Source organism: Sporosarcina cascadiensis, assembly GCF_009650995.1.
GTDB lineage: Bacteria > Bacillota > Bacilli > Bacillales_A > Planococcaceae > Sporosarcina > Sporosarcina cascadiensis.
Genome location: NZ_WHVV01000004.1, coordinates 1 through 57671, shown reverse-complemented (window position 1 = coordinate 57671; position 57671 = coordinate 1). Strand labels below are relative to the sequence as shown.

The following is a 57671-nucleotide window of genomic DNA, read 5'->3' as shown; positions in this document are numbered from 1 at the left end:
CCTTGGGAATGGTATGATCTCGAGCAAATGATTGGTGATTTAATCTTAACAGGACTATCATATTAAGTGCTGAAACTTATAAAAAAGGAGCTATTCATCATGACAATTAAAGTAAAAGCAATCATTGGAAGCACTAGTTCCACATCTTACAATCTGAAATTGGTTAACTTCATGGCCAAGCGCTATGAAGATCAACTGACGATCATTCCGGTCCTGATTAATGACTTGGATATGTTTTCAATCGACAATGAAAGCGAACCGCCCGCTGCTGTCCGTGCGTTTAAAGACGATGTCAAAGATTCTGATGCTGTGCTGTTCGCAACTCCTGAATATAATTTCTCTATACCGGGTGCCATGAAAAATGCGTTGGACTGGTTGTCACGCGGAGGAGATTTCACATTACACGGCAAGCCAGGATTCATCGTCGGTGCTTCGATGGGTATGTTCGGTTCGATCAGAGCACAGATTCATTTGCGGGAAATTTTATCGAACCCGGCTTTGGCACCTATATTATTGCCAAGTAATGAAGTATACGTAGGCGCTATTCATAATAAGCTGAATGAAGCCGGCGACATCGTTGACGAAGCAACCATTACTTTCCTTGACACTGTCGTAGAAAACTTCCTCACATTTTACCGCAAACAACAAGCAGTTGCAGAAGCGTAAGTAAGCGAAACAATTCAAACAGATGGACACATCAACATAGTGTCCATTTTTTTACGGCAACATTCAGAGGTCTGACAAGTAGAAAACCCGTTCGTATGCTATAATAGCAGGTATACTTTAGGGGGAGAATGGATTGTACGATTACATAAAAGGCTATGTGACAAGAGTGACACCAGAATATATTGTGCTGGAGCAGCAGGGAATCGGCTGGCAGGTGATGACACCGAATCCTTTTGCTTTTCATGCGACAGATGAAATACAGCAGGTCTTTACCTACTTGCATGTTCGTGAAGATACTCAGCTGCTAATTGGTTTCAAGACACTCGAGCAGCGCGAACTGTTCCGCAAACTTATTACAGTCTCCGGCATCGGACCAAAAGGAGCGCTTGCCATACTTGCAAATGGATTGCCTTCACAGGTCATCAGTGCGATTGAACGCGAAGATGAAGGGTTCCTTGTGCAATTCCCGGGTGTCGGCAAAAAGACTGCGAGACAGATGATCTTAGATCTTAAAGGTAAGCTTCACGATCTCTTCACAGAAATTGATTTGCCTGATTCTGAAGATACATTGCTGACATTGGCAGAGAGTGATGAACTTGATGAGGCATTACTTGCGTTGTCTGCGCTCGGCTACTCGGAACGTGAACTGAAGAAAGTCCGGCCGAAACTGGAAAAAGAAGAACTCGATACGGAAGGCTATATGCGTCTTGCTTTGCAGCTGTTATTAAAACAAGGCTAATACGACGGAGGTGGTTATAATTGGAAGAACGCCTGTTGACGAATGAAGTAACCCATTTTGACGATCAATTTGAACAATCGCTGCGTCCGCAATTGCTGAAGCAGTACATCGGTCAGCAGCAGGCAAAAGATAATCTGTCTATTTTTATCGAAGCTGCAAAAGGACGGGAAGAAAGTTTGGATCACGTGCTCTTATACGGACCTCCCGGGCTCGGTAAGACGACACTTGCGACAGTGATCGGCAATGAAATGGGCGTGAATGTGCGCATGACAAGCGGTCCCGCTATTGAACGACCCGGTGACCTGGCTGCTGTGGTTTCTTCATTGGAACCAGGCGATGTCCTGTTTATCGATGAAATTCACCGCTTGAATCGTGCGATAGAAGAAGTGTTGTATCCTGCAATGGAAGACTTTTGTTTGGATATTATGGTAGGTAAAGGACCAACCGCTCGTTCTGTCCGGTTAGATCTTCCTCCGTTTACGCTGATTGGTGCGACGACAAGAGCCGGTGCGCTGTCAGCCCCGTTGCGTGACCGGTTTGGAGTGCCTTTACGTCTGGAGTATTATGATGAAGAAGCATTGACCGAAATCGTCGTGCGCAGTGCCGGACTGTTTGATGTTCAGATCGATTTGCAGGCCGCTGTTGAGCTTGCCAAACGTTCAAGAGGCACACCGCGTATTGCTAACCGACTGCTGCGCAGAGTGCGGGATTACGCACAAGTGCGCGGTAATGGGACGATTACATTATCAATCGCGCAAGAAGCACTTGATATGCTGCAAGTGGACGGCCATGGACTGGATCAGATCGATCACCAGCTATTGCACAGTATGATCGAACGTTTTCGCGGCGGGCCGGTTGGAATTGATACACTCGCTGCCAGTATTGGCGAAGAATCGGTGACGATTGAAGATGTTTATGAGCCTTATTTATTACAAATTGGATTTATTCAACGCACTGCGAGAGGACGCATGGCAACAGAGAAAGCGTATGCGCATTTCGGCTATCCGCTTCCGCAGTGACAGATAGGAGTAACGAAGATGGATGTACAGGACTTTGATTTTAATTTACCCGATCATTTGATCGCGCAAACACCTTTGCTTGATCGCACAGCTAGCCGTTTACTTGTAATGGACCGTGAAAGCGGGGAAGTCGAGCATCGGCATTTCCGTGATTTAACGGAAGAACTTGAAGCGGGGGATTTGCTCGTGCTGAATGATACGAAGGTGCTGCCCGCGCGTTTGATCGGAACGAAAGAAGACACTGGTGCCGCAATTGAAGTATTATTACTGAAGGAAACTGGCGAAGACCGCTGGGAGACATTGGTAAAACCGGCAAAACGCATTAAAGTTGGAACAGTCGTCACATTTGGAGATGGTCGTCTTCAAGCGAAGTGTACAGCAATCGGGGAACAAGGCGGACGTGAATTTACATTTATGTATGATGGCATTTTCTATGAGCTGCTCGATCAACTGGGCACGATGCCTCTGCCTCCGTATATCACGGAGTCTTTGGAAGATCAGTCGCGCTATCAGACGGTATTCGCTAAAGAAAGAGGTTCTGCGGCAGCACCGACTGCCGGTTTGCATTTCACCGATGAAATTCTGGATGAATTACGGAATAAAGGCGTAAATATCGCATTTATTACGCTGCATGTCGGGCTTGGAACTTTCCGCCCGGTGAGTGTGGATTCGATTGAAGACCATACGATGCATGCGGAATATTATGTGATGAGTGAGGAAACAGCTGCTTTAGTAAGAGAAACAAAATCGAATGGTGGCCGCGTAATTGCAGTTGGCACCACATCTACCCGCACACTTGAAACGATTGCTTCTGAAAATGACGGAACAGTTGTGGCAGCTAGTGGCTGGACATCTATTTTCATTTTCCCGGGATATGAGTATAAAGCAATTGACGGCTTGGTGACGAATTTCCATTTGCCTAAATCGACATTGCTGATGCTGTTGTCTGCTTTTGCAGGACGGGATTCGGTGCTCGCAGCATATGAAGAAGCAGTGAGAGAGCAATATCGCTTTTTCAGTTTTGGGGACGCGATGTTCATTCGCCCCGCTAAAAGAAAGGAACGAGATTAATTGGCAGCTATTACGTACGAACATATTAAAACTTGTAAACAAACAGGAGCGCGTCTCGGGATTGTCCATACGCCGCACGGTTCGTTTGAAACGCCTGCATTCATGCCCGTCGGAACGCAAGCCTCTGTTAAGACGATGTCACCTGAAGAACTGAAGGCGATGGGAGCAGGCATTATCTTGAGCAATACGTATCACTTGTGGCTGCGTCCCGGCCATGAGATCATCCGAGAAGCGGGCGGACTGCATAAGTTCATGAACTGGGATCGCCCGATTTTAACGGATTCCGGCGGCTTCCAAGTATTTTCATTGAGCAAATTCCGTGAAATAAAAGAAGAAGGTGTACATTTCCGCAATCATATTAACGGCGATAAATTGTTTTTGAGTCCTGAAAAAGCAATGGAGATTCAAAATGCACTGGGACCTGATATTATGATGGCATTTGATGAGTGTCCGCCTTTCCCGGCAACACATGAATATATGAAAGCGAGTGTCGAGCGGACGTCCAGATGGGCAGAGCGCTGTCTCGAGGCTCACGCGCGTCCTGAAGAGCAGGGCTTATTTGGAATTGTCCAGGGCGGCGAGTATGAAGATCTTCGCAAGCAGAGTGCGAGAGACTTGGTTTCATTGGATTTCCCGGGTTATGCTATCGGCGGTTTGTCTGTCGGAGAACCGAAAGACGTTATGAACCGCGCACTTGAATTTACGACACCTTTATTGCCGGAAAACAAACCGCGCTATTTGATGGGCGTCGGTTCACCGGATTCCTTGATCGACGGAGCAATTCGGGGCATCGATATGTTCGACTGTGTACTTCCTACGCGTATTGCGCGGAACGGCACATTGATGACGAGCGAAGGCCGTTTAGTTGTGAAGAATGCGAAATATGAACGTGACTTCGGTCCGCTTGATCCGAATTGTGATTGTTATGCGTGCAAAAACTATAGCCGCGCTTATATCCGTCATTTAATTCGCGCAGGGGAAACATTTGGTATTCGTTTAACGTCTTATCATAATCTGCACTTCTTGCTGAATTTGATGGAGCAGGTACGACAGGCGATTCGCGAAGACCGTCTCGGTGATTTCCGCGTAGAGTTTTTTGAGCAATATGGTTTCAACAAACCGAATGCAAAAAACTTCTGAATCTTGTATAATGAATCTTGATGAATGAGGAAGGGGGAAGATATAAAATGATGGAACAATACGGCGGTATTTTCACGTTAGTTATCATGGTAGCGATTATGTGGTTTTTACTCATTCGTCCTGCTCAGAAGAGACAGAAAGCAGCGAAAGAGATGCAAACCAGCTTAAAGCGCGGAGATGAAGTGGTAACAATCGGCGGTCTGCACGGAACAGTAGACGCAGTGGATGAAACTTCTATTTTCTTACGTGTAGCAGACACTACAGTCTTGCGTTTTGACAAGCAGGCAGTAGGAAGAGTTATTACAAACTGATAAAAAGCGGTTATCTAGTGGGATGTCCATAGATTGCCGCTTTTTTGTTTGCCTGCGTATAGAACAGCTGACACTTGGAACACTAGGAATGTCAGGAGGCAGGTACGCAATGCATGAATTATGGATTATCGGTTTCCGTACAATTTTTCTGTATATCTTTTTATTGATCACGCTCAGGCTCATGGGCAAGCGAGAAGTCGGCGAGATGGGTGTCATCGATATTGTCGTTTTTATCATTATGGCGGAAGTGGCAGCCATGATCGTCGAGTCGCCGGAAAAACCGATTATTGAGGGCGTTCTGCCGATTTTATTGCTGCTCGTGATCCAATACATTTCTTCATTGATTTCATTGAAAAATAAAAAATTCCGGGATATTGTGGACGGCAATCCTACGTTGATCATTAAAGACGGTCAGATACAGCAGGATGAAATGCGAAAACAGCGTTATAATCTGGACGATCTGTTTCAGCAGCTGCGAGAGAATCAAGTGGGTTCCATCCACAATGTAACGTTTGCTTACTTAGAACCTTCCGGAAATTTGTCCGTCTTTACAAAAGACGGTGATTTGCCGATCGTCGGTTTAATTCTGGACGGTGAAATTCAGTCTGAACATCTGCGTCTGATCAATAAGACAGAAGAATGGCTGATGAATAAACTGAAAGATAAAAAAATTACAGACATCAGCGAAATTTTCTATTGCTCCTTTGAACAAGGGCAAGTGAAAGTGCAGATGAAAGATAGTCAATAACGTTTCACTAAATTACGCAGCATCATCCAGTCCCGTTTTTTGATTTGTCCGGTCAGTAATAACAGTGCGAATAAGACGGCGGAAGTGATGACGCATTCCATAAACAGATGATACGATCCCACTGGAATGAAAATCGGCCGCATGATCGCAGTCATCAAAAATGCCGCGTAAGTCATTGCGAACATAGAGAAACCCGTGGCTGTTGCTTTGTTTTGCCTGATGGTCGCAATATGAAGGAATGATGTGACCAGTACGCCGAAACCAATGGCAAGCACCGCACCGGTTTCCTGCAGTCCGGGCTGTGAAGCGAGAATAAACATGACCGCGAGCTTTGCGATACCGCCATAAACCGAGTTCATCATACCGGCTTTGGCATCCCCGGTTGCCTGTAAAATGGAATACAGCGGGCTCTGAATATAGTAAAAGAAGAAAACAGGTGCCAAGAGCGTCATATAGCCGGCTCCCGCAGAGACATGAAATAACTTCACAGCCAAATCTTCCCCATGAATATAAAATACCGTAGCGGCAAACGCACCTGTCAAAGCAGATAAACGCAGTGCCAGATGGATGCGCTCCTGCAATTTTTTGACATTGCTCGAAGCAGCTGCTCCGCTTACTGCCGGAACGAGCACTACGGACAGCGCATACGGGATAAACGCTGGAAACAACAATAGTGGAATGAGCACACCGGAAATCACGCCATAAAGTGAAGTGGCAGCCACTGTGCCGACACCTGCCATACTGAGTGCGCGCAGAAAAATAATCGGTTCCAAAAACCAAGTGAATGTGCCGAATAAACGGCTGCCGGAAGATGGAAGTGCGACGCCTAAAATTGGCTTCATTGGATAACGGGGCTGTTTTTCGCGTAATTTTGGCTGTGTGCGCTGATACTGTTTGTATTTATACAGCAGATACAATACAGAAACCACTTCCGCTAAAAATGTCACACCCATTGCATAGGCTGCGTTGATCATCGGGTCGTTCGGCGCCAATATGTACGGCAGCATCCAGGTAATTAATAGGATTCGGAAGATTTGTTCAATGACTTGTGCCCATGCCGTTTCTTCAATCCGCGATATCCCCTGGAAATAACCTCTTATTAATCCACCAATTGCCGCAACGGGAACGATTGCGATCGCCACATACAAGGTTGAAGAAGTCGCTACATTGCCTAACAAGTTTCCTGATAAAAATGGTACGAATAAAATACATAACGGAATGAAAACTGCTCCGGCGATAATGGTAATGAATGAGGAAGTTTTCATCACTTGGCGCATTTGCAGGCTGCCCTGCGCTTTGAGTTCAGCAATCACTTTCGCCATGGCAATCGGAACGCCGAGCTGAACGAGTGAAAGGAAAAACACGAAAGCAGGATAAGCGGTCATATAGATCCCGACGGTTTCTTCTCCTGCCACACGCATGAATTGAATTCGGTAGACAAAACCGAGCAGTTTCGATAGAAAAACAGCAGCCATTAAAAAGATTGTCCCGCGTATAAATGACGACACTGAAAACAACTCCTTCTCAACTCCCACCTTTTCGGATACACTATGGATAAGGGTTGGGAATCCCAAATATAGTTAAGTGTATGTGCTATAATCAGGATTATTCCGCATCAAAAGGACGAGGGGTGAAGTGGCAATGGATCAACAAATTGAGGACTTGTATAGACATATGCTTCCAGCGCTGGAAAGTAAGAAGAATGAATTTCATTTTTACGGCTACTCTGTTGTAACAGAGAAAGGGCTCTGGGATTATCTCGTTGAAAAGAAGTGGAAAAGGAAAAATATCGCTGCCATGCGTCCGCATGAAATTGTTCAAGATTTATTCAAATTATCTCCTGCCCAATTCATGACGTACACACAGACAGAGGCTCAGCGCAACAGCAGCGCCTTTCCGGAGTTGAGTGAAGAAGAACGGGCCATCCTATTTTCACCGAGGAAAGCCGATTGATTGTAAAATGTTATTGTGAAGTATTTGACACAGACTTCCGTCTGTTTCATAATTGGTATGTTGTACAATGAGAGAACGAAGTACATAACAGGTGCTGTGCCGCTCTAGTATATGAGGGGGAAAAGGAAATATGAAAAACAGAGGCAGGATAGTCGCGTTTTTGCTGCTCGTTGTAATACTGGCATCAACGGTCTTTTCAACGACTAATCCGATTTTAAAAGATGTCAAGCTCGGTCTTGACCTGCAAGGCGGTTTCGAAGTTCTGTACCAGGTAAAACCGCTGAAAGATGGACAGAAAATCTCGGAGTCAACGGTGGCGGATACCGCGCGCGCATTGACGAACCGTGTCGATGTTCTGGGTGTTAGTGAACCAAGCATCCAAATCGAATCGAACAATCGGATTCGTGTACAGCTCGCCGGTGTGGAAGATCAGGAATCTGCCCGTGAATTGCTGTCCACTCAAGCCAATCTGTCATTCCGCGATGCGGACGACAATTTGATGCTGGACGGGAATGATTTGAAAGAAGGCAAAGCAAAAGCCAACTTTGATGAAAACAACAATCCAGTTGTTACGTTAGAAATGAAAGATCCGAATAAATTCGGCGATGTTACTTCAGAGATTGTTCAGAAAAGCCCGAACGTTCTGGTCATCTGGCTGGACTTTGAAGAAGGCGTTGATTCTTACAAGGAAGAAGTGAATAAGCCGAAACCTGGTTTCATTTCCGATCCGCGTGTTTCTAAGACAATCAACTCTTCCAATGTTGAAATCTCCGGAAACTTCACGGTAGAAGAAACGAAGAATCTTGCCGGTATCTTGAACGCCGGTGCGCTTCCAGTCAACCTTGAGGAAATTTATTCAACATCTGTCGGTGCACAATTTGGGGAACAGGCACTTGATAAGACAGTATTCGCAGGCATCGTCGGTATCAGCTTAATCTTTATCTTTATGGCACTCTATTATCGTTTGCCTGGTGTTGTTGCAGTTATTACACTTTCTGTTTATATCTATTTGATCTTATTGGTATTTACACTGATCAACGGGGTATTGACACTTCCGGGAATCGCGGCATTAATGCTCGGGGTCGGTATGGCCGTCGATGCCAATATCATTACGTACGAGCGGATTAAAGAAGAACTGCGTGTCGGTAAATCCGTCAAATCGTCCTTTACGGCTGGAGCCAAATCTTCATTCGCCGCCATTCTGGATGCCAACGTGACTACTCTTTTAGCGGCAGTTGTATTGTTCATATTCGGGACAAGCACTGTAAAAGGGTTTGCCACTATGCTCATCATCAGTATTCTGGTCAGTTTCATCACGGCAGTCTGGGGATCCCGTCTATTATTAGGATTGCTTGTACACAGCGGTAGTCTGGATAATAAAGTCGGCTGGTTTGGTCTGTCGAAAAAACAAGTTCATTCTGCAGATGAAAATCTCGAAACACTCGATTTAACTACGAAATTTGATCGTTTTGATTTCGTTCATACAAGAAAACGTTTCTATACGATATCAATCTTGCTTTTAATTGTCGGCGCCATCATGCTCGGTGTCTTCAAATTAAATTTAGGAATTGATTTTTCAGGAGGAACACGTGTAGAAGTGCTGGCAGAACAGCAGCTTGACGAATCGGAAGTAACGAAGCAATTAGAAGATATCGGACATCCGACAACAGATGTCGTTATTTCAGGTGATGAGAAAAATATCGCGGTTGCCCGTTATAAAGAAGACTTCTCACAAGAAGAGGTCAATAAAATTAAAAAAGAATTAAACTCGGTCTATGGCGCTGAACCAAACGTTTCCACTGTATCGGATACTGTTGGTAAAGAACTTGTGATGAATGCGATTAAAGCTCTGGCTGTCGCAGCACTCGGAATTATTATTTACGTCGCACTGCGTTTCGAGTGGCGTATGGGTCTGTCTGCGATTGTTGGCCTGCTGCATGATGCATTCTTCATGATTGCGATCTTCAGTATTCTGCGGCTTGAAGTCGATATTACGTTTATCGCTGCGGTGCTGACGATTATCGGTTATTCCATCAACGATACCATCGTTACATTTGACCGGATCCGTGAAAATCTGCATCGTTCAAAACATATTGACAGTGAAGAAGAGTTGGCGAGTATCGTCAATAAATCATTGCGTCAGACGCTTGGACGTTCGGTTAACACGGTCTTGACTGTCATATTTGTCGTAGTTGCTTTGATGGCTCTCGGTGCTGAATCGATCCGTCCATTCTCGATTGCATTATTGATCGGTTTGCTGGCAGGTACGTATTCTTCCATCTTCATCTCCGCACAGCTTTGGTTTGATTTGAAAAAGAAACAAATGAAGAAAAGCGGCGGCTTGAAAGTGGAAAAAGAGAAAAAACAATGGGGCTCCGACGAACCAGTAGTTTAAGACGTTTGGGCTATATGGAAAACAGGGTATACTTCGGTATACTCTGTTTTTTTGATAGGAGGAATAAAACCAATGAAATTCCAGTGGACTATTTTGCTCAGTTTATTATTTGCTATTATCATTGCGGTGTTCGCAGTATTTAATGTGGATTCAGTGCCTGTCAACTATTTATTCGGGACGGAAATGATTCCGCTTGTACTGATTATTCTGGGCTCAGCACTGCTTGGTGCGTTAATCAGCGGGTTCTTTGCAATTTTCAAATCATACAGAAACAGCCGCCGGTTGAAGGAGCTGGAGAAACAGCTGCAGACTAAAGAGGAAGAGCTGACGATGCAGAAACGTCTGCTGCAGGAGAAGGACGTACAAATCAATGAGCTTCGGAACAGGATTCCCGCCGTTGAAGCAGAAATACTTCCGCCTGAAGGTTTTTAAATAAGGAACAAAGCTGTCTTAAAAGTTGAATTACTTTTGGGGCAGCTTTTTTTGATGGAGACTGGTCTGATAACCGAAGCAGTGCGCCAAAACGTCCCGGCTCCGCACCAATATGCTCCAATAGCGAACCAAAAACAGCCGTTTTCGAACGTTTATTCCTCGTTTTCGCTCCAAACCGCGCATTGAATGCGCGAAATGGTATTCTGACTGAACCATTACTATTCATATACCTTTAAAACCCCTTTTGTTACTCAAGCTGTGTTTTTCATGTGCTTTCCTTTCCGTCTACTGCGTGATTCGATATAATACGAGGAGAGGATGTGAGAGTAATGATACAATCGAAAAAAAGGTGGCAGATCGACCGTCCTGATGAGCAGCTTGTGGCAAAACTCGCTGGCGATTTGAATGTGTCTGCGATGCTTGCAAAGATTCTAGTTGCCCGAAATGTGACGGACAGTGAGCAGGCTGCCGGTTATTTGCATATGGATGAATCCAGTCTGCATGATCCGTTTTTATTGCATGATATGGAGAAGACTGTGGAATTAATAAAGTCAGCAATAGATCAGCAGCAGCAGATCACGGTATACGGTGACTATGATGGGGACGGCGTAACAAGTGTCACGGTACTGACGACTGCCCTTGAGCTTCTCGGCGCGAAAGTGAACTTTGCTATACCGAACCGTTTTGAACACGGCTACGGACCGAATAAAGACTATTTTGAACAACTACATACTGAAGGTACAGAATTATTGATCACGGTGGATAACGGGATTTCGGGCATCGAGGAAATCGCGTTTGCCAAATCACTCGGAATGACAGTTATCGTCACGGACCACCACGAAATAGGCGATGAACTTCCCGCAGCAGACGCTGTCATTCACCCGCGGCACCCTGAAGGCAGCTATCCGTTTGGCGAGCTTGCAGGAGTAGGGGTGGCTTTTAAGCTTGCTTCCGCTTTACTCGGAGAGCCGCCTCTTGATTTATTGGAATTTGTGGCGATTGGCACCGTGGCGGACTTGGTTCCCCTGCAGGATGAAAATCGTTATATGGTCAAAGAGGGAATCCGCAGACTGCGGCGTTCGAAGCGCCCGGCCATTAAAGCGCTTATGCAAGTGAGCGGACATGAGCAGGCTGCCCTCTCCGAAGAAACAATCGGCTTCACGATCGGTCCCAGACTGAACGCACCCGGCCGTCTGGGCGATGCAGATCCGGCAGTTTATTTGCTGAAATCAGAAGATGAAATTCAGGCACTCGGGATTGCGGAAGAACTGAATGAACTCAATAAAGAGCGTCAGCAGCTGGTGAAAGAAATTGCCAAAGAAGCAGAAGAGCAGATACTGGTCCGATATGGAGATCGTATTCCGTATGTATTGGTCATTGAAGGGGAAGACTGGAATCCAGGAGTCGTGGGAATTGTCGCTTCCAGACTGACGGAGAAATTTTACCGCCCGGCCATTGTGCTGTCGATTGATCCGGAGACTGGCACAGCGAAGGGGTCAGCCCGCAGTATTGCAGGATTTAATTTGTATAAAGAACTGAAGAAAAACGCGTCGATCCTTCCGCATTTCGGCGGTCACGAAATGGCCGCAGGCATGTCGCTGAAAATAGAAGATGTCGAGCAGCTTCGCAATCATCTGAATGAACAGGCGAAGGAAGTGCTGACAGAGGAATTATTGCAGCCTAAATTGTCAATCGATGTCCCGTTGAAGCTGAATGAAATCGACATTGCATCAATCGAGGCCCTGGAGCTGATCCGTCCTTTCGGTATGGGCTTCCCGAAACCTGTTTTCCTGCTGGAAGAATTGGAGACTGTTTCTTCACGGAAAATCGGCGCGTCTAAAGATCATCTGAAACTCGAAATGGGAGACGGTGCGGAGCGCATAGATGCGATTCATTTCGGCGCAGGCGCTCTTGCTGACGAGATGGCACCGAGCAGCAGGCTGAGCCTGACAGGAGATTTACAGATCAATGAATGGAACGGGCGTAAAAAAGCGCAGTTACTCGTTGAGGATATGAAGTGTGATGAATGGCAGCTGTTTGATTACCGCGGTGTGAGAGAACCTGCAAGATGGCTTCCGCTAGTACCTGAAAAGGCAAATTATCTGGCGTTTTCTGAACAGGCGATCCAACATTTCACTCCATTTTTAACAAATAGACCTATTCAGTTAGTAGGAAAGGATGCTGTGACGCCTGCTGATTCCATTGTTTTATTGGACATGCCGCAGAATGAGGAACAGTTGAAACAGGCAATGTCAGCTTCACAGGCGAACCGGGTTTATTTACATTTATATGTGAAAGATCCCATGTACTTTGAAAAGATGCCCGACCGTGAACAATTCGGCTGGTATTACAGCTTTTTGAAGAAGAGAGGATCATTTCATTTAGAAAATCAGATCGACATGCTTTCCAAACATAAAGGATGGAAAAAAGATATGATAAAATTCATGTCAAAAGTGTTTTATGAGCTGGAATTTGTTACACTAGTGAATGGTGAACTCACTATGAGGGAGTCTGCAGGGAAACGTGATCTGGCAGAAGCTCCGTCTTATCAAAAACGCCAACAGCAAATTAAATTAGAAGAGCTGCTTCTTTATGCGCCCTATCAGGACTTGAAGATGCTATTTAACACCTTGCGTGTTGAAGCTGTTGAGGAGGAAAAATTGTGGATTTAAAAAAGTTTGTAACAATCGTAGATGACTATCCGAAACCGGGAGTCAGTTTTAAAGACATTACCACGATTATGGATAACGGAGAAGCGTATAAATATGCCACGGATCAAATCGTAGAATATGCGAAAGATCTTGACGTAGATATCATTGTGGGCCCGGAAGCACGCGGATTCATCATTGGATGTCCGGTCGCTTATGCTTTGCAGGTAGGTTTTGCACCCGTGCGCAAACCAGGCAAACTGCCCCGCGAAACGATTTCAGTATTTTATGATCTGGAGTACGGTAAAGATGAACTGACAATACACCATGACGCAATTAAACCGGGTCAGCGGGTGCTGATTGTCGATGATCTTCTTGCAACTGGCGGTACAGTCGGTGCGACGATAGAATTGGTGGAAAAACTTGGCGGAGTCGTAGCAGGCTGTGCTTTCTTAATTGAGCTTTCGTACTTGAACGGCCGTGAAAAATTGAATAATCATGACATTCGTGCGCTAATCACGTACTGAACAGAGAATCCTTCGCTTTTGCGGAGGATTCTTACTATATACAAGCCGTGAGATTGATTCGCTTAATGTGTAAATGGTAAAATACATAGTATAGTAATAAATAATCAGAACTTCGGAACAGGTTGAAAGGGGTAAGAGAATGGCGAAGAATCAAGACGTGACAGAGCAAGATATATTTGAGCTTGTCGCCAAATACATGAACGAAGAACACGTCGACTTTATTAAGAAAGCATTTGAAGTGGCGAAAACTTCGCATGAAGGACAGTTTAGAAGTTCAGGTGAGCCATACATCAACCATCCGATTCAAGTGGCTGGCATCCTGGCTGAACTGCAAATGGATCCTGAAACTGTCGCTGCAGGCTTTCTGCACGATGTAGTGGAAGATACAGAAGTAAGCCGGGAAGACATCATCCGCGACTTTGGGGACGAAGTGGCGATGCTCGTAGACGGTGTCACTAAGCTGGATAAACTGAAATTCAAGTCTAATGAAGAAAAACAGGCAGAAAACCATAGAAAAATGTTCATTGCGATGGCTCAGGATATCCGGGTCATTTTAATTAAGCTTGCAGACCGTCTGCATAATATGCGTACGCTGAAGCACGTGCCGGCTGCAAAACAGCGCCGTGTGTCTGAAGAAACGTTGGAAATCTTCTCTCCGCTTGCACATCGTCTTGGTATTTCCACAATCAAATGGGAACTTGAAGATATTGCGCTGCGTTACTCAAATCCCCAGCAATATTACCGCATCGTCAATCTGATGAAGCAAAAGCGGACGGAACGTGAACAGTATCTGAAAGATGTTATGGAGCAGATGCGTGTCGAACTGGATAAAATGGGCATTGAAGCAGAAATGCACGGCAGACCAAAACATCTCTATTCCATCTATCAGAAAATGGTCATTCAAAAGAAAGAATTTACTGAAATATATGACTTACTGGCTGTACGCATTGTCGTCAAAAGCATTAAAGACTGCTATGCGGCGCTTGGTATAATCCACACACTGTGGAAGCCGATGCCCGGGCGTTTTAAAGATTATATCGCGATGCCGAAGCAGAATTTATATCAGTCCATCCATACGACGGTTGTCGGTCCTGCAGGTGATCCGTTAGAAGTGCAGATTCGTACGGAAGAAATGCACAGAATTTCCGAATTTGGGGTTGCTGCACACTGGGCATATAAAGAAGGAAAGAAAATGGCTAATCCTTCGAATGACATCGATTCAAAATTAACCTGGTTCCGTGAGATTCTGGAAATTCAAAATGAGTCCTCGAATGCACAGGAATTCATGGAATCACTGAAGTTCGATTTATTTTCGGATATGGTTTATGTATTTACGCCAAACGGCGATGTAGTGGAACTTCCAACAGGATCTGTGCCGATTGACTTTGCTTATCGGGTTCACTCGGAAGTGGGGAATCGAACAACGGGCGCCAAAGTGAATGGCAAGATTGTCCCGTTGGATTCATCCCTAGAGACAGGGGATATCGTAGAAATTCTGACGTCCAAGCAGTCATTCGGTCCGAGCCGCGACTGGCTGAAAATCGCCCATACGTCTCAGGCGAAAAATAAAATCCGTCAGTATTTCAAGAAACAGCTGCGCGATGAAAACATTATCAAAGGCAGTGAAATGGTCGAGAAAGAACTGAAGTCACAGGATTATGATGCAAAGGAAGCGCTGAATCAAGCAAATATCCAGCGTACAATTGATAAGTTCAGCTTTGCGTCTGAGGAAGATATGTATGCTGCTGTAGGTTCGGGCGGCATTACTGCTCAGCAGGTCGTTAACCGGCTGGCTGAACGTCTGCGCAGAGAGCGTGAAAAGCAGGAAACGCTTGATAAGATTGTTTCTGATATGAAAACTCCTCAGCCGGATAAACAAACGGAATCCGGTGTCATCGTTAAAGATATCGACAATATGCTGATTCGTATTTCAAAATGCTGCAATCCTGTACCCGGCGATGAAATCGTTGGTTTCATTACAAGAGGCCGGGGTGTTTCCGTACATCGGACAGACTGTACGAATATTCTTTCTGAAGGCGGAGAGAGCGAACGGCTGATCGACGTGAAATGGGCGATGCCGGATGAAGCAAGCCGTAAAGAGTTCCAGGTCGATATTGAAATTTCCGCGTTCGACCGTCAAGGCCTGCTGAATGAAGTAATGATGGTAGTGGCAGATATGTCAACACCAATTATTGCAGTCAGCGGTAAAGCAGATAAAGATGACATTGCGCATATTCATATGTCTATTAAGATTAAAAATATTACCCATCTGCAGCGTACCGTTGAGAAAATCAAACAGATTAAGGACGTTTACTCCGTAGAACGAGTAATGAATTAATACGAAAAGGAGACGGAGCTATGCGGGTATTATTACAGCGGGCGAAAGATGCCTCCGTCGTTGTAGATGGAGAAATCATCGGCTCGATCGCCAAAGGCTATGTATTGCTAGTCGGAATTACACATGAAGATACTGAACAAGACGCTGCCTATATCGCAAAGAAGATTGCAGGGCTGCGCATTTATGAAGATGAGGACGGCAAAATGAACCGTTCAATTGCCGAAGTGGAAGGCAGTATTTTATCCGTCTCCCAGTTTACCTTGTACGGTAACGTCCAAAAAGGCAGACGTCCGAGCTTCATTCAGGCGGCACGCCCCGATCAGGCCGAACCTTTATGGAAGTTCTTCAATGAGCAGCTTCGCGGGCAGGGACTGCAAGTGGAGACAGGAGAGTTCGGTGCCATGATGGACGTCCAGTTAACGAACGACGGACCTGTTACATTGATGATTGAATCGCCGCAAGCATAACGAGCACCGGTATTCCCGGTGCTTTTTATTTTCATTCATACTGAAGGAGGTTTTCCAATGATTCTTGAAGGTGCAATGCTGCAGGTGAAAGAAGGAATGGAGAAGGAATTTGAAGAGGCTTTTCGCGAGGCATCAACTATTATTTCTTCGAGGATAGGGTACATATCTCATGAATTGCAAAGATGCATGGAAACTGAGGGGAAGTATTTACTTTTAGTGAGATGGGAAAGTATTGAGGATCACACAATTGGATTCCGTCAGTCCGCAGAATACAAAGAATGGAAAAGTCTCTTGCATCACTTTTATGATCCTTTTCCTGTCGTTGAACATTTTCAAACTGTCAGTCTGATGTAATTATTAGGAATCTCCGCAATTGCAGGATGAGAGATATTCAGTTGAAGTTTTCTCTGCGCTGATATGGAACTCTATACCCTTTATATTTGACATCCACGCTGTTTAAATTTATAGTAAACCTATAAATTGATATATTCAACTTCCGCTAAGGGGAGTAGCTGTTACAGTAAAAGTCGTCAATACAGGATGCAAATCCTCGGCCTTACTGGCAACCTTTTGTTGTTTGCGAGACCTTACCAATTATTTGGTGAGGTCTCTTTTATATTTTCTGAGACGTTATAACCATAGATTGGTTATAATGTCTTTTTTATTTTAATATTACCTGGAGGTTATCTTTTGAATTCTTATTTGGAACTTGCAAATTCAGTCATCATCGACAAGGAAAACCGCCTCGTCAGCTGCGATAAATCCTTGCGCCTTATCGGAACAGGCAGGAGTGCATTTGTTTTCAAAGTTACATCAACAAATAAGGCAATGAAAGTGTTCTTTCCCAATCTGGCATATATTTCTATAGAAGAAGCTGAAATTTATCAATCGCTTCAAGGCATTCATTACTTTCCCTCTATTTACGAAACGGGATCGAACTATATTATCATGGATTATATCGAGGGTTATACACTTTTTGAATGTATGACCTATGGAGTAGTTATAACAGCAGATCATATTAAAGAAATTGACTATGCACTTTCATTGGCCTCGGCTGCGGGGTTAAATCCTTCTGATATTCACTTGCGTAATATTTTCATTACATCCGACGGAAACATCAAGCTTATTGACGTTGCCCGATACAGACAAATGAAAAAATGCAGACAATGGAGTAATCTAAAAAAAGCACATCGGCAATTTTATCGAAAACGTTTCTTTTTGAAGAAAGTCCCTGCATCATTTTTGAATATCCTGGCCTCACTTTATAAAAGGGGTCTCATTCCAAATTACCGATTATGAGATATAATTTACGGGATTGACAACCCGTGCACTGTATATCGAAAAGACTGCTAGTTCAATTTTGAACTAGCAGCCTCTTTTTTATTTCAATTAAAATAATCCAGCAGTCCCTGGTAAATACCGTATGTTGCCTGTTCACGGAATCGATCCGTTGTGATTTGACGTTCTTCATTGTAATTCGACAAATAGCCGAGTTCTACGAGTACACCGATTCGATTGTTTTCGCGAAGAACATGGAAATCGCCAAATTGCGCACCGCGATCACGCAGGGAGACATTAGAAGCCAGCCCTCTATTGACGGCCTCTGCCAGCGGCTGCTGTTCAGAACGAGTGTAATAGCTCGTGAAGCCTGCAATCGATGGATCGACGTGCGCGTCATAATGTATACTAATAAATGCGTCTGCATCATGGTACTGTGCAATGGAAGCACGTGCGCCAAGTAAAACATATGTATCGGAATTACGCGTCAAAATGACTTCTGCACCGGCATTTTGAAGCTTTGTCGCCAAAAGTTCAGCGGTAACGAGTGTCAGCTCTTTCTCAATTGACCCGCGTGCACCCGTTGTCCCCCGATCATGGCCGCCGTGACCGGGATCCACTACAATCGTCAGTCCTTTCAACGTGCCTTCAACACGCGCTGTTTCTTTACTCTTATTGGCATCTGGAGAAGTGAGATCAGTAGTCGTGACCACCCAATCTGCAACAAATGCCTGCTTTCCGTTAGGCAATGAAATTTCATACCAGTCATCCTGTTTAGTAACTATCGGGTAGTTTTCACCTGCATTCACACGGAATACAACGGAAGAAGAAGTAGAAGGCTCCTCACGCAGGTTCGTACCATCTGTCAGAATTGTTACGATACCCTGGTCTTCAGCAACTGATTGCGGCTGTTTGGAAGAAAGATGACCGTGGAACGAATAAACCCAGCCAGTTTTCTTCTTGTCCAGTTGAATTTGCACCCAGTTTCCATCCGTTTCGATTACGGGGTAAGTTTCACCTTTCGCAATCTGCGTTACTTTTTTTGATTGCTGTGTCGCTTTTTTACGAACATTCAGGGTTTCCACTGCAACTGTAAATTCATCGGGATTAGTTACTTCCTTCGCTGCAGTCGGCTGCTCCACCTTTTCTTCTGAATTTGCCGGCTTGAAAGAATCCTTCTTTGTCTCAGATACATATTCCGCAAATACCCAGCCGTCGCGGCCGTCATAGGTGATGGAAACCCAGTCGCCTTCTTGTCCGGTCGCTGTAGCCACAGCACCTGCCCGCATTTTTCCGATTACTGCAGATTGCACGGATGGACTTGAGCGGATATTGAGCGAATCGACTTGCGACACGATTTCCTTCGGCTGTTCGGAAGCATCAGTTGAACTTGTCAACCACTTGGCAACCCAGCCTTCCTGCTGCTCGAACCTAATCTTCAGCCAGTCACCTTCCGTTTCGAGAACCTGCAGGCTTTCTTTATCCGACAATTGACCTACTACAGGATAGGTAAGTCCGGGACCGCTGCGAACATTCAGTGTAGGAGAATCTACTGTAATCTTCTCCGCGTAGCCGCTTGGAAGACTACTGAAAAATAAAATGATTGCCAGAAATAAAATTGAATAAAAGCGCTTATTCTTCACCCTGTCACCTCCATACTTCGTATTGTACCGAACATTGTAAGCGAAACGCTACAATTTATTAAAAAAGTTGACAGTTTGAGCTGAAATGATTAACATAGTGAATAATCGAATCGAACTACTTACCGATGATATGGAAAATACCTTTACAAACGGCTGGACAGAGAGCAGGGAACTTGGCTGAAATTTCCTGACAGAACAGTAAAGCGAACAACACCATGGAGGGATTCATGCTGAATTCAGTAGGCGTGGACGGAACCGGCCGTTATCCGGATTAGAGTGGGCACAGTTTGTGTCAATTTGGGTGGAACCGCGGAAGCTGCAAGCTCTCGTCCCTGTTTTATTTGGGATGGGAGCTTTTTTGTGTTCTTTCGAAGGCATACCCGCTATCAGCTGATCAACGAAAGGAGTTAGGAAAAATGAATTTTAAAGTTCCCCGCGGAACACAGGATATTTTGCCTGATGTTTCTTGGAAATGGCAGCGTGTTGAAAAAATTATCCGTTCAATCTGTGATGTTTATAACTACAAAGAGATTCGTACTCCGATTTTCGAACAGACGGAATTATTCCAGCGGACTGTTGGAGATACGACGGACATCGTTCAAAAGGAAATGTACACTTTCACTGACAAAGGAAATCGCTCGATGACATTACGTCCTGAAGGTACAGCAGCAGTTGTTCGTTCGTTTGTCGAGAATAAGATGTTCGGTTATGCAGATCAGCCTGTAAAGTTATACTATACGGGGCCGATGTTCCGCTACGAACGTCAGCAAGCTGGTCGCTATCGTCAGTTCGTGCAATTCGGCATTGAAGCAATCGGCAGTGACGATCCGGCAATAGATGCAGAAGTGATCGAGTTGGCGATGAACGTGTACAAAAAAGCCGGATTAAGTGATTTTAAGCTCGTTCTGAATTCGCTAGGTGATAAAGAATCGCGAAACGCACACCGTGAAGCGCTGATTGCACACTTCTCCCCGCATATTGAAGAATTCTGCGGCGACTGCCAAAATCGTCTGGAGAAAAATCCATTGCGTATTTTAGACTGTAAAGTAGACCGGGAGCACCAATTAATGAAAACGGCGCCTTCATTGGCTGATTTTCTAAATGAAGACTCATCTGCTTATTTTGAACAGGTAAAACGTTATCTGGATATTGCAGGAATTGCTTACGAATATGATCCGAACCTTGTAAGAGGTCTGGATTATTATAATCACACCGCTTTTGAAATTATGAGTACATCAAAAGGATTCGGCGCCATTACGACATTATGCGGCGGCGGACGCTATAACGGACTGGCTGAGGAAATCGGCGGACCGGCGGCACCGGGCATCGGCTTTGCTATGAGTCTCGAGCGTTTATTGCTTGCACTCGAAGCAGAAGATAAAGCATGGACAGATGAGCCTTCACTCGACGTTTATATCGTCACATTAGGCGAAGAAGCGCGGACAACAGGTTTTGAACTGATAGGCAGACTGAGAGAAAACGGCCTGCGCAGTGAAATGGATTACATGGACCGCAAAATGAAAGCGCAAATGAAGTCTGCAGATCGTCTGGATGCGGATTATGTAATTGTGATCGGCGAAGATGAAGTAGCTGAAAACGTCGTCCAGCTGAAAAATATGGCAGACGGACAGCAGAAGAAAGTAGCTTTGGATCAATTGCTCGAAGAACTTCAAAAATAATATAACAACAAAGAATGGAAAGGTAGTGTAGTCGTCATGAAACGCACTCATTATTGTGGAAACTTAACAGAACAGCAAATCGGACAGGAAGTCACGTTACAGGGCTGGGTCCAAAAGCGCCGCGATCTAGGAGGACTCATCTTCATTGATGTCCGTGACCGTGCAGGAATCGTCCAGACCGTATTCAATCCGGATATCTCGAAAGAAGCATTGGAAATCGCAGAAACATTACGCAATGAATATGTTATTGAAATTAAAGGCCTTGTCATTGAGCGCGAAGAAAGAACAAAGAATAAAAATCTGAAAACTGGTGCCATAGAAGTACAGGTTACAGAAGTCAAAGTAATCAATGAAGCGAAAAACCCTCCATTTACGATTGAAGATGAAACAGATGTAGGGGAAGAAACGCGTTTGAAATACCGTTATTTAGATCTTCGCCGCCCAGAACTGGCACGTGTTTTTAAAATGCGGTCAGATATAACGAAAACAGTGCGTAATTTCTTGGATGACGAAGGTTTTCTCGAAGTTGAAACACCGATTTTAACAAAATCCACACCTGAAGGCGCACGTGACTACTTAGTGCCAAGCCGTGTTCATGAAGGAGAATTCTATGCATTGCCGCAGTCTCCTCAGCTGTTCAAACAGCTGTTGATGGTATCGGGCTTTGATCGCTACTATCAAATTGCCCGCTGTTTCCGCGATGAAGACCTGCGTGCAGACCGTCAGCCTGAATTCACACAAATTGATATGGAAATGAGCTTCATGTCCATTGAAGATATTTTGGAGCTGAATGAACGTTTAATTACCAAGATTATGAAAGACGTAAAAGGTGTTGAGATTCCTTCGCCGTTTAAACGCCTTCCATACGACGAAGCGATGAGCCGTTTCGGTTCAGATAAGCCGGATACCCGATTTGGCATGGAATTGACGGATGTATCCGATATCGTCAAGGATTCTTCATTCAAAGTGTTTGCAGGAGCTGTTGAAACTGGTGGCCAGGTAAAGCTGATTAATGTGAAGGGTGCGGCGGCGAAATATTCCCGTAAAGATATCGACGCGCTTGGCGAGTATGCGAAAGTATACGGGGCAAAAGGATTGGCTTGGCTGAAAGTAACGGAAGACGGCTTTAACGGCCCGATTGCAAAATTCTTTGACGGTGAAATCGGAGAAGCGCTTAAAGCTGCCGGGCAAGGTGAAGTAGGCGACTTATTCCTGTTCGGTGCGGATAAGAAATCAGTTGTTGCAGATTCTTTGGGCGCGTTGCGTTTGAAACTAGGAAAAGACTTGGAGCTTATTGATCAGTCCGCATACAACTTCCTGTGGGTTACAGACTGGCCTTTATTCGAATATGATGAAGAAGATGGCCGCTATTATGCAGCACACCATCCTTTCACAATGCCTTCTGATGTGGAGCAATTAACTTCAGATCCAGCTTCGGTTAAAGCGCAGGCCTATGATTTAGTGTTGAACGGCTATGAGCTCGGCGGAGGATCTTTGCGGATTTATCAGCGTGAAGTCCAGGAGGCAATGTTTAAAGCACTCGGTTTCACGGACGAGCAGGCAAGAGAGCAATTTGGATTCTTGCTGGATGCGTTCGAATACGGAACACCTCCACACGGCGGTATTGCATTTGGCCTAGATCGAATTGTCATGCTGCTTGCGGGATCTACCAACTTGCGCGATACCATTGCATTCCCTAAAACCGCGAGTGCAAGCGATTTATTGACAGAAGCACCTAGCGCGGTTGATGAAGCACAGCTGAAAGAACTCGGGATTAAAGTGGCAGTTGAAACCGCAAAAAAGTGAGGAATCTACCATTTTTAAAACAACGCCATCAAATTGATTGAATTATGAAATAGCGTGTGATAGGATGAAGTTAGTAGAAATCCTGAAGTGTTCGTCATTTGCCAATCAGTTTTGACCCAACATCAAATCGTCGGGAGTCTGCAATTCCAACTTGGATGGCATGCCTTTAAACGGGACGTCAAAAGAGTCGGATAAGACACCCACCTGCTATAAGCGGGTTCAAAGCGATATCCAAAGACGGCACAGTCGGGATTTTTTCTTTACTTTACACTTATACCCTTTTGCATTCGTGCAGAAGGGTTTTTTGCGTCTATAAATGCAGTTAGTTGCACTGATCGCCAGTCGTGATTTACCATAGAGAAAAGACAATCTAGCATAAAGGATGAGGTCCCCATGTTACATCAATTTTCAAGGAATGAATTAGCCATCGGCAAAGAAGGAATTGAGAGAATGAAAGGCAAGACAGTAGCCATACTCGGTATAGGAGGAGTCGGTTCATTCGCAGCTGAAGCCTGTGCAAGATCAGGCGTCGGACGCATCATCCTCGTGGACAAAGATACTGTCGACATTACCAATATCAACCGTCAATTAGTCGCTTATCTGTCGACCGTCGGCAAATCGAAGTCAGGCGTCATGAAGGAAAGAATCGCAGATATTAATAAAGAGTGTGAAGTCATTGATCTGCATATGTTCTATACAGATGAGACAGCAGAAGAGTTTTTCTCTTATCAACCGGACTACGTCATCGATGCATCGGACACAATTAGTTATAAAATCCATTTGATCCAGCAATGTATAGAGCGCGGAGTGAAAGTGATTTCCTGCATGGGTGCAGCAAATAAGACGGATCCCACTCGTTTTCAAATTGCCGATATTTCTAAAACACATACCGATCCTCTTGCGAAAGTCATGCGCTTGCGTTTAAAAAAGCTTGGTATCACAAAAGGTGTGCCCGTCGTTTTCTCCGATGAAAGCCCGATTGTCATCCGGGAAGATGTAGTCGAAACAGTAGGGAATCCGGATGCCGCCATTCGAAAAGCACAAATGCCGCCGGCGTCCAATGCATTTTGTCCGTCTGTTGCCGGTTTGATTCTTGCCAGTTGGGTATTAAATGATATAGTGGCGGATATACCAGTGGAACGAGTCAATGATGCAAAATAGAGGAGAGATATAATGGAGGCAATGGAGTTACTGATTAACGGAAAACGTACAGGGGCGGATTTGCCGATAATGGATGTAGTGAATCCGGCAACAGGGGAAAAAATTGCAACCGTACCTAAAGGTGGTGCAAGTGAAGCAACACAGGCTGTTGATGCAGCTTATCATGCACTGAAAGAGTGGTCAGCGTTATCCGCTTACGAACGCAGCGCTTATTTGATGAAGTGGTCAGCATTGATTGAAGAGCAAGAAGACAGCCTGGCGAAGACGATGACAATGGAACAGGGAAAACCGTTATCGGAAGCACTTGGTGAAATACGCTATGCCAATGGTTTTATCACCTGGTATGCAGAAGAAGGCAAGCGCATTTATGGTGAGACGATTCCTTCTGCTGTTGCTTCAAAACGTTTATTCGTTCATAAACAGCCGGTCGGTGTCGTAGCTGCTATTACACCATGGAATTTCCCGGCAGCAATGATTACACGGAAAGCAGGTCCCGCTCTTGCCGCAGGCTGTACAGTCGTATTAAAACCAGCCTCGCAGACTCCGTTGACCGCCATTCGTTTAGTCGAACTTGCGCAGCAGGCAGGCATACCTGACGGCGTCATCAATGTCGTGACAGGAAGTGCAGGCGAAATTGCAGAAGCCTGGCAACAGGATGAACGTGTTAGGAAACTTACATTCACAGGGTCAACGGAAGTCGGGAAGCTCCTGATGAAGGGCGCAGCCGATACGATGAAGAAAATTTCATTGGAGCTGGGCGGGCATGCCCCGGCAATTGTAATGGCAGACAGTGATTTGAATAAAGCAGTAGATGGCGTGATTGGAGCTAAATTCCGTAATGCAGGACAGACATGCGTCTGTGCGAATCGAATTTATGTTCATTCCTCTGTGGCAGAAGAATTTACTAAACGAATCTTAAAGAAAACAAATGAACTGAAAGTCGGCAATGGTTTGGAAGAGAATGTGGAAATCGGCCCGTTGATTGATAAATCAGCGGTAGAAAAGGTACGCGAACATGTAAAAGACGCCAAATCCAAGGGTGCGAACGTTGAAACAATCGGAGGAGAACTGAAGAATGGTTTATTCTATCCGCCGACTGTCCTGGCGAACGTAACCGATGATATGCTCTGTATGAAAGAAGAAACATTTGGCCCAGTACTGCCAATTGCGACATTTGAAACGGAAGAAGAAGTGATTCAGCGTGCGAACGATTCGAATTATGGACTCGCAGCATACGTATTCACGGAGAATATTTCAGCAGGAATTCGTATTTGTGAAGCATTGGAGTATGGAATCGTCGGATTAAATGACGGTCTTCCATCCGCACCGCAGGCACCGTTCGGCGGATTTAAACAAAGCGGACTGGGACGCGAGGGCGGACATCAGGGGATGGACGAGTATCTGGAAGTAAAATATATTTCATTGGGATTATAAAAAAAGAAGCAGAAGGGAAGAGTACTTGAACTCATCCTTCCTGTTTCTTTTTAGTTTATTTCTACTCCGCGCATGACTCCGCTGCCGTTAAGTACTTTAAAATGAGCTTTTGTGATGCCGGTTGTCTGGCTGTCTGCTGCAACTCGATGGCCTTTCTTCGGTACATAAAAGTAATCAAGACCAAAATTAACTACATAATGTTCGATTTCCCGGTATTCCCGCTCTGTTGTTTGGGGCAGCCAACCTGATAGATAGACACCGTCAGCCGGTTCTTCTTCACTTAACGAAATGAGCTGATGCACGCCATTCTGTTTTTCCAATATACCGTAAACCTTTGTCATTCCTAAATCTTTTGGCTGCTTTAATTGATTCACCAAATTGGCTGTTAATCGCTCTTTGGGCACTTTTTCCACTTCATAGCGCAAGAAGATATAGTTTTCATTCACGTCTTTTTTGGTTATGGGTTCAGTCTGCAAATAGACGTCCGCTCCTGATTGAAGCGTAGTGAAGTGAGGAACCGCGATACTTGCAAGTAGCAGCAGGGGAATGATGAAGAGTACGGCTATACTAAACTTTTTATGTCGATTAGTCATCAGCGTCACCGCCTTTCTGTAAATTTCATAAAAAGAAGGCTTCTTATGTAAATACAGCATGTGCATAATTGACAGGTTTTAATATCTAACTACCCAAATAAATAATTCAGGAAACATGCTCTCGAAATCCTCTAAATGAATGAACACAAAAAGCGTCTGGTATGCAATGCTACCAGACGCCTGCCAACGATACTATTTAGATTAACAGCCCAAACAAGGAGCTGTCTTTATTCACTTCTTTATAAGGAAAACCATTTTGCTCCATTCGTTCAATGAGGCCGTTATAGTCTTCTTTGCGCTTGATTTCTATGCCGACTAAGCCAGGGCCGCTTTCCTTATTGTTCTTCTTCGTATACTCAAACATCGTAATATCATCGTCAGGGCCCAGCACAGTATCAAGGAATTGCCGCAGGGCGCCTGCACGCTGCGGGAAATCGACAAGGAAATAGTACAGGAGGCCTTCATAGATCATAGATTTTTCCTTTATCTCCTGCATTCTGCCGATATCATTGTTACCGCCGCTGATTACACAGACTACACATTTGCCTTTAATTTCATTTTTATAGAAATCAAGTGCTGCAATAGGGAGTGCGCCGGCAGGTTCTGCAATGATTGCGTGCTCATTGTACAGATCCAAAATAGCGGTGCACACTTTGCCTTCCGGAACGCTGACAATGTTTTCGACATATTGATTGCAGATATCGAAGTTCAAATCGCCTACGCATTTTACTGCTGCTCCGTCCACGAATTTATCAATCGCAGACAGCGGTACTACTTTTTGTGCTTCAATGGAAGCTTTCATACTGGCTGCGCCTGCAGGTTCTGCCCCAATCATGCGGGTATGCGGTGATAAGTTTTTGATGTACGTACTGATTCCCGACATGAGACCACCGCCGCCGATGCTTGCAAAAACGTAATCAATCGGCTCTTCAATATCGTTCATCACTTCAACTGCCACTGTGGCTTGACCGGCAATAATATCTCGGTCATTGAAAGGGTGAATAAAGATCCGTTTCTCTTTATCCGTCAATTCGATGGCTTTTTCAAAGCAGTCATCAAACGTGTCGCCGACCAAAATAATTTCAATTCGGTCGCGGCCGAACATTTTCACCATATTCACTTTTTGTTTAGGAGTTGTCTGGGGCATGAAGATCTTGCCGTCAATATCGAGATGTGCACAAGCATATGCTACGCCCTGTGCATGATTTCCCGCACTGGCACATACAATCCCTGCCTGGCGTGCTTCTGTTTCAATGCGTTTCATCTTATAATAAGCGCCGCGCAATTTAAAAGAACGAACATGCTGCAGATCTTCACGCTTAATATACACATGACAATCATACTTTTCCGACAGACGCTCATTCTTTTGTAACGGCGTGTGAGCTACTACATCTTTCAGCAGCTGGTTAGCAATTAAAATTTCTTCTACTTGAATACTTTTGGATTCCATACTTTTCACCTTCATAATTAATCATCTAACCTCCGTAACGATTTAACGTTTACTCATAATAACATGAAAAAAACGTTGTGAACATAAGAAAGTTCTAAATTGCGCGTTTATTTTTTTAACTTTTTTGCAAATATTGACTTAATAATATATGTAAGCGGTTACTTGTATTCCTGCTTTTTCAATGCTTTCATTTAATGAAATTTACTATTTTCATTAAAAATAGCAGGTTTGCGCCATAATCTTTTCTTGAAAACCTGTCACGTGCGTATGGCGAAAATCATGCAGTTTGGCAGTGTGTGGATTTGGTATGTGCGGTTTTTGTTGCACGACTTTGCAGGAAGATTGAAGCGAGTGTGAGTTTGCAGTTTAAATTCGCTTCGGCGCTGGGGGATTGCCTTACGCAGTGAGCCTACTGGCGTAGAGCATGCCAGCAGTCTCACTGCCACGGCCGATCCCGCAGTTGCGCCTTCGCTGGTGTGGGGAATGTATGTCATGTAATTTTTTTGCACAGTGTAGATTTAATTGGTGTGGTTCCAGTTTCTTGACTTTGCAAACGCATTGATCACAAGAATCTTAGCCTTTGCAGAATAATAAGTACTGCATGAAGTACCTCAACTATCATTATATTCTTAAATAATATGCTCATACTACCTACTCACACAAAAAGTATTAAAACACCAGCCAGTGTACCGAAGTGGAAGGCAACCTAAGTACGCCGCGTCCTGCGGCAACGGTTGCATGACTCACTTCGTGTGAGCCCGCGGCAAAACCACTCCGGGAGGATCAGCCCGACAGGTGAGACGACTTGCGACCAAGTCGGCTCACCGCGGGCCCGCAAGACACGCGTCCGCCTGGAACGCAGGGAAACGGTCTCTCTCCACTTACCTCCCAAGCACCCTGTTTTGGTGAAGAACTAAAATGATTGAATAACTTTTCAACGAAAACACATCAATTCCTGAGTTTAATTTGAAAAGTGAAGGGAAAACTATAAAGTGAAGCAAAGTATTGTAACCAGAAAGGAAGCGTTACTCTATGCAGAAGTGGGACAGCAGACCAGAAAAGCCGGATAATGCGCAATGGACAGTATTGGTGGTCTTTCTTGTCATCATCGCAGCCGTTATAGTGTACGGTTTACTTATGTAAGGACTAAACTTTGAGAGTGCAGATTGATTGCGCTCTCAATTTTTGTTTAATTCTAAATTTTCGTCGTTCATCCGTCTCTTTTGGATTCTATCGCAAAATAATAGATTTTATCCAAAAGTAGTGACAAAACCATACACTCTGTTATATATTAGTATCAATCAAACGTATTCTGTATCAGTACAGTGAATCAAACAATATGAATGGAGGAATTTATTATGAAAATGAATAATGAGATGAGAAACAACGTGGAGAAAGTATGCCCGGAGTGCGGAGATAAGTTCACTGAGAAGCATGAATCAGTAATCTACGAATGTGAGCGCTGTGTTGGACGCCATGAAGAATAAGTTTAAAAATGATCTGCTTCTTCCGTAAATTGAAGAAGCAGGTTTTTTCTGATGTTTTAGAATAACGCTGGGTGGTATAGAATAGTAAGGTATACTCACTTTTACGAAAGGAGGCACGATGCATGGCATATGCAGGTGTATTATTAATCGCGGTCGCTTTTCTGATAGTCGCTATTTACCTCTCATTGCTGCTGACAAAGTCTTCTCATTTGCTGCTGACAGTCTCGCACACAGCGAAACGGGTGGAGGAGAATTTGGATCACAGTATGGAATATGTAAATGGACTGCTCAATGAAACAGAGCAACTGGCGGCAGATGTCCAAGTAAAATTGGATGCGGCAGCTCCCATGTTCGCAACAATTGAAAATGTCGGACGGTCAACTCAATATTTGAGTGAGGAAGTATCAAAACGCACAAGACAGTTTGAGGAAGACGGATCGCTTCCCGGGACCCGGCCTTTTATTCAGGCAATTCAATATGGGGAATTTGGTTCGACTCTGCTGCGTTCTTGGAAACGCGGAAAAGAAGGTTCGAAAAATTCTGGTGGAAATGAGGTATGAAAATGGATCTCGTAGGAATTGGTGTTATCTTAATCGGTGTCGCCTTTATCATTTTGGCGATTTATTTCTCTAAAGTGTTGCAACAAGTAGGAAACATCTTACAGGATGTGGACAAGACAGTAGGGGAACTTCCCCGCCAGCTTAACGGCATTTTAGATGAGACGGGGAATTTAATTAAAAACAGTAATCATACATTAGCAGATATGAATACGAAAATTGAAAATTTAACACCGCTGTTTCAAGTGGTGGGTGATTTGGGTGAATCCACTCAAGCGCTGACTTCTTCGCTAGTCGATGTGACTTCATCTGTTCAGCAAAAAGGAGAACATACCGCAACGTCGGAACAGAATAAAAAACTCGGCAGTATTTACGGCTCTGCAATGCTCGGCTATTATTTCTTTAAGAAACGTAAAGAGTCTGCGGATACGCAGTATGAACATAAACCTTCAGCCCGAAAACTTCCTGCTCCTGACGAAAACGCTTATTAATTTTGAAGTGCACCCTGTGAATTTACACAGGGTGCGTTTTCTATTCTCCCAAGAAAAAACACTTCCCGTTTATGCGGAAAGTGTTTTTTGATTACTTAAATTTCTTTAGTTCTTTCTTTTGCTGCATCAGATAAAATACTAATGTGACCAGACCATAGAGGCCTTTGTATTCTTTTTCTTGAACAAACCCGCTTGCATTTCCTACACGTTCCTTTAATCGTACAGAACGGTCAAGTGCAGCTGTTGTGACTTCACGTGAAGCTTCACCGACATCTCCGACAATTTGGAAAACAGGTGTGACTTCAGAAACCTGTTTATTCACATTACTGATTGTTTCATTGCTTGTATGAAGTATTTGCTGTGTCTGGCCGGTAATGTCCGCTACCGTTGATGGCAGGGTGTCAGTAGTTTTCTTTACGCTTTCAAGCACTTCGGTTAATTTTCCGAGCGGCTTGATCAGCACCACTGCCACTATAATAAGAGCAATACCGATGAGTAAGACACCAATGCCCAGTACCCAATCCATTCAGTTCACCTCTTTCCTTTCTGCTGCTTCGCGCTGTAATACATCCGCGCTGCCGCTTCAGATAAAACGGTTGTCTGCTGCATCAATTTCGCATACTTGCCAGGAGGTGCAGCCACCTGGTCCGCCATCTTCGCCAAGGAGTGCTGGACGTATTCTGTTGAATCCCGCAGTTCTTTAGCCGATGCGGCAAGTCCATCTACGGACTGCAGTTTAGCGTTTGCATCCTCGGTAATTTGATTCGTCCGATTCATCAGCTGATCGGTCTTGTCCGTGATGCCGCTCACTTTCACTTCTACGCGTTTCATGGTGTCTGTTACATCTTTCATCGCTTCTTTGACCGTTTTGGCCGTTTTAATAATAGCAATTGCAATGACTACTAAAGCCGCTACGGCAACAATGGCACTAATATACAAGAGCACCTTCAATCTCGTCACCTCCACATAATAAAAACCTTTACCTTAACTATACAAAACGTCTGCCTAATTGCCAGTGCCGATAGACGTTCTATACCCTTGTCTTTCCACAAATGAAAGGAATCTAAACACCTGCTGGCTAAATATCATCAAGCACACAGGTTAATCTGCGAGGAAAGTACTTACATCATGTTATCATTTATATAAGTTGGACTCAAAATTTACATTGTAAGAGTACTGAGCGCTGACTAAACAGCCTGTCCGTCTTTATGCAGAACAGTTATTCAACTGCATCTTAAAATTGAAAAAGGGGGCAATGATATGCCTTGTAATGCTTGCCGGGTCATAGACCTGGAATATGAAGTTTCATTTAAAAATTGTCAGCAGCAGGCACTGATTCAATCGGTGGAGAAGCATTTGAAACGAGCCAATATGCTGGTGCGTCAAACCGATTCGATCTATTACGTGAAAGAGCAGGCGATAAAAGAATTATACGACTTTTGTACAGATCATGCAGCACAAATGGATACCATTCATTTCCGGGTTGACCAGACGGAGTGGCGTCCTTTTTCTGAAGTTATGCAGGTCGTTGAAGAGCAATGGATTGACCAGGTCATTAAAGACGAGCAGCTGACTAGCCATTACCAGCCGATTGTCACAGCGGATTTGGAAATTTACGCCTATGAATTATTGGCACGATTTTATCATAAAGACGGTACCGTCATTTATCCTAAAGAAATTTTTTCCGCTGCCAAAACACGCGGCAGATTGTACGCGCTGGACCGGGTGTGCCGGCTGACTGCAGTTAGATACGCAAAACATATTACGCAGAAGGCATTCATCAATTTTGTGCCGACTTCCATCTATGCGCCGGAATTTTGTCTGCGCTCTACGATTGAATTAGCCAACAAACTGGAAATCGATCCATATCGTCTCATTTTTGAAGTCGTAGAATCGGAAAAAGTGGAAGACTTGGATCATTTGAAGACCATTTTGAAGTATTATCATTCCAGAGGATTCAAATATGCCCTTGATGATGTCGGGGAAGGCTACAATACAGCAGAAGTGCTTTCTTACTTGAATCCGCATTATATGAAGCTGGATATTAAATATGTACAGGGTATCGCAGAAGATGTGGATAAGCAGCGGATTGCCGGACAATTTCTTGAAAAAGCACTGGCAATCGGTTCTGTGCCATTAGCAGAAGGCATTGAAGAAGCGGCTGACTTTGAGTGGCTTAAAAATAAAGGCTATCAGCTGTTTCAGGGATATTTATTCGGGAAACCGTCCGCTGTACCGCTCAAGAAGATTTCCATTTGACGGCTGCTGTTCTTGTAGTTCAATTAGTTTGAAAAAGGCCGCCAAGCAGGCAGCCTTTTTTCTATGTAAACTTATCAATCAAATAAACGTATCATTCAATTTCGTGTAAATCTGTAGCAGGTTTTTTTGTTCGTCTTCTGACAGATGGCTGAAGAATTCGGTACGTACTGCTTGGCCGTGTTTTTTTGCCTTATCTAAGACTTCTATCCCCAACGGAGTTATTTCCCAATACTTTGTCCGTTTGTCTTCTTCGTCATTTCGTGTCGTAATATAATGGTTGTTAATCAGTTTAGTGGATAAATGCGTCAGTGAAGCTGGGGTATAGCCAAGCACTTCTGCCAGATCAGACGGCCGCTGCTCTCCGCTGTTATGCAATTCCAGCAAAACGAGAATATGCGAAATGCCCAGCGCCAGTTCGGATTCCTGTTGAAAACGAATCAGCATTTTGTTCGTTACTTGATCCATCACATGCAGTAAATTAAAAATAGTTTGTTTATCTTTCAAATCGGACTCCTGCCTTTCATTCGGAAAACTTTATGCTTATATATTATTCATCATACAGCAATTACAACAATTACAACATTTGTATGACAAAAATCTATAAAACTTTTATTATATCAATTCAAAAGTATAGAGTTTTTCATTTTCTGCTTTTTAATTCGAGATAGATAGCGTATGATTGAGACAACAAATGAACTAGATGAAAAGAACGTGAAAGGTGGGCATAAGGTTTGATGAAATTTAAGGATTCATTAACATTTCAACTCGGTACCATTATTGCTGGTATCTTAGTGGTGATGTTAGCGATCACTTCTCTTGCTACATATAAAACTGCTTATGATAAATTATATGATGCAGCAGGGATTGAAGCGTATGGCTGTGCGAATATAACCACTGGTTTAATCCGGCCCGATGATATGGAAAAAGCATTGGCGGGCGATGCGCAGACACAGAAGGAAATAGGTCAAACTTTGAATTGGACGACTGATCATAAAAATATATTCGAAACACAATATATCCTTGATTTAGACGGCAACCTGATTGCGCTGGATGATAATTTAAGCGCTAAAGGATTCAAACCGGGCGATGCTTTCCAAATGGATAAAAAAGCCGTTGACGAACTGCTCGAACACAATCATCCAACCTATTCTCAGCCGTATGAATTCGGCGGGATGAAACGATTGTCAGGCTATGCGCCGATTCATAAAGATCATGATACCAGCAAAGAAGTCGTGGCAGTAAGCGTCATCGATTTCGATGCCAATATTGTAAAAGATCGAACATGGGCTGTCGTTCGTGACGGCATTCTGATCAGTATTATCCCGATGCTGCTTGCATCAATAGGAACAGGATTCCTGATCCGGCGCAAAACGAAGCCGATTTCCAGTTTAATTGAGCAGGCAAAAAAGATTGCGGACGGTGATTTAGCGGTAGCTGCAACAGAAGTTCATTCGAATGATGAAGTAGGTGATTTGGCCCGCACATTGAACCGTATGACTGTTAATCTGCAGGAAATGATTTCGACAATGAATACGACTTCGCATAAGCTGTCAGAAAATGCCGGCGAGACGTCCGGATCATTGCACGAGATGCGCGAAGCGGTTTCTATGGTGGCAAACAGTATTGAAGAAGTTGCAACTGCAGTAACTGACGGTACAACGAATGCAGAGAATGCAACAGCGATCTTGTCCGGCTTAGCAAATGATCTTCGGAATACAAAAGAAGATGCCGACGCAATGCTGGTCAATTCCAATGAAACGATGAATATCGCGCTTGAAGGAGCAAAACGTGCGGATGAAATCAGCAGAGATATGGAGTTAATTCGCACAGGCTCTCAGGAAGTCGGCGATACGATACAAAACTTAGTGGAATCCACTACGAAGATTCAAAATATTACAGGTTCAATTGCCGGCATTGCCGCACAAACGAATTTGCTTGCGCTTAACGCTTCGATTGAAGCCGCACGTGCAGGAGAGCATGGAAAAGGTTTCGCTGTAGTAGCGGAAGAAGTCAGAAATCTGGCTGAACAGTCCAATCAGGAAGTTCTTGAAGTGGAGAAGCTGGTGCAGGATATTTCCGAACGCATTCAGCAGGTAATTTCCTCTACTTCGGAAAACACCAAGCATATTACAAAAGGTACTGAAACCGTACGGCTCACTTCACAATCACTCAGCAATGTTTCCTCTGCAGTCGCAGAAACGGTACAGGAAATTAAAAACATCTCCAAGCTGATGACATCGGAAGCTGAGAAATCGACGGAAGTGGTACAGCTAATAGAAAACTTAACACATTCAGTACGCGATATTGAAGATATGACAAATAATATAGCGGCAGCTGCTCAAGAAACTACGGCCAGTATCGAAGAAATTTCGGATCGCTCCAATCAGACCAATCAAATGGCACATGAGCTGGAAGTTTTTGTAGGCTCTTTCCGTTTGCCCAAGTAATGACAGGCCATCGCTTATGACGCGATGGTCTTTTTTTACATTGCAACAAGAATGTATGTTCTGTATACTAACGAACATACATACTCTTTTGAAGGGAGGGATTCGTATGGATCGAAATCGTGACCGTGGAAACATGAAGTGGACTTCACTGATGCTTCCTGAACATTTGGAGAGACTTCGGGACTGGCAGCAGGAAGATCAGTATACCGAACGGCCCGAGCTGACGGATTTTGAATTGCAGTCGATGCAGCAGACGCTGGAAACTGCTTGGCGAAGGAAATGCGAGGTAGCAATCAAAACTTGGCATGAAGGCAAGGTGCACTTCTATCAAGGCATCATCGAAGCGCTGAACCCCTCAGCTTCCACTATTCTGCTGAGCGATCCGTTCGGCAAAGACAAACTTGCTGTCCCTGCTATTATCGACGTACAGCTGGCGAAAGATGCGGAAGGTATATAGGATTTCATGAAATAAAAAAGCTATCTGCAAAAGTGCAGACAGCTTCAATCTTTGTAGAACGCTTTTTCGATATTATACTTCGCGTGCTCCGTATTGATGACATATGTTTCGTAGATTTCGCGTTCCATTGGATCGTCGACAAGAATCGCAGAGATTTTCGCCACTTCTTCTCGGTGATTGCGCATTGGAGAAACTGTATCTTCAAAGTGCTTTTTCAGACGCGGGCGCAATTTTCTTGCTTTCCCTACGAATAATAACTCGTCACTTTGGTTGAAGAACAGTAAAAGTCCGCCTTTATCACGCGGGATTTCATGGAAATCGATAAATCCATAAATCGGCTTGATCGGTGTCTCTTCAGACGTCATTTCCTGTTTTCTGCGAACGATTGTCACAGCTGGTTCGGGCAATTTAATAGTAATCAATTTTACGTCACATCCTCATATGATTGAAGGTCCATCCTACCATAAGGCAGCTGAAAAAGCGAGAAACTTTCCGTCCGTTCCCTGCATATAGTAGACAAATGTCTTGGGAAGGATGAATCCATGAAATCGCCTGCCGTTATTCAAACCTATCATGTGAAGAACACGAAACCGAAAGTGGATATTTATTATCCGGTCATTACGCAGCTGGAAGAATCAAAAATGATGCAGCAGCTCAATCAAATGATATTTAAAGAGATGAATAAACTGCTTGTTGAAGGCAATTATTATGAACCAAGTCTGGTAGAGCTGCTTGCTTCGTACGAACTGAAGAATAACCAGAGAGGGCTTCTCAGTATCAATCTCATTGTGTATTCATTTACCGGGGGAGCACACGGCATGACGTACTGCAAATCTTTGACGTTCGATACAAAGACAGGCAGAAGTTACAGTCTGCCTGATCTGTTCAAGCCGGGCAGCCCCTATGTACAGCGGATTTCAGAATACATCCGGCGACATATTCAGCAGTGGGAAATTTCCGTCCTCGAACCATTCACAAAAATTCGTCCCGACCAGGATTTCTACATTGCCGACACTTCACTCGTCGTCTATTTCCAGCTGTATGAAATCTCCCCATATGTACAGGGTTTCCCGTATTTCCCGATTCCGCTGCTGGACTTGCAGGACATCATCAAACCGAACAGCCCTGCGGACAGAAGTCTGCCATTTATAGGGGTATAAGAAAATATCCGGCAGATGAATTATAGGAATAGTTGCATCGCTCATGTTATAATTTGAATATACAGATTATACAAAAGAGGTGGAACTTATGCTGAGAAATTTCTTTATCGGGTTATCGGAAAATCAGCTGTTGAACAGAGCCGCTCAAACTTATGGTTTACAGCTCGGTGCACAGCAAGTGGTGGCAGGAACCAATATTGCGGAAATGATGGACAGTGTTAAAGAACTGAATCAGGCCGGTATCTCCTGTACGATTGATAACTTAGGTGAATTTGTCTATGACAAAGGCAAAGCCATTGCGGCGAAAGAACAGATTTTGGCCGTAGTGGATGCCATCCGTGAGCAACAGGCGGATGCACACCTTTCCATAAAACCTTCCCAGCTCGGCCTCGACATTGATTATAAATTTTGCAAAGCACAAATCAAAGAAATTGCGGAGCAAGCCGGCCGTGATGGCACCTTTGTCAATTTGGATATGGAAAACTATCCGAGGCTTGAGCCGACGTTCCGGCTAGTTGATGAACTGACAGAAGAAGGCTGCACAAACATCGGGACCGTAATTCAAGCTTATTTTCACCGTGCATTACAGGATACACGCGCTCATCGGGATTTACGGATGCGTCTGGTGAAAGGCGCCTATAAGGAATCGCCTGCCGTGGCCTATCAGCAAAAGCAAGAAATTGATGAGAATTTCATTAAGATCATCGAGTGGCATCTTCTACATGGAACGTTTACCTCTATTGCCACACATGATGACAAAATCATTGGCCATGTGAAAGGTTTTGTAAAAGAATATGGTATTCCGCATGATCAGTTCGAGTTCCAGATGCTCTACGGATTCCGTAAAGATCTGCAGCTTTCGTTAGCTAAGGAAGGCTATAAATTCTGTACTTATGTACCGTTCGGAGAGGATTGGTACGGCTATTTCATGCGCAGACTGGCAGAACGTCCGCAGAACATTAATCTGATGACGAAGCAAGTGTTTACTAGAAAGACCAATACCGTGATTGGTCTGGCGGCAGGGGTATTCTTGCTTGGGCGCTTGTCGAAGCGGGGGAAATAATAAAGTCTGCAGAAAAGCATTGCATACGGGCAATGCTTTTTCTGTGTAATCCACTGATTAAACATTATCTTAATGGAAAATAAGTGCAGTATGGTATGATGAAGGAAAATATTCTTAGATTAAAATATGTCCTAGACGTTTATAAGGCAGCAAAAAAGTGATAATAACTTTGAAGTTTTTTTGCGCAGGATGGACAAATAAAGTAAAGATAGTTAGGAGAAAATGGCGATATGTTACCTACACTGCCTGAATCATCGGGACGATCCGTACTGATCGGAGTAGACGGATTGGGCGGATCAGGAAAATCAACTTATGCATTAAAGCTGTTGCAGTCGTTAAAAAGTGCCTATCTGTTTCATCTGGACGATCTCATACATCCGGAGAAAGTCCGTTACAACGCTGAGCACGAAGAATGGTTCTGCTATTATCAGCTGCAGTGGCGGTATGAGTACTTGAACAGCGAATTGTTAACGCCCTTGAAAAACGGCTTGGAAGTGAAACGTACTCTGGAACTGTATGATAAGGAAACAGACAGCTACAGTGAGCAGGAAATTGAAATTCCACTTGGCTCAACGGTGATTATAGAAGGTGTGTTTCTGCAGCGTCCAGAGCTGCGGCCGTACTTTGATTACGTTATTTATCTTGATGTAAACAGACAGACCAGACTTTCGCGTGTGCTTGAAAGAGATACATATATCGGCAGCAGAGAAAAGATTATCGACAAGTATGAGCACAGATATTTCCCGGCGGAAGAGATATATATGAGAGAGTGTAATCCTCTATTGCTGGCTGATTATATACAGAAAGCATAAGCTGATTTCCAAACATATTGCAAAAAGTGGGGAGTTCTATGAAAATCATTCAAGCCACAGTACAGGATGCGCCTGTCATTCACGATATTATGATCCAGGCGTTTCTAAAATATCAAAATGAGAATCCGCCTTCCAGCGCGCTGGATGAAACGGTACAAACTCTGTCAGAAGGGTTGCAAAACGGCGAGCAGGCGATTATTTGCTATGTGGAAGATCAGCCGGCCGGGATGGTGCGTTTTCGCATGGAAGAGAACAGCATGTATTTTTTCAGGCTGTCTGTAATTCCTGAACGACATGGCCAGGGCATCGCCAAAAAAATTCTCAATTATTTAGAAGATCTTGCAAAACAACAAAATAAGCATGAATTATTATGCAAAGTGCGGATAGATGTACCGGAAAATATACATCTTTATCAGTCGATTGGTTATTACATCTATGAAGAAACGATTGTCAAGAGAGCTGACGGAGCATCTGTTCCAGATGTCGTCATGAGGAAGTTGCTGCGCTGACTTGTGTTTAATGGGCCGAAAACCAAGGTAGATATACTTATAGAAGGAGCTGATGTTTTGCAAAAGAAAATATTTTTCTTACTTCTGACTCTATTGCTGGCAACAGGCTGTGCGGCAAGTAAAAGCAGCATGTCAAATACACCGGAAGAAGCGCTCGATCAGCTTCATGCAGAAGAAGGTTTCGCAGAAGTGATCAAAGTTTACAGAACGCTGGAAGTAGATAACGATCGGGTAATTACTGTCTATAAAGGCAATATGGATCAAAAAGAAGAAATATTTATCGCCAATGTGAAAAAGTCTGAAAAAGATTCCTGGTCAGTGACAGATGCGATAAGCATTGGTGTACCTTCCGAAGAAATAACTACCGAGAGTACTGCCACTGCATCATTTGAAGCAGGGTACATAAAGAAAAACAGTGCAGCAAATCCCAATACAAAGACTGTCGAGATAGATGACGATAAGTATAAAGTATGGGTTAAGGTAAACAAGTAATGGACAAGACCGCCATAGCAGCGGTCTTTTTTCATTGCCTCGCGAGCAAAATGACAAAATAGACAACCATCGCAAACAAGCCAAGCGGGACACCGGTACGCGCCCATTCACCGCTCCGAATATTCAATTTGCCTGCTGCGATAATGTTGGGGATATTCCCGGGAATCAACATACCCCCGCTAATGAGCAATCCGAGTAAAATTGCCTGAATGGTTGCTTCGTCCATTGCGGGACTGATTTCCGCCGCAGCCAGTGTCGCATTATCGAGGACGGCAGAAATCATATTGATCCAATATAGCGTCAGCGGATGGAGGTCCAGTAAATAAAGACGGATTAGCGGTTCGAACCCTGCACCTAGAAGTGTCAATGCAAGAACGAAAATATAGACTTTCATCCCCCTTACGAGAATGCCCCCATATGACTCCGCCGCTTGTCCGGACGAATCCCGGGTTGAACGGCGACTGGGCTTGATCAAGAAGACGGCCAGCAATCCGAAAGCGAAAACGCCCGCCACAATATCCCATCCAAGCAGATTCATCAGATAATAAAAATCCTCGTTTAATTTACTGGTCGCAATCGTCGAAAGCGGTTCTCCAATAGGCGTCAGCACCGCGCCCATTCCAATTGCATAACATGCCAGGATTACAAAGCGTATTTCTGAACGGCGGTCCATCTGCAGCACGGAAGCGATGGCAACAAGCACAAGTGCTGCAATAATCGCGGTAATGATACTCGAAATGAAACCAAGGATCATGATGATACAGGCCAGGAAAAGCCGGAATGGAAGGAGCCGGCTCCAATAAAGAACGGCACTCTCAAAAGGACCGCGCACCCAGCGGAAGACAATGCCCGCTGCAATGACTGCAAACGTAATATGAAGAGGGTCTTGGAGTGCCTTCGTGATGAGCGGCGGCTGCAGCACTCCGCTGATATATGCGGCAGCGCAGCCCATCAAGAACAAAAACAGTTCCAGGTTGCGCTCTATGCGGTGTACCGTAAATGGCAGCAATAGGACCAGCACTAAAATACCTATCAATCCAATAACCATGTCATTCTCCTTTTCGCCAATATTTCTTCTTCACTCTATGCAAAGCGCCGATTCATCTTGCATACAGTCTGAATAGAATAGAAAAAAGAGAAGGAGGACACGCTTTGGAAGTAACAGATATTGTACTGATTCCGGTTATTATCGGATTGATAGAACTTCTAAAACTATATGGCCTGCCAAAAAAACTGATGCCGATTTTATCACTTGCGTTAGGTATTGGTGGCGGGATCTTTTACTTGTTTCCGTATGATTGGAAATCAGGAATATTGGGCGGGATCATTATGGGGTTGTCGGCGAGCGGGTTGTATTCGGGCAGTAAGACGATTGTGAAACGTAAAGATTGTGAAGAAGACGAAAAGTGAAGATGATAATTTTTGCAAAAGGACAACGATTTATATCTCAGGTTCACATGGATGGCAATCCTTTTAATGATTCAGCAACTCTATAGTAATTGCATGAGAACCCGGTACCACAACTAAAATAGGTGTTGAAATCGTATAAATGTGGTAAGATAAACATATATTAAAAAAGACCGGGTGCGTCAACACCCAGTCAGTGCAGCTGACATCCGCATGAAGTGCGGTTGGCCAGTAAAGACTTAAGGTATTACAAAGAGAGTAACCACTCAGCTTACTTGACGTTAGCGGAGGGTGGTTACTTTTTTCTGTTGATGAATAGAGCAATTAGCTACAATGGCTGTTGCCGCTGTTGCGAGGAACACGCCAAATTGAAATAACATGTTCATTGCTTCGTATGTCACCATGTAAACACCCCCTTTCAGGGAGTGCCAACCGCCCATCCGCTATATGTCTTCTACTCTTCAATTATACCATTACAAAGAATGAAAAGAAACCCAATAGGGATCATATGTTCTTTCTTTATTAGTAAGAAACTTCATTGAATTTTATTGACTTTAAAAGCAATATAACTAATAGGGCGAGTAGATAAGATGAAAATCTCCACTGAACGCGATAAGATAGAAACGGTATCTATTTTAGAGAGGCGGAGATTTTCAATGAATGCTTACGACGAGTACATGCGTGGGATTGTTACCCCGATGCGCGAAGAACTGACAACTGCAGGATTTACTGAGCTGACAACAGCTGAGGCAGTGGAAGATACATTAAAAGACTTAGAAGGTTCAGCACTTATTGTCATTAACTCTGTCTGCGGCTGTGCAGCTGGTTTGGCACGCCCTGCAGTGCGTGAAGCAGTGGAACAAGTGAAGCCCGATCATTTATTGACGGTATTTGCAGGACAAGATAAAGAGGCGACGGAAGCTATGCGCGCGCATTTCCCGGAAATCCCACCGAGCTCTCCTTCGATTGCAATTTGGAATCAAGGCAAGCTTGCGTATTTCGTGCCTCGTGAACAAATCGAGAACTTTGACAAAGATCATATTAAAGATCACCTCGTCGATGTATTGACGAATGTAGTCGGTCAGTGAGCCTGATTATGACGACGGCCGGAAGACCTGATGAACAGTCCGCTGCTTTGCTGCAAGAAGCAGTGTTACGTTTGCAGGCTCCTGTCGTTGAACGAAAAAAGCGGTCCATCACCAAACTGCAGGACATCTATCAATCGGATGTGCTTGTGGCGGGGAAGGACCGCTATTCGTTTTATAAGAGAGGCAGCGAAGAACCATTTTTCTTTCATCCGAATTCTGCAACCTATCGTTTAAAGCGTATCTTAAAAGGCGAAATCGATCCTTTGGTAGCTGTAGCAGAACTCTTACCCGGTGATTCATTCTTAGATTGCACATTAGGTCTCGGCTCGGATTCAATCATTGCGGCAAGCGCCGTAGGAGAAAAAGGAACAGTAACAGGGATAGAAGCAGATGAAATCGTCGCATTTTTAACGAAGACGGGCCTGTACAGTTTCCCGATTGATTTTCCTTTATTACGAGAAGCAATGGAGCGCATTCAAGTCATTCATTCGGAAGCAGTGACGTTTTTGAAAACTCGTCCGAGTAATTCCTATGACATCGTGTTCCTTGATCCTATGTTTACTACACCCATCGAGGAATCTTCTAATTTTGAGAGCCTGCGGTCGGTCGGGACTTCTTACAGTTTGACGGAAGAGTGGGTGGAGGAGGCATTAAGAGTTTGCAAGCGGCGCGTGGTGCTGAAAGACCATTATTTGTCGCCCATGTTCAAGCGGTTTGGTTTTATTCAGCAAATTCGTTTACATACGAAAGTGCATTATGGTGTTTTGGAGAAGTGATTATGCCAATCCGAGCGAAAGTTCTGCCGCAGCAAACCAAACCTTAGCAGAACCGAACCAAATTGCCTTACATACATCCGAACGAAAGTTCTATTTGAACGCTTGTAACTCGCTTCAGACCGCACCAAACTGGCTCTCAACCGAGCGTACCAACTTAATTTTCATAAAAAAACTGTGCACACTGAGAATTAACTCAGCCTGCACAGTTTTTTACTTTGATTTCATCCGGCTTCGAGCGCCAGACTCTCGGGACGTTTCAGAATAGCAGTAAAGGCAAAGAACGCCTTTATTTTAAGCCTCCGACGTACAGGATGTACTAGTGCCGACGTTGCCGCAGGACGCGGCGCACTTAGTCGGCCAACGCCTGTCGAGTCTAAACGGCGCTCTCAGCACTTGTTCATTAATGAGTGAAATTAAGGGAGCTCAGGTATAGAGTCAATACTAGCATTCCGATTCCCAGCAGCATGTTAACGTCCATTGTTGCGACCTCCTTTTATCCAGCATTTCGGTTGGTTGAATTCCGCTTAACTTGCAATCAGCGAACTTTTTGTGAAAAGAATGATACAAGTTTGACTTTATTGTACAATGAAATAGAGAAAGAAGAAACCTTTTGCCGTGCATTTCGTATGACTAAGTAAGATGTATGACGGAATTTTGAAGGGAGTGAGGAATATGAAGCAATGGCTGCAGCGGTTTATGATCGCCTCTGTCGCAGTATTAACGCTTGGTGCCATTACGCCGAGCCATGAAATCTGGTTGAATTTTCAAGACAAAGATGAACCGAATGAAACCGATTCCACGACACGTGATACCCATTATTCGATTGATTTAGGTGACACGCCAACGGATCAGCTGACCGAATCTGCTTATCCGTCTCTCTCGGAGGAAGACTTGCTGCTGGGGACAGCCCGTTCTCTGTCTTACGAAAAGTTTGGCGAGCGCATCGGTCCAGTTATCCAAAATGAATTCGATACGGAGATTTTCCCGCGAATCGAAGCAGTCATCCAGACAAGCTTACATAACGCATCAGAACGCCGGCTCGCAATTACGGAACAGCCTTCAGGCGATTACGCAGAAAAGATTTTCCATGTCTACGACAAAACGGCAGAACAAGACGTAATCCGATTCCATGTACGGACAGAAAAGCGCCCGATCGACGGCTATTTTTACAATTTTCATTACCACACGGCTGAAGACGGATTTACCGCGCATCACACACTGGGTGATATTTACTGGAGTAAAAACACACCGCCAAAATGGCTTTCGTAAGATGCCATTTTGCGGTGTGTTTTTTTGTCTGAATTTCGGGGATGGACATTATTATTGTCGAAGCGGAAATAATGCTATAATGTAACTACTTTAACCAAGTGGCATCTTTAGATAGAGGAGTTTGAAAATGAAGCAATATTTAAATCTCTGTGAACATATTCTTGAAACAGGAACGAAAAAAGGAGACCGCACCGGAACTGGAACATACAGCGTGTTTGGCTATCAGATGCGATTTGATCTGGCGCACGGTTTTCCCCTGCTGACAACAAAACGGACGGCGTTTCGCTTAATCGTGTCTGAATTGCTGTGGTTTTTGAAGGGCGATACGAATATTCGGACGCTCATTCAGGAGCGCAACGGCATTTGGGACGAGTGGGCATTTGAGCGCTATGTGAAAAGTGAAGCGTACACGGGACCGGATATGACGAATTTCGGTCATCGAGTACTGGAAGACGAGCAGTTTGCAGAAGTTTATCAAGCGGAACTTGCAGCATTTAAAGAAAAAATACTTGCAGATGAAACCTTTGCTCAAAACCACGGGGATTTGGGGCCTGTCTATGGGAAACAGTGGCGTGCATGGGACTCGGGAACCGGTGTGATCGATCAGCTGGCGCAAGTCATCGAAAGCATCAAAACGAATCCTGATTCACGTCGTCATATCGTAACTGCCTGGAATCCGGCAGAAGTAGATGAAATGGCATTGCCGCCCTGCCATTTGATGTTCCAATTTTACGTGGCGGACGGAAAACTGTCATGCCAATTGTACCAGAGAAGTGCGGATGTGTTCCTTGGCGTGCCGTTTAATATTGCGTCCTATGCATTATTGATTCATTTAATCGCACATGAATGCGGACTTGAAGCGGGAGAGTTTATCCATACACTCGGTGATGCCCACATTTATCAAAATCATATAAATCAAGTAACAGAGCAGCTGTCGAGAGAGCCAAAAAATCTACCGACACTGAAAGTCAATTACGACGGTCGTTCCATTTTCGACTTGCATACAGAAGATATTACGATAGAAGGCTATGATCCGCACCCAAGAATTAAAGCACCGATTGCGGTATAAGGAGGAAAATCTGTTGATTTCATTACTGGTAGCACATGACCTGAATCGTGTAATAGGGAAAGATAATCAAATGCCATGGCATATTCCGGAAGAACTGGCTTACTTCAAAGAAAAGACCATGGGGAAAGCGATGGTGATGGGAAGGAAGACGTTCGATTCGATCGGACGTCCGCTTAAAGGCAGATTGAACATCATCATTACGCGAAATAAATCGTATCAGGCGGAAGGCACAGTGGTCGTGCATGATCTGGATACAGCCATTCAGAAAGCAAGAGACTATGCAGAAGAAGTGATGATCATAGGCGGAGCGCAGATTTTTGAAATGACGATGGGAACGGCTGACCGGCTATACGTGACTGTTATCGAAAAGTCCTATCCGGGTGACACATTTTTCCCGGAATATAATGAAGGCTTTCAACTGACGAATGAGTCCGATACACATTATGCGGAAGACGGCACGCCGTATGTCTATCAAATTTGGGACAAAAAATAACAGCGCCCTTATACATAAAGAAGGACGCTGAAATACATGCATGCACTGCCTGCGATGACGAATAGATGCCAAATTGCATGATTGTACGGCAGGCGGCGCCATGCGAAAAAGACAGAACCGAATGTGTAGAAGATCCCGCCAGTCACCAGCAGCCAGAATCCTGCAGCCGGCAGCTGTTCATAAAGCGGCTTGATGGCAATAATGATCAGCCAGCCCATGATGATATACAGCGCGAGGGAAGCTTTTTCAAACCGGTTAATGAAGAAAATCTTGAATAAAATTCCGAGCAGTGTCAGACCCCATATGATGCCGAACAATGTCCAGCCCAGCGCTCCTCTTAATGTAACGAGCATAAATGGTGTATAGGTGCCTGCAATTAGAACGTAAATTGAAGAATGGTCTAATATGGCGAAAATCTCTTTCACCTTAATAGGCATACTATGTAGTAACGTACTCATTAAAAACAACAGCAGCATGGACACGCCGAATATGGTGAAACTGACGATGGCGATTGCAGAGCCGCGATGAACGCCTGCCAAAATCAGGTAAACCAGTGCAGGTATGCTCAGCAAAAAGCCGATAGCATGAGTGATCGCGTTCAAGCGTTCCTCTTTCAGATTTTTATAATCAAATGCGTCATTCAACTGACGACACCCCCTTTAATGAACACTATAGCAAACAAATAATAGAAAATCGCATACCGCACTTGACAAAGGAGACAGTTCACATGAAAAAAATACACATTGTCACAGATTCAACTGCAGACTTGACAGAAGAAATGATTGAAAAATATCAGATTCATGTTGTACCGCTGACGCTTCAAATCAATAATCAGTCGTATATAGACGGAGTAGAACTTCAGCCAGATGAATTTTTAGACCTTATGCGCGAATCAAAGGAACTTCCAAAAAGTTCGCAGCCTGCGTCGGGTGTCTTTCAGAAATTATATGATGAACTGGGGGCGGACGGTTCCCAGATTATTTCGATCCATATGACAGGAGGGATGAGCGGCACGGTGAAATCTGCAGAAACGGCAGCACAGGCATCCACGTCAGACGTAACCGTTATTGATTCTATGTACATTTCACATGCGCTGACATTCCAAGTGCTAGAAGCCTGTCGTCTCGCGGAAGAAGGGAAGTCCCGTGATGAGATTGCAGAGGCGGTAGAAAGCGTCCGCAAACGCTCTTCCCTGTACGTAGTCGTGGACGTTCTTGATAATCTAGTGAAGGGCGGACGTATCGGGAAGGGCAAAGCAATGTTCGGTTCACTGATGAATATCAAGCCGATTGCGACTTTGAAGGATGGCGTGTATACGCCTGTCGCAAAAGCTCGCAGTCATAAACAGGTCGTTACCTACTTGATGAATGAGTTTAAAAACGAGACGGCAGGGAAAGTTATACGGAGTGTCGGGATTGCTCATGCCAACGGGCTCGCGATGGCCGAGCCGTTAAAGCAAAAGATTGAAGAAATGGGCATCCAAGTGAAACTCACATTTACTACGCCGATCGTCAGTACGCATACCGGCGAAGGTGCGATTGGATTTATGTTTTACACAGACTGATAATGTAAGAGGGGAAGATAGAGTTTATGAGAAGAATGATCATGCTGTTATTCGTCTTCTCATTGTTCATATCGGGGTGCCAAGCACCATTTAGCCAAAAAGAAACGACATTGCCAGAAAGAGAACCTGTTCTCTTTGAACCATTTTCCATTCCGGAATATTTTGTTCCGCAACGCGTCAATGTCCTCGGTCTAGGAGATTCATTGACACAGGGAGTGGGAGATGAACGTAAAGAAGGCGGTTACTTCGGACGCTTGACAGCAGAAATGGAACAATGGAAAGGTATAAAGGAAATAGATGCCGTGAATTTAGCCAAAAGAGGACGGCGGAGTGACCAGTTTTTAGACCAATTGGAAGATCCCGAAGTTCAGGAAGCGATCGTACAAGCAGATTATATCGTCTTTACCATGGGCGGCAATGATTTGATGAAAGTGGTTAAGGGAAATTTTATGAAGATGAAACTTTCGGATTTTTATAAGGAACTCGGAAAATTTGAAAACAGGATGGAAGAGTTGTTCCATTTGATACGATTGCTGAATCCGAACGCGCCAATTATTGTGGCGGGAATGTATAATCCATTTACCGTCGTGACGGATGAGGTGCAGGAATTTGAAGAGATTGTCGATGATTGGAACGCTTCGCTGGAAGAGCAGGTGAAAAAGGACGGGGCAGCCTGTTTCGTACCTGTAAAAGATTTATTTAATTCGAATAAAAACATGGTCTATCATACAGATTTCTTTCATCCGAACAGTAAAGGATATGATTTGATGGCAGATCGATTTGTCGAAGAGATGAAAAAATGTTCTGCGATTGAGCTGGAAGTGGAGTGAATGCAAGAATGAATTTTTGGAAAATAGCATTTTTCAGCCTGGCAGGACTGGTCGCCGCATCGCTTGTCGGCCTGATTTTATTGATTGGCGGTACGACTACATCACCTCCTCTTCCCGAATCAGACGCCACACAGACGGAAGGCTATACGCTGGAACTGAATACAACGAAAGAAAACTTTGAAGGTATTGCGAATACGTATATTCGGAAAGCGGTAAAAGGATCGCTTCCGGTTGAACTCGAAATGCGTGACGACGTGCTGCTGACATCTGAATTGACGGTATTTTCATATACACTGCCGCTGGCCATGCATTTTGATCCGGTAGTGCAAGAGGATGGAAACTTAATCCTTAAGCAATCGTCTATGGAATTAGGACATTTAACGATTCCTCCATCAACTGTTTTGAAATTACTGAAAAATTCAGTGGAGCTGCCGTCTTGGATGGTTGTACGCGCAAAAGAAGAAGAGATTTTTATCAATTTACAGGATCTGCCGATATCCGGAGATGTACAAGTGAAGGCAAAAGAAGTGAATTTAGCTGAAAATGATATTATATTGGAAGTATTAATTCCAAAAAACTAAGGAGGCTGCACATATGGCTACACAATACGCAACATTTGCAGGCGGATGTTTCTGGTGTATGGTTAAACCGTTTGATTTATACAATGGGGTACATTCCGTCACATCAGGTTATACGGGAGGGCATAAAGCGAATCCGACTTATGAAGAAGTCTGTTCTAATACGACAGGCCACCGCGAAGCTGTCCAGATTGAATTTGATGATGAAATTATTTCGTATCCCGAATTATTGAATATTTTCTGGCAGGTGATTGACCCTACAGATGCAGGCGGACAATTCGGTGATCGCGGTGAATCATATAAATCCGCAGTCTACACGCACTCTCCTGAACAGCAGAGAGAAGCGGAAGAGTCGAAGAATGAATTGCAGGCAAGCGGCAAATTTAATTCGCCGGTCGTCACAGAAATTTTGCCTGCCCATCCGTTTTATCCGGCAGAAGAGTATCATCAGCAATACTATGAAAAGAACCCGGGGCATTATGAACGTTATTCTGTCGGCTCAGGCCGGGCAGGATTTATCCAACAACATTGGGGGGATCGCTCGTGAAGGAAGACTTGAAAAATCGATTAACCGAAATGCAGTATCACGTCACACAGGAAAGCGGTACTGAACCGCCTTTTCGCAATGAGTTTGACGCACATTATGAAGACGGAATCTACGTCGATATCGTCTCTGGCAAGCCTTTATTCAGCTCAAATGATAAATATGATGCAGGCTGCGGATGGCCGAGCTTTACGAAGCCGATTGAAACAGCGGAGGTAACGGAGCATTTTGATACGGCTCACGGCATGCGCCGCACTGAAGTACGAAGTAAAACAGCAGATTCCCATTTGGGACATGTCTTCCCAGATGGACCGTCTGATAAAGGCGGACTGCGCTACTGTATCAACTCTGCATCCCTGCGATTTGTTCCGGCAACCGACCTGGACAAAGAAGGTTATGGAGAATATGAGGGATTATTTGAGTAAGGGAAGGTGACGGCGATGGACCGATCCTTTTATCATTTTGCGCTGAGATACCGCGGCGGCGGGAAAGATGATCTGAAAGCCATGTTCGCAGAGAAAATGTTTCGTGATGCCAGTTTTCCGAAAAATGAAGAGGAATTTGATTTGCTGTCACGCTATATTGAAGATCAGGCAGATGCCGATTTGAGCTCTGTCACTTTTGACGAATTGTATGCGATCTACCAGGATGTATGCAGCAGGTGAACGGCGAGGTCTTCATTGCATCTCGCCATTATTCACTGTATGATAAAAACAAAATAGTGAAATGAGGCTGAATCAAATGAGTATACATATTGATGCAAAACAAGGGGATATCGCAGAAGCGATTCTATTGCCCGGAGACCCGCTGCGTGCGAAGTATATTGCCGAAACTTTTTTAGAAGATGTAGTGCAGTATAATTCAGTACGGAATATGTTCGGCTTCACAGGCACGTATAAAGGGAAACGTGTTTCTGTTCAAGGGACAGGCATGGGTGTTCCATCTATATCAATTTACACAACAGAACTGATGCAGGAATTCGGTGTGAAAAAATTAATACGTGTAGGAACGTGCGGAGCGATTCAAAAAGACGTCAAGGTACGCGATGTCATTCTGGCGCAGGCTGCTACGACTAACTCTTCATTGAATGATGTATCATTCGGACCTATTCGTTATGCGCCGATCGCAAACTTTGATTTACTGATGAAGGCATATAATGCAGGGAAAGAAAAGGGCCTTCATTTACAGGTGGGTAACGTCTATACAGAAGATTTCTTCTATAATGAAGACGGTCAGCACGAGAATTTGGCGCGTCACGGCGTATTGGCTGTAGAGATGGAAGCAGCAGCCCTTTATACACTTGCTGCACGCTACGGCTGCCAGGCACTTGCTGTATTAACGGTAAGTGACCACATTCTAACAGGCGAAATCACGACACCGGAAGAACGCCAGACTACATTCAATGAAATGATTGAAGTGGCTCTTGAAGCGGCAATTGCTGAGTAATCCATACAGAACTGATACAGAACTCTCCCGAAAAGACCGCTCTTGGCAGCGGTTCTTTTCATGAGAGTATAGAAAGTAGGGAAGACGATGAACGAGAACGATTCACAAGAAAACGGCATGCCTGAACCGGAACCGGAAATAAAACCGGAACCTAGCCGGTATATCCGTATTAAACCGTTTTCGTTGATCATGCTCATCTTTGCGCTCGTCTTAACAACCGCAGCAGTCACATTTGTTGCGTTGACAGTTGGAGAAGATAAAGTAGTAGAGGTTGTGAAACCGCAGCAAGTGGGCAGTGAACGAAAAGAATTCAAAAAACTTTTCGATGCATACGATCAATTGAAACAAAGTTATTTTGATGAAATCAATGACCAGGATGTAATAGACGGTGCAATTAACGGCATGGTCGACGCACTTGGCGATCCGTATTCCGACTATCTGAATGAAAAAGAAGCTAAACAGCTGAATGAAAGCATTTCGTCGAGTTTCGAAGGGATTGGTGCGGAGATCCAGGAGTCAAACGGCTATATCAGCATTGTATCGCCGATAAAGAATTCACCGGCTGAAAAAGTAGGCCTTCTTCCGAATGATACGATTATGTCAGTAGATGGAAAAAGTATTCAAGGCATGTCTTCTTCGGAAGCAGTGCTGTTGATTCGGGGAGAAAAAGGATCGACCGTTACGTTATCGGTGCAGCGCGGTACACATAAAGAACCGTTTGATGTGAAAATTGTACGTGATGTGATTCCAATCCATACGGTGTATGCAGAAATGCTGGATGATAAGATTGCACATATTAATATTACATCTTTCTCTGAAAATACGTATCAAGAATTATTGGAATCATTAAATGAAATGACGGAAAAAGGCATGCAGGGCGTGCTGATCGACGTGCGTCAGAACCCGGGCGGTATTTTGAGCGCGGCAATCGATATTTCCGACTTATTTGTAGACGAAGGCAAGGCATTATTCCAAACACAGGAAAAAGGTCGACAGCCTGAGATCTTCCCGGCATCAAATGGCCAAAAAGTAGAGATCCCGGTGGCGCTCATCGTGGATGACGGCAGTGCCTCGGCTTCTGAGATATTAGCAGGTGCCTTGAAAGAGTCTGCGCATATTCCAATCGTCGGTGTAAAAACGTTCGGTAAAGGAACGGTACAGACGCCTACACAACTGCAGGATGGTTCGAATTTGAAACTGACAACTGCAAAGTGGCTGACACCTGACGGCAACTGGATTCACAAGAAGGGAATCGAGCCGGATGTCAAGGTGCCGTATCCTCCATACGCAAGCCTTCCTTTCCTGGATTCATCTGAGGAACTGAAAGAAGGACAAGTATCGCCTGCCGTTCAGGCAGCAGAAGAGATGCTCGAAGCAGTTGGGTATGATCCGGGAGAAGCTGACGGTCTATATGACGAAAGCACATCACAGGCAGTGAAACAACTGCAGAAAGATCTCTCTGTCGAACAGACAGGTATTCTGACTGGCGATACGACAATCGGCTTAATGCAAAAACTTCGCGATAAAATGAAAAAAGATGATCCTCAGTTATTGAAAGCGAAAGAAGTCGTCTTAAAAGAACTAAAAAAGTAATCCGTATGACTACGGACCTAAAAACGCGTCCAGCTGATTTGAGCTAGGACGCGTTTTTACGGAAGAAAGGATGAGGAAAGATGATAGATGTCTATTTACTAAGCGGGTTTCTCGGCAGCGGGAAAACGTCATTGCTCGTTCAGCTGATCGAACAGGTGAAAAAATCGGGGAAGCAGCCAGCCGTCTTAATGAACGAATTCGGAGAAATGAATATAGACAGCCAAATTGTAGAAGGGGCGGGTGAGGTCCCGCTGAAAGAACTATTGAACGGGTGTATCTGCTGTACAGGCGCCGAATCAACAGAGGCGCAATTACAGGGCTTACTGACGGATTATCCCGAAGTCGATGTACTTTTCATCGAAACAACAGGTGCTGCACATCCAGTAGAAGCGTTAGATGCTGTCTATTCCCCTTTATTCGCCGAGCAGTTGGAAGTCAAAGGGATTATCACCGTTGTCGATGCGAAGCGCTGGATTGACCGTGACAAGCTTTCTCCGCGCATGCAGGCACTGTTCCTCGAGCAGATTCGTCATGCACACTTCATGCTGCTGAATAAAACAGACTTGCTGACTGTGGATGAACTGGCGTCTGTAACGTTGCAGGTAACACAGTTCAACAGTTATGCAGCGCTAATACAAACGACGAATGCGAAGGTAGATTTCAGCTATGTGGAAAAAATGATGAACACAGCTGCTGCTCCTAAACTTGCAGTCACTTCTGGAAAAGGACTGCCTCTGTCATCTAAAGTGCTGACGTTCGACAAGCCCGTTAACCAGGAACACTTTGAAGAGTGGGTGCGTTCGCTGCCCGACACGGTGTACCGGATGAAAGGGTATATTCAGCTTGAAGGTTCCAGATACTCGCATTTATTCCAATATGCATATGGAATGGTAAACTGGATACCGGAGTATATGCAAATTCCTTCAAAACTCGTAATCATCGGGGAACAGATAAAAGATATCGAATATTGAGCTGAAAAATAATTGTCAACCCCTTTTCATTGGAAATAATCTTACAAGGCGGACAATATTGCCAAAACGAATGAAGCGGACTCTTGATTTGACAAGGTTTGACGCTTTCATTGGAAAGACTGGTAATATTCATCAAGTTTTCTCCTTTTCTCAAACGTTATGATTGGTCACGTAGAAAAGGAGGGACCGAGATGAAAAAACCGTTATCCATCATCTTACTAAGTTCAGCTATTTTATTGCCTACTCATGCAACAGAGGCAAGCACGATCAATACCGTTCAGACCCAGGCGCATACGTATAAGTGGAAAGTCGAAAATATGGAAACCAAAGATCTTTACGCTTATGTTTGGAAAACATATAATTGCTATTTGAATGGCGAGCTGCAAAAGCCTCAGCCTGAAACACCTAGCAAGCCGGTGGAAAAACCTGAGCAGCCAAGCAAACCTGTTGAAAAGCCTGAACAAAAGCCAGTCGAGAAACCAAACAAACCAGTGGAAACGCCTGAGCAAAAACCAAACGTTCCAACTGAAAAACCGCAGCAGCCAAGCACGCCGCCGACTGCTGAGCAGCCACAGCAGCAACAGCCGTCTGTCAATGCTAATGTCTCTGCAACTGAGCAGGCTGTTTTAGATTTAACGAATGCAGAACGTGCAAAAGCGGGATTAAAGCCATTGCAAATTGATGCTGCTCTGCAAAAGTCAGCCAAACAAAAATCTGCAGATATGGCGAAGAATAATTATTTCTCCCATACGAGCCCTACATACGGTTCACCTTTTGATCAAATGAAGATGAATGGCATTACGTATCGTGCAGCAGCGGAGAATATTGCGATGGGTCAGCGAAGCGCGCAGGAAGTCGTAACTGGATGGATGAACTCCCCGGGTCACAGAGAGAATATTTTAACGCCGGGATTCACTCATATCGGTATCGGACATGACGCAAACGGAAATTACTGGACACAGCAATTCATTCAGAAGTAAGTAAAAAAGACGATGGCCTATGTAATTGGTCATCGTCTTTTTATATAGTCTTATAACTCAAGAGACTTCTTGGTTTGCATACTCTGAATAAATCGTAAGCGGAATGAGAGAATGACTGCGCCGACTGTCAGACCTGCTATAAGCCCGACCCAGTAGCCGTAAGCACCCAGTTCCGTATAAGCAGCAAGTATATAGCCCGTCGGCAGACCGATAATCCAGAAAGAGAAGACGCCGACTAAGAAAGTCATCGTGACATCTTTATACCCTCGCAATGCGCCCTGTATTGGTGCCTGTACGGCATCTGACAGCTGGAAGAAGGCTGCATAGATAAAGAAGTGAACAGCAAGTGTAATAATTGCCGGATCCGGCGTATACATAGAAGCAATCTCTTCACGCAGCATCAGTAAGATGAATATGGATAGGAAACTGAAGAGTACGGCAAACCCGATTCCCAGATACGTAAATTGCCGTGCATCTTTCGTGCGCCCTCCGCCGATTGACTGACCGACGAGTATGGTCGTACCCATTGAGACACTGAGCGGAACCATATAGAGCAGCGACGTAAAGTTCAGCGCAATCTGATGCGCAGAAATGACTTGTGCTGTATAACTGCTCATTAATAGGGTCACAACGGAGAAAATACTGATCTCGACAAAGATCGAGAGACCGATCGGCACGCCGACCGCCAATATTTCTTTCCATCTGGTAAATGAAACTCGCGGCCATCCGCTGAATAAGGAAAATTCTTTAAAATGACGGGATGACCAAGCAATAAATGCAGCGATAAAAAATACCAGCCAATAGGTAAATCCTGAAGCATATCCCGCACCTGCACCGCCTAATTCCGGAAAACCGAAATTGCCGAAGATCAATAAATAGTTCAGCACGATATTAATAGGAGCGGAAATTAAAATAATCAGCATGGAAACGCGTGTGGCTCCGAGCGCATCAAAAAATGAGCGCAGTACCGTATAGGCCATCAGCGGTACCAGACCAATACTCATTCCGGTCAGATAGTCCGCAGCCACCTGTTTCACCTGAACGTCCAGCGGCATATTCATGATCGCCGGAAGCACCGCCCATTTGATCAGAATAAAAATGATTGCCGAAAGAGTAAGAGATACGTATAATGCTTGCTGGACGGTAGGGCGTACACTCGATTTGTTCTTCGCGCCGATCTGCTGTGCGATAATAGGAGTAAGTCCCATCAAAATTCCTGCAAGACCGGTATACACCGGTGCCCAGAAAGAAGTCCCGATGGTGACACCTGCCAGATGATAGGTGTCATAACGCCCTGTCATCAAAATATCGAAGAATGACATTAAATAGAGTGCAACTTGGGTAATTAAGATAGGTATCATTATTTTGATGAACAATGATATTTTTTGCTGTAAAGTATTTGTATCGACAGACATGATTGTTATTCCCTCAACTTTATATAAGGTTCTTTTGACAACAGTCATTGTACCATGAAAAACGAAGGAAAATGATTGTATAAACTCATAGGGGAAGGATGTAAAGAATGAAGCGACCGGTGATTGTATTAACAGGCGGCGGTACTGCAGGACACGTTTCTGTAAATCAAGCGTTAATTCCCGTATTTTTGGGTAAAGGATATGAAGTACATTATATTGGTTCACATGAAGGCATCGAGAAGGAACTAATCGGGAAAGGTCATCCTGAAGTAATTTATCATGCGATACAGAGCGGAAAGCTGCGGCGCTATGTTTCCGCGAAAAACTTCACAGACCCTTTTCGGGTAGGCGCGGGGACTCTTCAGGCATTGCGTATCCTCCGAAAACTGAAGCCTGAGATAATTTTTTCAAAAGGAGGTTTCGTTTCAGTTCCTGTCGTGATGGCGGCAAAACTTGCTAAAGTCCCCGTCGTCATTCATGAATCAGACGTCACTCCGGGACTTGCAAATAAACTGGCTTTACCGTTCTCTTCACAAATCTTTACCGTCTTTGAACAGACTCTGCAATATGTGCCTTCTGAAAAATCCGTTTGCACCGGCCCGATTATCCGGCCCGAACTTTTCAGCGGGAGCAGTGCAGAAGGGCTGAAACGTACCGGATTGACTGCTGAGCGCCCTATTTTCATTGTGATGGGCGGAAGTCAAGGATCCGCTTTATTGAATGAAGCAGTTCGAAAAGCATTGCCTCAGCTTCTGGAAAGCTATCAGATCATCCATTTATGCGGCAAAGGAAATGAAGAACGTTTGTTAGATGATTTACCGGGGTATGTTCAGTATGAATATGTGACCGATGAGCTGCCTGATTTGCTGGCGGCTGCGGATTACGCTGTTTCACGGGCTGGTTCTAATGCCATTTTCGAATTGCTGGCTATTCATAAACCTATGCTGCTTGTTCCTCTCGCTGCTTCAAAAAGCCGCGGTGACCAAATTTTGAATGCATCTTATTTTGCTTCTAAAGGATTAGCTATACAAGTAAAAGAAGAAGAATTTTCGGATCAGCCCCTGGAAGAACGCTTCAGAAGTCTTGAACGTGAGAAAAGTCGGCTTTTGTCGAATATCGAGCAGACAACTGAGCCGAAAACCCCTGAAAAAATGGCAGATTTGATATTGTCTTTTCAGAAATAATAGATAATAACTGTTAAGTAACACTGTTTTCACTAGTTTTATATTATCTTTTTATAAATGTTCACAACTTCGTATTAATCCCTTTGAGTTCTAGGATTTGCGTGCTATTATTGTATAGAAGTATATAAAATAATCACAACAAGCCAATAGGCAAATGTGGAGGTCATATTACATGTCGAACAATGTGGATTCCCATCGTTCCCCGTATGCAGCATTTTCGGGTCCAAACCTTGGGTATGTAATGGAAATGTACGATCTGTTCAAAACAGATTCAAATGCGGTAGATCCTGAGTTAGCTGAGCTATTCAGGAATTTTGGTGCGCCTACGATGGCGGAAGGCGAAGAGGCGACAGCAGTTGTTCAAGGTTCCGGAACGGATCTTCGCAAAGTTCTGGCTGTCTATTCCTTATTGGAAGCCATTCGTTCTTATGGTCACCTTGCAGCTGACATTTATCCATTAAACGATCGGCCGAAGGATACGTCACGTCTTGAACTTTCATATCACGGACTGACAGCAAGCGATCTGGTCGGATTGCCAGCATCTTTGTTCTTGAAAAACATTCCATCATCAGTAGAAAACGGACTCGATGCAATGAATTATTTAAAATCATTGTATACCGGATCCATTGCATACGAATTTTCTCACTTAATCGATGAAACTGAGCGTACTTGGATTCAATCAAAAATTGAAAACGGAGACGTTCAGTCAACCTTGTCGGGTGAGGAGAAAAAAGATCTTCTTGAACGTCTGACGAAAATTGAAGGCTTCGAGAAATTCATCCATCGTACATTCGTCGGTGCCAAACGTTTCTCTATTGAAGGGGTAGACACTCTTGTCGTTTTAATTGACGAGCTTGTACGCCGCTCTGAAGAAGCTCAAATGAAAAAAATGCTGATTGGTATGGCACACCGAGGACGTCTGAACGTCTTAACTCATAACTTAAACAAACCATACGAAATGATGTTCGCTGAATTTGCCGGCGTACCTGCTTCCCCGTTCTTGCCAAAAGACGATTCATTGGAAGTAACCCGCGGCTGGTTCGGTGATGTAAAATACCATATGGGCGCTCTTTATAAAGGAGAGTCCGGGTTAAATCGTTTCTTAGGATACAACCCGTCACACCTGGAAGTAGTCAATCCTGTCATTACAGGACAGACTAGAGCGGCTCAGGAAAACACGGATAGCCCAGGAATCCCGAAGCAGGATACAAATGCAGCTTATGCAGTGCTCG

General features: G+C 44.3%; 60 protein-coding genes, 1 other RNA gene, 1 pseudogene and 1 other annotated feature. Of the genes and pseudogenes, 50 read left to right on the top strand and 12 right to left on the bottom strand.

Annotated elements, in window-relative coordinates; genetic code table 11:
• Positions 1-99 precede the first annotated feature (99 nt).
• From GDZ68_RS05715 to GDZ68_RS05685, 7 genes are all read left to right on the top strand, one after another.
• On the top strand, positions 100-666 hold the full coding sequence (locus GDZ68_RS05715; protein WP_153721314.1) for an NADPH-dependent FMN reductase: 567 nt from the start codon (positions 100-102) through the stop codon (positions 664-666).
• 133 nt (positions 667-799) lie between these two features.
• The gene (ruvA, locus tag GDZ68_RS05710) at positions 800-1405 is read left to right on the top strand and encodes a Holliday junction branch migration protein RuvA (protein ID WP_153721313.1); all 606 of its coding nucleotides are present in this window, start codon (positions 800-802) and stop codon (positions 1403-1405) included.
• A gap of 20 nt (positions 1406-1425) precedes the next feature.
• Positions 1426-2424: a Holliday junction branch migration DNA helicase RuvB gene (gene ruvB, locus GDZ68_RS05705; RefSeq protein WP_153721312.1), complete on the top strand. Its 999-nt coding sequence runs from the start codon at positions 1426-1428 to the stop codon at positions 2422-2424.
• A gap of 18 nt (positions 2425-2442) precedes the next feature.
• Complete coding sequence (queA, locus tag GDZ68_RS05700; RefSeq protein ID WP_153721311.1) at positions 2443-3495, top strand: tRNA preQ1(34) S-adenosylmethionine ribosyltransferase-isomerase QueA; 1053 nt, start codon at positions 2443-2445, stop codon at positions 3493-3495.
• A complete protein-coding gene (tgt, locus tag GDZ68_RS05695; protein WP_153721310.1) occupies positions 3496-4635 on the top strand; it encodes a tRNA guanosine(34) transglycosylase Tgt in 1140 nt (379 codons plus the stop codon). It abuts the gene before it with no gap.
• Between the two features lie 50 nt (positions 4636-4685).
• Complete coding sequence (gene yajC / locus GDZ68_RS05690; protein WP_153721499.1) at positions 4686-4946, top strand: preprotein translocase subunit YajC; 261 nt, start codon at positions 4686-4688, stop codon at positions 4944-4946.
• A 109-nt stretch (positions 4947-5055) separates the two neighbouring features.
• Positions 5056-5694: a DUF421 domain-containing protein gene (locus GDZ68_RS05685; protein WP_153721309.1), complete on the top strand. Its 639-nt coding sequence runs from the start codon at positions 5056-5058 to the stop codon at positions 5692-5694.
• Here GDZ68_RS05685 and GDZ68_RS05680 read toward each other — a convergent pair.
• The gene (locus GDZ68_RS05680) at positions 5688-7202 is read right to left on the bottom strand and encodes a putative polysaccharide biosynthesis protein (RefSeq protein ID WP_153721308.1); all 1515 of its coding nucleotides are present in this window, start codon (positions 7200-7202) and stop codon (positions 5688-5690) included. The genes GDZ68_RS05685 and GDZ68_RS05680 overlap by 7 nt on opposite strands.
• A 133-nt stretch (positions 7203-7335) precedes the next feature.
• Here GDZ68_RS05680 and GDZ68_RS05675 point away from each other — a divergent pair, with 133 nt between their 5' ends.
• From GDZ68_RS05675 to GDZ68_RS05635, 9 genes are all read left to right on the top strand, one after another.
• Positions 7336-7647, top strand: a complete 312-nt coding sequence (locus tag GDZ68_RS05675) for a post-transcriptional regulator (RefSeq protein WP_153721307.1) — start codon at positions 7336-7338, stop codon at positions 7645-7647.
• Between the two features lie 130 nt (positions 7648-7777).
• Complete coding sequence (gene secDF, locus GDZ68_RS05670; RefSeq protein ID WP_153721306.1) at positions 7778-10042, top strand: protein translocase subunit SecDF; 2265 nt, start codon at positions 7778-7780, stop codon at positions 10040-10042.
• Between the two features lie 72 nt (positions 10043-10114).
• Positions 10115-10474, top strand: a complete 360-nt coding sequence (locus GDZ68_RS05665) for a LapA family protein (protein WP_153721305.1) — start codon at positions 10115-10117, stop codon at positions 10472-10474.
• 329 nt (positions 10475-10803) lie between these two features.
• Entirely contained in the window at positions 10804-13146 is a 2343-nt protein-coding gene (gene recJ, locus GDZ68_RS05660; protein ID WP_153721304.1) for a single-stranded-DNA-specific exonuclease RecJ, read from the top strand.
• The gene (locus tag GDZ68_RS05655) at positions 13137-13649 is read left to right on the top strand and encodes an adenine phosphoribosyltransferase (protein WP_153721303.1); all 513 of its coding nucleotides are present in this window, start codon (positions 13137-13139) and stop codon (positions 13647-13649) included. The genes recJ and GDZ68_RS05655 overlap by 10 nt, the downstream gene beginning before the upstream one ends.
• 139 nt (positions 13650-13788) lie before the next feature.
• Positions 13789-15987, top strand: coding sequence for a RelA/SpoT family protein (locus GDZ68_RS05650; protein WP_153721302.1), 2199 nt, complete (start codon positions 13789-13791; stop codon positions 15985-15987).
• 20 nt (positions 15988-16007) lie between these two features.
• Positions 16008-16454: a D-aminoacyl-tRNA deacylase gene (gene dtd / locus GDZ68_RS05645; RefSeq protein WP_153721301.1), complete on the top strand. Its 447-nt coding sequence runs from the start codon at positions 16008-16010 to the stop codon at positions 16452-16454.
• 57 nt (positions 16455-16511) lie between these two features.
• Positions 16512-16808 carry an antibiotic biosynthesis monooxygenase family protein gene (locus tag GDZ68_RS05640; RefSeq protein WP_153721300.1) on the top strand — a complete coding sequence of 99 codons (297 nt, stop codon included), beginning with the start codon at positions 16512-16514 and terminating at the stop codon, positions 16806-16808.
• A gap of 336 nt (positions 16809-17144) precedes the next feature.
• Entirely contained in the window at positions 17145-17753 is a 609-nt protein-coding gene (locus tag GDZ68_RS05635; RefSeq protein WP_153721299.1) for a protein kinase family protein, read from the top strand.
• Positions 17754-17839: 86 nt separating this feature from the next.
• Here GDZ68_RS05635 and GDZ68_RS05630 read toward each other — a convergent pair whose 3' ends face one another.
• Positions 17840-19375 (bottom strand): SH3 domain-containing protein, encoded by a 1536-nt coding sequence (locus GDZ68_RS05630; protein ID WP_153721298.1) that lies wholly within the window; start codon positions 19373-19375, stop codon positions 17840-17842.
• 116 nt (positions 19376-19491) lie between these two features.
• Positions 19492-19712: a binding site (T-box leader), on the top strand.
• Positions 19713-19791: 79 nt separating this feature from the next.
• On the opposite strand from GDZ68_RS05630, the gene hisS reads away from it, so the two are divergent.
• The 5 genes from hisS (at position 19792) to GDZ68_RS05605 (ending at position 25455) form a co-directional block, all read left to right on the top strand.
• Positions 19792-21054 carry a histidine--tRNA ligase gene (gene hisS / locus GDZ68_RS05625; RefSeq protein ID WP_153721297.1) on the top strand — a complete coding sequence of 421 codons (1263 nt, stop codon included), beginning with the start codon at positions 19792-19794 and terminating at the stop codon, positions 21052-21054.
• Positions 21055-21090: 36 nt separating this feature from the next.
• The gene (gene aspS, locus GDZ68_RS05620) at positions 21091-22860 is read left to right on the top strand and encodes an aspartate--tRNA ligase (protein ID WP_153721296.1); all 1770 of its coding nucleotides are present in this window, start codon (positions 21091-21093) and stop codon (positions 22858-22860) included.
• A gap of 76 nt (positions 22861-22936) precedes the next feature.
• Positions 22937-23117: non-coding RNA, 6S RNA (gene ssrS, locus GDZ68_RS05615), on the top strand.
• Between the two features lie 136 nt (positions 23118-23253).
• Positions 23254-24021, top strand: coding sequence for a tRNA threonylcarbamoyladenosine dehydratase (locus tag GDZ68_RS05610; protein ID WP_153721295.1), 768 nt, complete (start codon positions 23254-23256; stop codon positions 24019-24021).
• 12 nt (positions 24022-24033) lie between these two features.
• On the top strand, positions 24034-25455 hold the full coding sequence (locus GDZ68_RS05605) for an NAD-dependent succinate-semialdehyde dehydrogenase (RefSeq protein ID WP_153721294.1): 1422 nt from the start codon (positions 24034-24036) through the stop codon (positions 25453-25455).
• A gap of 50 nt (positions 25456-25505) precedes the next feature.
• On the opposite strand, the gene GDZ68_RS05600 is transcribed toward GDZ68_RS05605, so the two are convergent.
• Entirely contained in the window at positions 25506-26048 is a 543-nt protein-coding gene (locus tag GDZ68_RS05600; protein ID WP_194841071.1) for a GDYXXLXY domain-containing protein, read from the bottom strand.
• 196 nt (positions 26049-26244) lie between these two features.
• The gene (gene ilvA, locus GDZ68_RS05595) at positions 26245-27513 is read right to left on the bottom strand and encodes a threonine ammonia-lyase IlvA (RefSeq protein ID WP_153721292.1); all 1269 of its coding nucleotides are present in this window, start codon (positions 27511-27513) and stop codon (positions 26245-26247) included.
• Between the two features lie 1343 nt (positions 27514-28856).
• Between ilvA and yhfH the strand changes: the two genes are divergently transcribed.
• From yhfH to GDZ68_RS05580, 3 genes are all read left to right on the top strand, one after another.
• Positions 28857-28985: a protein YhfH gene (gene yhfH / locus GDZ68_RS05590; RefSeq protein WP_153721291.1), complete on the top strand. Its 129-nt coding sequence runs from the start codon at positions 28857-28859 to the stop codon at positions 28983-28985.
• Positions 28986-29107: 122 nt separating this feature from the next.
• Positions 29108-29545, top strand: a complete 438-nt coding sequence (locus GDZ68_RS05585) for a DUF948 domain-containing protein (RefSeq protein ID WP_153721290.1) — start codon at positions 29108-29110, stop codon at positions 29543-29545.
• A gap of 2 nt (positions 29546-29547) precedes the next feature.
• Positions 29548-30033, top strand: coding sequence for a DUF948 domain-containing protein (locus tag GDZ68_RS05580; RefSeq protein ID WP_330583159.1), 486 nt, complete (start codon positions 29548-29550; stop codon positions 30031-30033).
• A gap of 91 nt (positions 30034-30124) precedes the next feature.
• On the opposite strand, the gene GDZ68_RS05575 is transcribed toward GDZ68_RS05580, so the two are convergent.
• Together GDZ68_RS05575 and GDZ68_RS05570 are read right to left on the bottom strand one after the other, a co-directional pair.
• Complete coding sequence (locus GDZ68_RS05575; RefSeq protein WP_153721289.1) at positions 30125-30559, bottom strand: DUF948 domain-containing protein; 435 nt, start codon at positions 30557-30559, stop codon at positions 30125-30127.
• A gap of 5 nt (positions 30560-30564) precedes the next feature.
• Complete coding sequence (locus tag GDZ68_RS05570; protein WP_228551028.1) at positions 30565-30978, bottom strand: DUF948 domain-containing protein; 414 nt, start codon at positions 30976-30978, stop codon at positions 30565-30567.
• A gap of 315 nt (positions 30979-31293) precedes the next feature.
• Here GDZ68_RS05570 and GDZ68_RS05565 point away from each other — a divergent pair, with 315 nt between their 5' ends.
• Complete coding sequence (locus GDZ68_RS05565; RefSeq protein ID WP_153721287.1) at positions 31294-32292, top strand: EAL domain-containing protein; 999 nt, start codon at positions 31294-31296, stop codon at positions 32290-32292.
• 78 nt (positions 32293-32370) lie between these two features.
• Here the strand turns inward: GDZ68_RS05565 and GDZ68_RS05560 are convergent, their stop codons facing one another.
• A complete protein-coding gene (locus tag GDZ68_RS05560; RefSeq protein WP_153721286.1) occupies positions 32371-32796 on the bottom strand; it encodes a MarR family winged helix-turn-helix transcriptional regulator in 426 nt (141 codons plus the stop codon).
• A gap of 230 nt (positions 32797-33026) precedes the next feature.
• On the opposite strand from GDZ68_RS05560, the gene GDZ68_RS05555 reads away from it, so the two are divergent.
• Together GDZ68_RS05555 and GDZ68_RS05550 are read left to right on the top strand one after the other, a co-directional pair.
• Entirely contained in the window at positions 33027-34739 is a 1713-nt protein-coding gene (locus GDZ68_RS05555; protein ID WP_153721498.1) for a methyl-accepting chemotaxis protein, read from the top strand.
• A gap of 106 nt (positions 34740-34845) precedes the next feature.
• The gene (locus GDZ68_RS05550; protein ID WP_194841069.1) at positions 34846-35196 is read left to right on the top strand and encodes a YolD-like family protein; all 351 of its coding nucleotides are present in this window, start codon (positions 34846-34848) and stop codon (positions 35194-35196) included.
• A gap of 44 nt (positions 35197-35240) precedes the next feature.
• Here GDZ68_RS05550 and GDZ68_RS05545 read toward each other — a convergent pair whose 3' ends face one another.
• On the bottom strand, positions 35241-35618 hold the full coding sequence (locus GDZ68_RS05545; protein WP_153721284.1) for a nucleotide excision repair endonuclease: 378 nt from the start codon (positions 35616-35618) through the stop codon (positions 35241-35243).
• Positions 35619-35738: 120 nt separating this feature from the next.
• Between GDZ68_RS05545 and GDZ68_RS05540 the strand changes: the two genes are divergently transcribed.
• From GDZ68_RS05540 to GDZ68_RS05520, 5 genes are all read left to right on the top strand, one after another.
• Positions 35739-36356, top strand: coding sequence for a DUF3298 and DUF4163 domain-containing protein (locus tag GDZ68_RS05540; RefSeq protein WP_153721283.1), 618 nt, complete (start codon positions 35739-35741; stop codon positions 36354-36356).
• Positions 36357-36444: 88 nt separating this feature from the next.
• Complete coding sequence (locus tag GDZ68_RS05535; protein ID WP_153721282.1) at positions 36445-37419, top strand: proline dehydrogenase family protein; 975 nt, start codon at positions 36445-36447, stop codon at positions 37417-37419.
• Between the two features lie 230 nt (positions 37420-37649).
• On the top strand, positions 37650-38231 hold the full coding sequence (locus tag GDZ68_RS05530) for a nucleoside/nucleotide kinase family protein (RefSeq protein WP_153721281.1): 582 nt from the start codon (positions 37650-37652) through the stop codon (positions 38229-38231).
• A 38-nt stretch (positions 38232-38269) separates the two neighbouring features.
• Positions 38270-38740 carry a GNAT family N-acetyltransferase gene (locus GDZ68_RS05525; RefSeq protein WP_153721280.1) on the top strand — a complete coding sequence of 157 codons (471 nt, stop codon included), beginning with the start codon at positions 38270-38272 and terminating at the stop codon, positions 38738-38740.
• Between the two features lie 57 nt (positions 38741-38797).
• A complete protein-coding gene (locus GDZ68_RS05520; RefSeq protein WP_153721279.1) occupies positions 38798-39232 on the top strand; it encodes a hypothetical protein in 435 nt (144 codons plus the stop codon).
• A 31-nt stretch (positions 39233-39263) separates the two neighbouring features.
• Here GDZ68_RS05520 and GDZ68_RS05515 read toward each other — a convergent pair whose 3' ends face one another.
• A complete protein-coding gene (locus GDZ68_RS05515) occupies positions 39264-40280 on the bottom strand; it encodes a DUF1646 family protein (protein WP_153721278.1) in 1017 nt (338 codons plus the stop codon).
• Between the two features lie 104 nt (positions 40281-40384).
• Here GDZ68_RS05515 and GDZ68_RS05510 point away from each other — a divergent pair, with 104 nt between their 5' ends.
• On the top strand, positions 40385-40642 hold the full coding sequence (locus GDZ68_RS05510; RefSeq protein WP_153721277.1) for a hypothetical protein: 258 nt from the start codon (positions 40385-40387) through the stop codon (positions 40640-40642).
• Between the two features lie 278 nt (positions 40643-40920).
• Here GDZ68_RS05510 and GDZ68_RS18195 read toward each other — a convergent pair whose 3' ends face one another.
• The gene (locus tag GDZ68_RS18195) at positions 40921-41043 is read right to left on the bottom strand and encodes a putative holin-like toxin (protein WP_228551022.1); all 123 of its coding nucleotides are present in this window, start codon (positions 41041-41043) and stop codon (positions 40921-40923) included.
• A gap of 252 nt (positions 41044-41295) precedes the next feature.
• On the opposite strand from GDZ68_RS18195, the gene GDZ68_RS05505 reads away from it, so the two are divergent.
• The 5 genes from GDZ68_RS05505 to GDZ68_RS05485 all read left to right on the top strand — a co-directional run bounded on the left by GDZ68_RS05505 (position 41296) and on the right by GDZ68_RS05485 (position 45334).
• Positions 41296-41727, top strand: a complete 432-nt coding sequence (locus tag GDZ68_RS05505) for a BrxA/BrxB family bacilliredoxin (RefSeq protein WP_153721276.1) — start codon at positions 41296-41298, stop codon at positions 41725-41727.
• 8 nt (positions 41728-41735) lie between these two features.
• Positions 41736-42503: a class I SAM-dependent methyltransferase gene (locus tag GDZ68_RS05500; RefSeq protein WP_153721275.1), complete on the top strand. Its 768-nt coding sequence runs from the start codon at positions 41736-41738 to the stop codon at positions 42501-42503.
• Positions 42504-43175: 672 nt separating this feature from the next.
• Positions 43176-43772, top strand: coding sequence for a YpjP family protein (locus tag GDZ68_RS05495; protein WP_153721274.1), 597 nt, complete (start codon positions 43176-43178; stop codon positions 43770-43772).
• A 127-nt stretch (positions 43773-43899) separates the two neighbouring features.
• Positions 43900-44841 (top strand): thymidylate synthase, encoded by a 942-nt coding sequence (locus GDZ68_RS05490; protein ID WP_153721273.1) that lies wholly within the window; start codon positions 43900-43902, stop codon positions 44839-44841.
• Positions 44842-44854: 13 nt separating this feature from the next.
• Positions 44855-45334 (top strand): dihydrofolate reductase, encoded by a 480-nt coding sequence (locus GDZ68_RS05485; protein WP_153721272.1) that lies wholly within the window; start codon positions 44855-44857, stop codon positions 45332-45334.
• Between the two features lie 8 nt (positions 45335-45342).
• Here the strand turns inward: GDZ68_RS05485 and trhA are convergent, their stop codons facing one another.
• A complete protein-coding gene (gene trhA / locus GDZ68_RS05480; protein WP_153721271.1) occupies positions 45343-45978 on the bottom strand; it encodes a PAQR family membrane homeostasis protein TrhA in 636 nt (211 codons plus the stop codon).
• A gap of 83 nt (positions 45979-46061) precedes the next feature.
• On the opposite strand from trhA, the gene GDZ68_RS05475 reads away from it, so the two are divergent.
• The 10 genes from GDZ68_RS05475 (at position 46062) to GDZ68_RS05430 (ending at position 53840) form a co-directional block, all read left to right on the top strand.
• Positions 46062-46898, top strand: a complete 837-nt coding sequence (locus tag GDZ68_RS05475; protein ID WP_153721270.1) for a DegV family protein — start codon at positions 46062-46064, stop codon at positions 46896-46898.
• Positions 46899-46924: 26 nt separating this feature from the next.
• Positions 46925-47728 (top strand): SGNH/GDSL hydrolase family protein, encoded by an 804-nt coding sequence (locus GDZ68_RS05470; RefSeq protein ID WP_153721269.1) that lies wholly within the window; start codon positions 46925-46927, stop codon positions 47726-47728.
• 8 nt (positions 47729-47736) lie between these two features.
• Positions 47737-48309: a YpmS family protein gene (locus GDZ68_RS05465; protein ID WP_153721268.1), complete on the top strand. Its 573-nt coding sequence runs from the start codon at positions 47737-47739 to the stop codon at positions 48307-48309.
• Between the two features lie 13 nt (positions 48310-48322).
• Positions 48323-48853 carry a peptide-methionine (S)-S-oxide reductase MsrA gene (gene msrA, locus GDZ68_RS05460; RefSeq protein WP_153721267.1) on the top strand — a complete coding sequence of 177 codons (531 nt, stop codon included), beginning with the start codon at positions 48323-48325 and terminating at the stop codon, positions 48851-48853.
• Positions 48850-49275, top strand: coding sequence for a peptide-methionine (R)-S-oxide reductase MsrB (gene msrB, locus GDZ68_RS05455; RefSeq protein WP_153721266.1), 426 nt, complete (start codon positions 48850-48852; stop codon positions 49273-49275). Before msrA ends, msrB begins: the two co-directional genes overlap by 4 nt.
• Positions 49276-49290: 15 nt before the next feature.
• Positions 49291-49515, top strand: a complete 225-nt coding sequence (locus GDZ68_RS05450; protein ID WP_153721265.1) for a YozE family protein — start codon at positions 49291-49293, stop codon at positions 49513-49515.
• A 76-nt stretch (positions 49516-49591) separates the two neighbouring features.
• A complete protein-coding gene (gene deoD, locus GDZ68_RS05445) occupies positions 49592-50296 on the top strand; it encodes a purine-nucleoside phosphorylase (RefSeq protein ID WP_153721264.1) in 705 nt (234 codons plus the stop codon).
• Between the two features lie 87 nt (positions 50297-50383).
• Positions 50384-51889, top strand: a complete 1506-nt coding sequence (locus GDZ68_RS05440; RefSeq protein ID WP_153721263.1) for a lmo1851 family serine protease — start codon at positions 50384-50386, stop codon at positions 51887-51889.
• Between the two features lie 80 nt (positions 51890-51969).
• Positions 51970-52860, top strand: coding sequence for a CobW family GTP-binding protein (locus tag GDZ68_RS05435; RefSeq protein ID WP_153721262.1), 891 nt, complete (start codon positions 51970-51972; stop codon positions 52858-52860).
• 191 nt (positions 52861-53051) lie between these two features.
• Positions 53052-53840: a CAP domain-containing protein gene (locus GDZ68_RS05430; RefSeq protein ID WP_228551021.1), complete on the top strand. Its 789-nt coding sequence runs from the start codon at positions 53052-53054 to the stop codon at positions 53838-53840.
• A gap of 50 nt (positions 53841-53890) precedes the next feature.
• Here GDZ68_RS05430 and GDZ68_RS05425 read toward each other — a convergent pair whose 3' ends face one another.
• Positions 53891-55255, bottom strand: a complete 1365-nt coding sequence (locus tag GDZ68_RS05425) for an MATE family efflux transporter (RefSeq protein ID WP_153721261.1) — start codon at positions 55253-55255, stop codon at positions 53891-53893.
• Between the two features lie 107 nt (positions 55256-55362).
• Here GDZ68_RS05425 and GDZ68_RS05420 point away from each other — a divergent pair, with 107 nt between their 5' ends.
• Positions 55363-56439, top strand: coding sequence for an undecaprenyldiphospho-muramoylpentapeptide beta-N-acetylglucosaminyltransferase (locus GDZ68_RS05420; protein ID WP_153721260.1), 1077 nt, complete (start codon positions 55363-55365; stop codon positions 56437-56439).
• A gap of 172 nt (positions 56440-56611) precedes the next feature.
• A pseudogene (locus GDZ68_RS05415) lies at positions 56612-57671 on the top strand (2-oxoglutarate dehydrogenase E1 component); the annotation flags it as partial.

Coding starts and splice junctions, on each gene's coding strand:
- GDZ68_RS05715 (WP_153721314.1), top strand. CDS start 100: ATGACAATTAAAGTAAAAGCAATCATTGGAAGCACTAGTTCCACATCT.
- queA (WP_153721311.1), top strand. CDS start 2,443: ATGGATGTACAGGACTTTGATTTTAATTTACCCGATCATTTGATCGCG.
- yajC (WP_153721499.1), top strand. CDS start 4,686: ATGGAACAATACGGCGGTATTTTCACGTTAGTTATCATGGTAGCGATT.
- GDZ68_RS05685 (WP_153721309.1), top strand. CDS start 5,056: ATGCATGAATTATGGATTATCGGTTTCCGTACAATTTTTCTGTATATC.
- GDZ68_RS05675 (WP_153721307.1), top strand. CDS start 7,336: ATGGATCAACAAATTGAGGACTTGTATAGACATATGCTTCCAGCGCTG.
- secDF (WP_153721306.1), top strand. CDS start 7,778: ATGAAAAACAGAGGCAGGATAGTCGCGTTTTTGCTGCTCGTTGTAATA.
- GDZ68_RS05665 (WP_153721305.1), top strand. CDS start 10,115: ATGAAATTCCAGTGGACTATTTTGCTCAGTTTATTATTTGCTATTATC.
- recJ (WP_153721304.1), top strand. CDS start 10,804: ATGATACAATCGAAAAAAAGGTGGCAGATCGACCGTCCTGATGAGCAG.
- GDZ68_RS05650 (WP_153721302.1), top strand. CDS start 13,789: ATGGCGAAGAATCAAGACGTGACAGAGCAAGATATATTTGAGCTTGTC.
- dtd (WP_153721301.1), top strand. CDS start 16,008: ATGCGGGTATTATTACAGCGGGCGAAAGATGCCTCCGTCGTTGTAGAT.
- GDZ68_RS05640 (WP_153721300.1), top strand. CDS start 16,512: ATGATTCTTGAAGGTGCAATGCTGCAGGTGAAAGAAGGAATGGAGAAG.
- hisS (WP_153721297.1), top strand. CDS start 19,792: ATGAATTTTAAAGTTCCCCGCGGAACACAGGATATTTTGCCTGATGTT.
- aspS (WP_153721296.1), top strand. CDS start 21,091: ATGAAACGCACTCATTATTGTGGAAACTTAACAGAACAGCAAATCGGA.
- GDZ68_RS05610 (WP_153721295.1), top strand. CDS start 23,254: ATGTTACATCAATTTTCAAGGAATGAATTAGCCATCGGCAAAGAAGGA.
- GDZ68_RS05605 (WP_153721294.1), top strand. CDS start 24,034: ATGGAGGCAATGGAGTTACTGATTAACGGAAAACGTACAGGGGCGGAT.
- GDZ68_RS05600 (WP_194841071.1), bottom strand. CDS start 26,048: ATGACTAATCGACATAAAAAGTTTAGTATAGCCGTACTCTTCATCATT.
- ilvA (WP_153721292.1), bottom strand. CDS start 27,513: ATGAAGGTGAAAAGTATGGAATCCAAAAGTATTCAAGTAGAAGAAATT.
- yhfH (WP_153721291.1), top strand. CDS start 28,857: ATGAAAATGAATAATGAGATGAGAAACAACGTGGAGAAAGTATGCCCG.
- GDZ68_RS05585 (WP_153721290.1), top strand. CDS start 29,108: ATGGCATATGCAGGTGTATTATTAATCGCGGTCGCTTTTCTGATAGTC.
- GDZ68_RS05580 (WP_330583159.1), top strand. CDS start 29,548: ATGGATCTCGTAGGAATTGGTGTTATCTTAATCGGTGTCGCCTTTATC.
- GDZ68_RS05575 (WP_153721289.1), bottom strand. CDS start 30,559: ATGGATTGGGTACTGGGCATTGGTGTCTTACTCATCGGTATTGCTCTT.
- GDZ68_RS05565 (WP_153721287.1), top strand. CDS start 31,294: ATGCCTTGTAATGCTTGCCGGGTCATAGACCTGGAATATGAAGTTTCA.
- GDZ68_RS05555 (WP_153721498.1), top strand. CDS start 33,027: ATGAAATTTAAGGATTCATTAACATTTCAACTCGGTACCATTATTGCT.
- GDZ68_RS05550 (WP_194841069.1), top strand. CDS start 34,846: ATGGATCGAAATCGTGACCGTGGAAACATGAAGTGGACTTCACTGATG.
- GDZ68_RS05540 (WP_153721283.1), top strand. CDS start 35,739: ATGAAATCGCCTGCCGTTATTCAAACCTATCATGTGAAGAACACGAAA.
- GDZ68_RS05535 (WP_153721282.1), top strand. CDS start 36,445: ATGCTGAGAAATTTCTTTATCGGGTTATCGGAAAATCAGCTGTTGAAC.
- GDZ68_RS05530 (WP_153721281.1), top strand. CDS start 37,650: ATGTTACCTACACTGCCTGAATCATCGGGACGATCCGTACTGATCGGA.
- GDZ68_RS05525 (WP_153721280.1), top strand. CDS start 38,270: ATGAAAATCATTCAAGCCACAGTACAGGATGCGCCTGTCATTCACGAT.
- GDZ68_RS05515 (WP_153721278.1), bottom strand. CDS start 40,280: ATGGTTATTGGATTGATAGGTATTTTAGTGCTGGTCCTATTGCTGCCA.
- GDZ68_RS18195 (WP_228551022.1), bottom strand. CDS start 41,043: ATGGTGACATACGAAGCAATGAACATGTTATTTCAATTTGGCGTGTTC.
- GDZ68_RS05505 (WP_153721276.1), top strand. CDS start 41,296: ATGAATGCTTACGACGAGTACATGCGTGGGATTGTTACCCCGATGCGC.
- GDZ68_RS05500 (WP_153721275.1), top strand. CDS start 41,736: ATGACGACGGCCGGAAGACCTGATGAACAGTCCGCTGCTTTGCTGCAA.
- GDZ68_RS05495 (WP_153721274.1), top strand. CDS start 43,176: ATGAAGCAATGGCTGCAGCGGTTTATGATCGCCTCTGTCGCAGTATTA.
- GDZ68_RS05490 (WP_153721273.1), top strand. CDS start 43,900: ATGAAGCAATATTTAAATCTCTGTGAACATATTCTTGAAACAGGAACG.
- GDZ68_RS05475 (WP_153721270.1), top strand. CDS start 46,062: ATGAAAAAAATACACATTGTCACAGATTCAACTGCAGACTTGACAGAA.
- GDZ68_RS05470 (WP_153721269.1), top strand. CDS start 46,925: ATGAGAAGAATGATCATGCTGTTATTCGTCTTCTCATTGTTCATATCG.
- GDZ68_RS05465 (WP_153721268.1), top strand. CDS start 47,737: ATGAATTTTTGGAAAATAGCATTTTTCAGCCTGGCAGGACTGGTCGCC.
- msrA (WP_153721267.1), top strand. CDS start 48,323: ATGGCTACACAATACGCAACATTTGCAGGCGGATGTTTCTGGTGTATG.
- GDZ68_RS05450 (WP_153721265.1), top strand. CDS start 49,291: ATGGACCGATCCTTTTATCATTTTGCGCTGAGATACCGCGGCGGCGGG.
- deoD (WP_153721264.1), top strand. CDS start 49,592: ATGAGTATACATATTGATGCAAAACAAGGGGATATCGCAGAAGCGATT.
- GDZ68_RS05440 (WP_153721263.1), top strand. CDS start 50,384: ATGAACGAGAACGATTCACAAGAAAACGGCATGCCTGAACCGGAACCG.
- GDZ68_RS05435 (WP_153721262.1), top strand. CDS start 51,970: ATGATAGATGTCTATTTACTAAGCGGGTTTCTCGGCAGCGGGAAAACG.
- GDZ68_RS05430 (WP_228551021.1), top strand. CDS start 53,052: ATGAAAAAACCGTTATCCATCATCTTACTAAGTTCAGCTATTTTATTG.
- GDZ68_RS05425 (WP_153721261.1), bottom strand. CDS start 55,255: ATGTCTGTCGATACAAATACTTTACAGCAAAAAATATCATTGTTCATC.
- GDZ68_RS05420 (WP_153721260.1), top strand. CDS start 55,363: ATGAAGCGACCGGTGATTGTATTAACAGGCGGCGGTACTGCAGGACAC.